General features: G+C 41.1%; 33 protein-coding genes, 1 tRNA gene and 1 pseudogene (2 of these 35 only partly in view). 22 read left to right on the forward strand and 13 right to left on the reverse strand.

All coding sequences use genetic code 11. From position 1 onward, the window contains the following. The 4 genes and pseudogenes from D0T50_RS13695 to D0T50_RS01050 form a co-directional block, all read left to right on the forward strand. Positions 1-409 (forward strand): annotated as a pseudogene (locus tag D0T50_RS13695) (glycoside hydrolase N-terminal domain-containing protein) (its annotated part extends 2,039 nt beyond the left edge of the window); the annotation flags it as partial. 144 nt (positions 410-553) lie between these two features. Further along, complete coding sequence (locus D0T50_RS13700) at positions 554-1,930, forward strand: glycoside hydrolase family 28 protein (protein WP_370520850.1); 1,377 nt, start codon at positions 554-556, stop codon at positions 1,928-1,930. A 139-nt stretch (positions 1,931-2,069) separates the two neighbouring features. Further along, a complete protein-coding gene (locus tag D0T50_RS01045) occupies positions 2,070-3,581 on the forward strand; it encodes a glycoside hydrolase family 28 protein (RefSeq protein WP_239058175.1) in 1,512 nt (503 codons plus the stop codon). Between the two features lie 30 nt (positions 3,582-3,611). Next, positions 3,612-7,856 (forward strand): two-component regulator propeller domain-containing protein, encoded by a 4,245-nt coding sequence (locus D0T50_RS01050; protein ID WP_163221076.1) that lies wholly within the window; start codon positions 3,612-3,614, stop codon positions 7,854-7,856. 125 nt (positions 7,857-7,981) lie between these two features. Here D0T50_RS01050 and D0T50_RS01055 read toward each other — a convergent pair whose 3' ends face one another. Together D0T50_RS01055 and D0T50_RS01060 are read right to left on the reverse strand one after the other, a co-directional pair. Further along, positions 7,982-8,803, reverse strand: coding sequence for a hypothetical protein (locus D0T50_RS01055; RefSeq protein WP_163221078.1), 822 nt, complete (start codon positions 8,801-8,803; stop codon positions 7,982-7,984). 39 nt (positions 8,804-8,842) lie between these two features. Then, complete coding sequence (locus D0T50_RS01060; protein ID WP_304521089.1) at positions 8,843-10,915, reverse strand: rhamnogalacturonan lyase; 2,073 nt, start codon at positions 10,913-10,915, stop codon at positions 8,843-8,845. Between the two features lie 392 nt (positions 10,916-11,307). On the opposite strand from D0T50_RS01060, the gene D0T50_RS01065 reads away from it, so the two are divergent. From D0T50_RS01065 to D0T50_RS01090, 6 genes are all read left to right on the forward strand, one after another. Next, entirely contained in the window at positions 11,308-14,484 is a 3,177-nt protein-coding gene (locus tag D0T50_RS01065) for a TonB-dependent receptor (RefSeq protein WP_163221309.1), read from the forward strand. 18 nt (positions 14,485-14,502) lie between these two features. Further along, positions 14,503-16,170 (forward strand): RagB/SusD family nutrient uptake outer membrane protein, encoded by a 1,668-nt coding sequence (locus D0T50_RS01070; protein ID WP_163221081.1) that lies wholly within the window; start codon positions 14,503-14,505, stop codon positions 16,168-16,170. Positions 16,171-16,359: 189 nt separating this feature from the next. Further along, positions 16,360-19,230: a glycoside hydrolase family 2 TIM barrel-domain containing protein gene (locus D0T50_RS01075; protein WP_163221083.1), complete on the forward strand. Its 2,871-nt coding sequence runs from the start codon at positions 16,360-16,362 to the stop codon at positions 19,228-19,230. A 93-nt stretch (positions 19,231-19,323) separates the two neighbouring features. After that, a complete protein-coding gene (locus D0T50_RS01080; RefSeq protein ID WP_163221085.1) occupies positions 19,324-20,943 on the forward strand; it encodes an SGNH/GDSL hydrolase family protein in 1,620 nt (539 codons plus the stop codon). Between the two features lie 260 nt (positions 20,944-21,203). Continuing rightward, on the forward strand, positions 21,204-22,586 hold the full coding sequence (locus D0T50_RS01085; RefSeq protein ID WP_163221087.1) for a sialate O-acetylesterase: 1,383 nt from the start codon (positions 21,204-21,206) through the stop codon (positions 22,584-22,586). Between the two features lie 30 nt (positions 22,587-22,616). Next, positions 22,617-24,692 (forward strand): glycoside hydrolase family 2 TIM barrel-domain containing protein, encoded by a 2,076-nt coding sequence (locus D0T50_RS01090; protein ID WP_163221089.1) that lies wholly within the window; start codon positions 22,617-22,619, stop codon positions 24,690-24,692. A gap of 79 nt (positions 24,693-24,771) precedes the next feature. On the opposite strand, the gene xylE is transcribed toward D0T50_RS01090, so the two are convergent. The 4 genes from xylE to D0T50_RS01110 all read right to left on the reverse strand — a co-directional run bounded on the left by xylE (position 24,772) and on the right by D0T50_RS01110 (position 29,849). After that, a complete protein-coding gene (xylE, locus tag D0T50_RS01095) occupies positions 24,772-26,178 on the reverse strand; it encodes a D-xylose transporter XylE (RefSeq protein WP_163221091.1) in 1,407 nt (468 codons plus the stop codon). A gap of 67 nt (positions 26,179-26,245) precedes the next feature. Beyond that, positions 26,246-27,562: a xylose isomerase gene (gene xylA, locus D0T50_RS01100; protein WP_163221093.1), complete on the reverse strand. Its 1,317-nt coding sequence runs from the start codon at positions 27,560-27,562 to the stop codon at positions 26,246-26,248. 42 nt (positions 27,563-27,604) lie between these two features. After that, positions 27,605-29,095 carry a xylulokinase gene (locus D0T50_RS01105; RefSeq protein ID WP_163221095.1) on the reverse strand — a complete coding sequence of 497 codons (1,491 nt, stop codon included), beginning with the start codon at positions 29,093-29,095 and terminating at the stop codon, positions 27,605-27,607. 19 nt (positions 29,096-29,114) lie between these two features. Then, complete coding sequence (locus D0T50_RS01110) at positions 29,115-29,849, reverse strand: NUDIX domain-containing protein (protein ID WP_163221097.1); 735 nt, start codon at positions 29,847-29,849, stop codon at positions 29,115-29,117. Positions 29,850-30,315: 466 nt separating this feature from the next. Between D0T50_RS01110 and trxA the strand changes: the two genes are divergently transcribed. From trxA to D0T50_RS01125, 3 genes are read left to right on the forward strand one after another with little or no spacing between them, the layout of a single operon-like run. Further along, the gene (gene trxA, locus D0T50_RS01115; protein ID WP_163221099.1) at positions 30,316-30,786 is read left to right on the forward strand and encodes a thioredoxin; all 471 of its coding nucleotides are present in this window, start codon (positions 30,316-30,318) and stop codon (positions 30,784-30,786) included. A 12-nt stretch (positions 30,787-30,798) separates the two neighbouring features. Then, the gene (locus D0T50_RS01120) at positions 30,799-31,164 is read left to right on the forward strand and encodes a MarR family transcriptional regulator (RefSeq protein ID WP_203558161.1); all 366 of its coding nucleotides are present in this window, start codon (positions 30,799-30,801) and stop codon (positions 31,162-31,164) included. Positions 31,165-31,170: 6 nt separating this feature from the next. Then, complete coding sequence (locus D0T50_RS01125; protein WP_163221311.1) at positions 31,171-33,627, forward strand: FAD-dependent oxidoreductase; 2,457 nt, start codon at positions 31,171-31,173, stop codon at positions 33,625-33,627. 91 nt (positions 33,628-33,718) lie between these two features. Here the strand turns inward: D0T50_RS01125 and D0T50_RS01130 are convergent, their stop codons facing one another. Then, the gene (locus D0T50_RS01130; RefSeq protein ID WP_163221103.1) at positions 33,719-34,381 is read right to left on the reverse strand and encodes a Crp/Fnr family transcriptional regulator; all 663 of its coding nucleotides are present in this window, start codon (positions 34,379-34,381) and stop codon (positions 33,719-33,721) included. 112 nt (positions 34,382-34,493) lie between these two features. Here D0T50_RS01130 and D0T50_RS01135 point away from each other — a divergent pair, with 112 nt between their 5' ends. After that, positions 34,494-35,336 carry an ATP-binding protein gene (locus tag D0T50_RS01135; protein ID WP_163221105.1) on the forward strand — a complete coding sequence of 281 codons (843 nt, stop codon included), beginning with the start codon at positions 34,494-34,496 and terminating at the stop codon, positions 35,334-35,336. Positions 35,337-35,361: 25 nt separating this feature from the next. Further along, positions 35,362-36,993, forward strand: a complete 1,632-nt coding sequence (gene hcp / locus D0T50_RS01140) for a hydroxylamine reductase (protein WP_203558162.1) — start codon at positions 35,362-35,364, stop codon at positions 36,991-36,993. A gap of 414 nt (positions 36,994-37,407) precedes the next feature. On the opposite strand, the gene D0T50_RS01145 is transcribed toward hcp, so the two are convergent. Beyond that, on the reverse strand, positions 37,408-38,724 hold the full coding sequence (locus tag D0T50_RS01145) for an alpha-L-fucosidase (RefSeq protein ID WP_163221313.1): 1,317 nt from the start codon (positions 38,722-38,724) through the stop codon (positions 37,408-37,410). Between the two features lie 778 nt (positions 38,725-39,502). Between D0T50_RS01145 and D0T50_RS01150 the strand changes: the two genes are divergently transcribed. From D0T50_RS01150 to D0T50_RS01160, 3 genes are all read left to right on the forward strand, one after another. Further along, positions 39,503-43,441, forward strand: a complete 3,939-nt coding sequence (locus D0T50_RS01150; protein WP_163221108.1) for a pectinesterase family protein — start codon at positions 39,503-39,505, stop codon at positions 43,439-43,441. Between the two features lie 195 nt (positions 43,442-43,636). Further along, a complete protein-coding gene (locus D0T50_RS01155; RefSeq protein ID WP_239058176.1) occupies positions 43,637-44,782 on the forward strand; it encodes a PCMD domain-containing protein in 1,146 nt (381 codons plus the stop codon). A 23-nt stretch (positions 44,783-44,805) separates the two neighbouring features. Continuing rightward, on the forward strand, positions 44,806-45,582 hold the full coding sequence (locus D0T50_RS01160; RefSeq protein ID WP_163221110.1) for a porin family protein: 777 nt from the start codon (positions 44,806-44,808) through the stop codon (positions 45,580-45,582). Positions 45,583-45,584: 2 nt separating this feature from the next. On the opposite strand, the gene D0T50_RS01165 is transcribed toward D0T50_RS01160, so the two are convergent. Together D0T50_RS01165 and D0T50_RS01170 are read right to left on the reverse strand one after the other, a co-directional pair. Next, entirely contained in the window at positions 45,585-46,358 is a 774-nt protein-coding gene (locus D0T50_RS01165; protein WP_163221111.1) for an SDR family oxidoreductase, read from the reverse strand. A 71-nt stretch (positions 46,359-46,429) separates the two neighbouring features. Next, positions 46,430-46,502, reverse strand: a tRNA-Lys gene (locus D0T50_RS01170). 122 nt (positions 46,503-46,624) lie between these two features. Between D0T50_RS01170 and ettA the strand changes: the two genes are divergently transcribed. After that, positions 46,625-48,313, forward strand: coding sequence for an energy-dependent translational throttle protein EttA (ettA, locus tag D0T50_RS01175; protein ID WP_163221113.1), 1,689 nt, complete (start codon positions 46,625-46,627; stop codon positions 48,311-48,313). Positions 48,314-48,386: 73 nt separating this feature from the next. Here the strand turns inward: ettA and D0T50_RS01180 are convergent, their stop codons facing one another. Beyond that, positions 48,387-50,552, reverse strand: coding sequence for a S46 family peptidase (locus D0T50_RS01180; RefSeq protein ID WP_163221115.1), 2,166 nt, complete (start codon positions 50,550-50,552; stop codon positions 48,387-48,389). Between the two features lie 5 nt (positions 50,553-50,557). Further along, positions 50,558-52,723 carry a S46 family peptidase gene (locus tag D0T50_RS01185; RefSeq protein WP_163221117.1) on the reverse strand — a complete coding sequence of 722 codons (2,166 nt, stop codon included), beginning with the start codon at positions 52,721-52,723 and terminating at the stop codon, positions 50,558-50,560. A 274-nt stretch (positions 52,724-52,997) separates the two neighbouring features. Here D0T50_RS01185 and D0T50_RS01190 point away from each other — a divergent pair, with 274 nt between their 5' ends. After that, entirely contained in the window at positions 52,998-53,714 is a 717-nt protein-coding gene (locus D0T50_RS01190; RefSeq protein ID WP_163221118.1) for a DUF4369 domain-containing protein, read from the forward strand. 385 nt (positions 53,715-54,099) lie between these two features. Here D0T50_RS01190 and D0T50_RS01195 read toward each other — a convergent pair whose 3' ends face one another. After that, complete coding sequence (locus D0T50_RS01195) at positions 54,100-55,839, reverse strand: polysaccharide lyase family 1 protein (RefSeq protein ID WP_163221120.1); 1,740 nt, start codon at positions 55,837-55,839, stop codon at positions 54,100-54,102. A gap of 166 nt (positions 55,840-56,005) precedes the next feature. Here D0T50_RS01195 and D0T50_RS01200 point away from each other — a divergent pair, with 166 nt between their 5' ends. Both D0T50_RS01200 and D0T50_RS01205 read left to right on the forward strand, forming a co-directional pair. Next, positions 56,006-57,238 carry a hypothetical protein gene (locus tag D0T50_RS01200; protein WP_163221122.1) on the forward strand — a complete coding sequence of 411 codons (1,233 nt, stop codon included), beginning with the start codon at positions 56,006-56,008 and terminating at the stop codon, positions 57,236-57,238. A gap of 13 nt (positions 57,239-57,251) precedes the next feature. Next, positions 57,252-57,671, forward strand: partial view of a DMP19 family protein gene (locus D0T50_RS01205; protein WP_163221124.1) — the 5' portion only. It continues 81 nt past the right edge of the window; the window shows 420 of its 501 coding nt (coding positions 1-420); it begins with the start codon at positions 57,252-57,254; the stop codon falls past the right edge of the window.

A 57,671-nucleotide genomic window follows, 5' to 3' on the forward strand; every position in this document is an offset into this window, starting at 1 on the left:
GATAGATGGAAACTTTGGTTGTACGGCAGGTATCGCCGAGATGTTAGTTCAAAGTCATGGTGGAGCCATTCATTTGCTTCCTGCATTGCCCGATGTATGGAGCGAAGGTACGGTAAAAGGTTTAAGATGTCGCGGAGGATTCCTTTTAGAAGAACTTTCGTGGAAGAACAACAAAGTAAGCAAAGCTGTAATTCGCCCAACGGTAAACGGTATGTTGCGCATTCGTAGTGCTGTACCACTCATGCTGAGCGGAGCACCGCTAACTCCAACACAAGATAAATCTACTAATCCTTTATTGTCATTACAAAACGTGAAAGAACCATTGTCGGTAAAAGCGATAAACAATACGCCTGCCACCGAACTTTCGTATGTATATGACATTGAAACATATAAAGGAACGGTCTATGTTTTTGAGCAGAATACCGCCGCTTCGTCAATAACAGATAGATACCAATATCTATATAAGAATTTACCCTTTGATATGCCCCTCATTGATCGTCCACACTTCCCTGCCAATGAGGTAAATATGAAGGACTATGGTGTTGGCGATGGCATGGTTCTTAATACCGAAGCGTTTGAAAAAGCATTTGCCGCACTTAGCGAGCAAGGTGGCGGACGTTTAGTTGTTCCTGCAGGTGTCTGGTTTACAGGTCCTATTGTTTTTCGTTCCAATATCAATATGCATTTAGAAAAAGGAGCACTGATACTCTTTTCGCCCGATTTTAATCTTTACCCATTAGTAGAAACGGTGTACGAAGGTTTAGATACACAGCGTTGTCAGTCGCCTATCTCGGGACGCAATTTGGTGAATATTGCCATAACCGGCGAAGGTTCTATCAACGGTTCGGGCGAGGCTTGGCGACCACTGAAAAAAGCAAAAGTAACCGATGAATATTGGAACAAAGTAGTGAAATCGGGTGGCGTTTTAATGAATCCCGGCTACTGGTTCCCCAGCGACCAGCACATTACAGGCGAAAAACTAAATGCAAATACTCCTGCCGGAAGGTTCTCGGGAGATGATTGGAAAAATTTCAAGAACTACCTGCGCCCTGTTATGGTTAGCTTCATAGAGTGCAAAAATGTGCTACTGGAAGGTGTGTTGTTCGAGAATTCGCCGGCTTGGAATATTCATCCGCTCATGTGCGAAAATGTAATTATTGATAACATATCGGTGCGCAACCCTGCCTTTGCACAAAACGGTGATGGCGTAGATTTGGAATCGTGCGTTAACTCAATCATCGTAAACAGCAATTTCGATGTGGGCGATGATGCTATTTGTGTGAAATCGGGTAAGGATGCCGACGGTCGCCGTCGTGCCCGACCTACCATTAATTTAATTGTGGATAATTGTCGCGTATTCAAAGGTCATGGCGGCTTTGTGGTAGGTAGCGAAATGTCGGGGGGAGTGAAGAATATTTCTGTAACTAACTGTCAATTCCTAGGTACCAATGTTGGTTTACGTTTCAAGGCAGGCAGAGGACGTGGTGGTATTGTTGAGAATATCTATATCAACGATATTTATATGAATGATATCAATACAGAGGCTTTCTTGTTTGATCTTTATTATGGTGGTGGCAGAGGAAAGGTAGTGCCAAAGGTAGACGAAACAACCCCACGCTTTCGTAATATTTTTGTGAAGAACCTTACCGCGCGTAATGCAAACCGTGCCATGTTCTTCAATGGTTTACCCGAAATGAATATCAGTAATATCCATGTAGAGGATGTAATTATCAGTTCCAATACGGGAGCCATGCTTGTAGAGTCGGAAGGAATAACGTTGAAAAATATCGAAATTGTGCCAAAAACTGGTCCGGCATTAATACTAAACAATGTAAACGATGTAAAGGTTAGCGGCTTAAAGTGTCCGGAAACGCTGGAAGAGCCTGTTCGTGTATCAGGAGAGAAAACGAAAAACGTACAGCTTCCATAGGCATAAGAAAATAGAGACTTTCCAATATTATACAGTTCAAATACCAATTATTACATGTATTTGAACTGTATGTCATTTTGCGGGTATAGGTTATTCGGTATTTTTGCAAACAATAATTTACCTTATACATCCTATTATTATGTCTTACAAATCTTTTTCCGCTATAATTGGATATCCGAGCATCTTGTCGCTACTGTTTTTATTATCCTCTTGCCATACAACCCCGTCTCAAAACATATCCATACCTGCCGTGCATGAAGTGGGTGCACACATGATGCCCCAAGAGATAGCCCCTATAACCGGTGCACCTTTTGATATGCCTGTTTTCCAAAAAAAGATTTTCCCTGACGTTGTAATTGATATATCACAGCGAGGGGCTGTACAAGGCGAACTTATCACACCGCTTATTAATAATCTTATTCAAGAACTCAGTGCGAATGGTGGTGGCACTGTATTTATTCCAAGTGGTAAGTGGACATCGGGTCGCATTATTCTTAAAAGCAACATTAACCTTCATCTTTCCGAAGATGCCGAGATAACCTTTAGTGGTAACGTGGAAGATTACCTTCCTGCTCTCTTTACCCGTCATGAAGGGATTGAAATTATGGGGCCGGGTGGGTTTATCTATGCTAATGGAGAAGAAAATATTGCTATTACAGGTAAAGGAACCTTGTGGGGCCCACCCATGGATGCGCAGATTCGTCATCATTCTGTTTTTGGAACTGTTATTGAAAATATCGTAGATTATCGTACTCCTGTCGAAGAACGTGTGTATGATGGTATAGAAGGTCGTCGCGTTTATCTGCCCAAAAGTATCGCACCAATTAATTGTCGTGGCGTACTGATTGAGGGTATCACACTCAATCGCAGTGTTTTCTGGAATATTTGCCCTATCTATTGCGAGGATGTGATTATTCGTGGTATCACTGTAAACTCTGTAGAGGTTGCTAGTGGTGATGGTATAGACATTGAATCCTGTAAAAATGTGCTGATTGAGTACTGCACACTAAACAATGGTGATGATTGTTTCACGATTAAGGCTGGTCGTACAGAAGATGGCTTACGTGTAGGAAAACCTTCGGAGAATATTGTTGTTCGCTATTCTCTGGCGCAGAATGGTCATGGAGCCATAACATGTGGTAGCGAAACTGCAGGTGGCATTAAGAATCTCTATGCGCACGATTGTGTATTTCATAAGACAGACCGTGGCATTCGTTTCAAGACGCGTCGCAATCGTGGCGGTGGAGTAGACGGTGTGTGGTGCGAACGTATTCGCATGATAGATGTGAAAGAAGCATTTACGTGGGATTTGTTGGGAAGTACACGCTATGTAGGCGATTTAGCTTTACGTTACCCTCCTCGCGAGATAACTCCTTTGACACCGGTCATTAAAAATATTCATGCCAAACAGTTACTTGTAGAATCGTCCAGACAATTTATTCGTGCCAACTGTATCCCCGAAATCCCATTGAGCGATGTAACGATAGAGGATAGCGAGATACATTGCGAACGATATATTACCGCATTGAATGATGTGAATGGCTTTACGCTCCGCAATCTTCGTGTAACTACGAAAGATAGTACAATAACGAAAGAGGATGCGCATAACTTATTGTTCGAGAATGTTGTCTTTCTTCCGAACAGGAAGTAGCTTTGTAAGTATATTCTAATTACTTACTGTATGAAGCGTTTTTGTACAATTCTGTTTTTCTGTTGGTTCACGTCTTTGATTTTTGCCATTGATGTGTTGCGCATTAATACAATAACCGACAGAGAAGGACTTTCGCAGAACACCGTTCGTTGTCTTATGGAAGATAGCAAAGGTTTCATTTGGATGGGTACTATCAACGGGTTGAACCGTTATAACGGTAAGGACTTTATGTTAGTTAAACCTCAGTCTGAAGAACCAGAAACCTTGTCGGATAGTCGCATTCGTAGCATTCATGAAGATAAACACGGATATATCTGGGTGCGCACTTTCTCCAGTACGATGTTTTGCTATGATCCTCGGCAAGAACAGTTTGTAGACTATGCCCTGAATAATGAATTGCATACTTTCACTGGGATTAAAATTGTATCTAACGGTGATGTGTGGCTATGGGGTACTCAAGGATGCTTACGTGTGCGGCATACAGGGAATAATCTTCTGTCGTGGAATCCTATCCCTCTTGAAAAGGCAAAAGCAGTATCTTTTGTGTTTGAAGACACACAAGGGAACATTTGGATAGGAAATCAGGACGAACTTTATTTACAAAGAGACGAACAAATAATATCTACTTGGAAAGGCAAACATTATGCTGCTGCCCACGAGTGGAACAATCAGTTGTTTTTTGTAGCTAATGATCATATTGCTGTTTTTGATCAGCAACAACAAGCTTTTTTGTCGGATGTAACTTTTACGGCTACTCAGCCTATGTATTACTCCCGTACTTGCATGCTCAATGACGGAGTAATTCTTATTGCCGGCAAAGATGAAATCTTTTCTTTCCATGCACAAGATAAAATGATAATGACTGCTGCTCCTCTTTTCCAAGGTCGTAAATTCAAAAATGCGAACTTCTTACTAGATAATCGAGGAGATGTTTGGGTCTATAATATGTCGGGTACGCTTTGGCAACATCGTTCTGATAATCGTTTTGAACCCATGAAACTGATTCCCGAAGATGTATTGTCACTCATCAATAATGAACGTTATCAGATATATCACGATTCGCGCGATGTCGTTTGGATAACTACCTTTGGTAATGGACTCTTTGCTTTTGATCAAAGCACTGGAATGTTGCGTCATTTTTCTACAGAGAAAGACCTTGCTACTAATTATCTGCTTAGTGTAACCGAAGACCGTAGTGGCGAGATATGGGTAGGTACTGAATTGGCGGGTGCTATTAAAATATCTCTGACTACTTATCCGTTTGATATTTTTTATCCCAATCCAAAAGGAGATAGTGATCGTGACAACGCCGTTCGTCTTATCTATGAAGATCAAAACAATAGTTTCTGGTTTGGCACACGAGATGGTAATTTACATATTTGCGATTCTACTTTGCAACTAAAATATAAACATCGCCTTGCAACAGGGTTGCCACTTACTATTGCTGAAGACACGCTTGGCAATAAGTGGCTGGGTACTAAAGGAGGTGGGGTATATCTCTTTTCGCCCACAGGGAGCCGTGTGTTGGCAAAATACCAACTCAATGATAGGATAGAACAATCGTCATCGAGTAGCAATGCTTTTACGATTCTGCGTGATGGGAATAACCGTATGTGGGTAGCCAGCTTTGGTGGTGGCTTACATTTAGCACAGCAGCACAATGGCGAAATAACATTCAAACAAATACTTTTTCCACATGTACATCATAACATGATGCGTTCTATGATACAAGATAATAATGGAACTATATGGGTAGGTACTAATGAAGGAATTGTTGTCTTTAATCCTGATGAAATTTTGCTTGACGAACGTGCATACACTATTTTGTTTTTACAAACCAAACAACATGAATCACTAGACAATAACGAAGTTAGATCACTTTTTGAGGATAATCAAGGACGAATTTGGATTGGAACCTCGGGAGGTGGACTGCATTTGCTGGTTAAAGAAGAACCCTTGGAAAACTCGTGGGTAAAACATTATACAGCTGTTCATGGACTCTCCAATGAAATGATACAAGCTATTCAGGAAGATGAACATGGCATTATTTGGGTCAGTACAGAGAGTGGTATCTCTAAGTTTTATCCTGAAACAGAAAACTTTGAGAATTTTGTATTTTCTAATAATCGCCATGCGGCTATCTTCAATGAACTTTCTTTCTGGAAAAAACGAAATGGTGATTTAATGTTTGGTAGTTACAATGGTGTCTATACTTTTAATCCTTTAGAAGTAGCCTATGATAGCTATGCTCCACCTGTATTGATAACCGCTTTAGGAATTAATGGTATTCATGTAACTCCTAATGATGCAGATTCTCCTTTAATAGAGAGTATAACCAATACTAAACAACTTCACCTTAAATACAATCAAAACGCTTTTAATCTGGAGTGCACCATGCTCAACTTTCATGCACCCGAGCTAAATAAATACGCCTACTATCTCGAGGGGTATGAGAAAAATTGGAACGCTATTTCTCGAAATAATATTGCTGCTTATCGCAATGTGCCGGCGGGCACATATACATTTAGGGTAAAAGGTTGCAATAGCTTTGGTGTATGGAGTAAGAACGAAACAACACTACTAATTGTTATATCTCCTCCATGGTGGAAATCGGGTTGGGCTATCTTGTCTTATTTTTTTATAGCTATTATTGTTACTATAGTTACTTTTCGTTTAGTTTTAAAAATGAACCGGTTAAATACAGCTGTAGAGGTAGAGAAGCAGCTCACAGAGTATAAGCTACGGTTCTTTACCAATATATCACACGAATTTCGTACACCACTTACTATCATTCGTGGTGCTATTGAAAGTATGGTTGCACAAAAAGATTTATCCTTGTCTGAACACGAACAACTGAAAACACTTCATAAAAGTTCCAACAGACTATTACGGCTTATTGAACAGCTACTTGAATTTCGTAAACTACAAAACGATAAAATGGAGCTGAAACTGGAAACCACTAATACTGAAGTGTTTTTCAGAGAAATTCACCAAACTTTCAAAGAGATGGCTGAGAAGAAGCAGATTGACTTTCTCTTTGAAACCGATGATTATACGCAACCCGTTTTGATTGATCATGGAAAGATGGATAAAATAGTGTACAACCTATTGTCCAATGCCTTCAAGCATACTCCACAAGGAGGTACAATACGTCTCAGTCTACACACCTCTGTCGAAGATGATAAGTTTACTATTCGCGTAGCCGACAGTGGAGTAGGAGTTGTGCCCGAGCAACGCGATAAACTCTTTGTTCGCTTTCAACAAATTAGCTATACGGTAGGTGGCACAGGGGTGGGCTTGCATCTCACTTCCGAGCTTGTAAAGGTACATAAAGGTAGTGTAGGCTATGAAGATACTGATTTGGGTGGTGCCTGTTTTTACGTATCTATACCTTTGTCTGCTAATAACTATGAGCAAACAGACATTCTTAGTGATACTATTTCTACGAATACTGCTTTCATGAAGGATATAATAACAAATCCAGAAAAAGAATCTCTGAAACCTATTGTAGATAGTGCTGCTAAATCTACCAAGGTAATGGTTGTAGAAGACGATGATGAAGTACGTACTTTTCTTGAAACCCAGCTGAGTGCTTATTTCACGGTGTCTTCAGTAAGCGATGGCTTTGAGGCACTCAAAGAACTTGTAGTTGAACACCCCGATATTGTAGTCTGTGATGTGATGATGCCGCGTATGGACGGTTTTGAGTTTACCCGTCGGTTAAAAACTAATTTCGAAACCAGTCATATTCCTGTTGTTCTTCTCACTGCCTTCTCTTCCGAAGAACATCAGTTGGAAGGAATCCAAGCAGGAGCCGACTCATACATAACCAAACCTTTTAGTATAAAGTACTTGTTAACACGTATTGTAAAGTTGTTGGAAATTCGCGAAAGATTACGCCATAGATTCAATACAGAACCGGGTTTAATACAGGCTTCTGTGAGTTTTACAGACCGCGATCAGGTCTTTATGGATAGTCTGCACAAAATAGTCGAAGAAAACTTGAATAATGCTGATTTCAAAGTAGAAACCTTTGCTCAAACTTTAGGAATGGGGCGAACCACGTTTTTTCGCAAACTAAAAGGCATTACAGGGTATGCTCCTAATGAATATGTACGTATTATACGCATGAAGAAAGCTGCCGAATTGTTGATGGGAACAGATTTGAATGTGTCTGAGATTTCATACCAAGTAGGTATTGAAGATCCATACTATTTCAGTAAGTGCTTTAAAGGGCAGTTTGGAAAATCACCAACGCAATATAGAAAAGGGTGAGGCTAATACCTCGCCTCAATAGCCGAGATTTTTTGCATAGTCTCATGGTTGCTCCGCCTTGGCAAAAAAACGGCTGCTTGAATCTAATCAGGCAGCCGCTTTTGCTTACTCATATCAACTTAAATTTATCTCTTTATTACCTTAACAGATTCAATGCTTCCGTCGTCAAATACTCTTTTCTCAATAATAAAACCTGTGTTCTCTTTTGTTACTTCTTTACCTGTAATATCAAAATATTTTGTAGCAACCACTGTTTTGTTATTTTCTATTATTTCAAGCCCTGTAGCGTTATCATCTATCAACGAAATACCAAAATAACCAATACGCGAGTTTGTACTGCCCGAGACAGTGATTGAGCCAAATTCATCTACTTTATAACAGGCCGGATCTGTTGATGTTTGTTCAATCTGCACTTTACGATAAATGCGAAATGATTTGCATCCGCTAGGAACATTGAGGCTTACACCTGCATTTCCGACCCTAACCATTGCTAGAGGGTATGACTCGTAGAAGATAACACGCTGTTCGTTAAATGGATAAACATCGCAGAATAATACTGCACATTCACCTGCTACATCAACTGTACTCGATGTGCCATTGATTTTGGCTGACTGAATGGTCTTTGCTGCGCTGTTGTCAGTAACTGACACTTCAATATAATCTGTTTGATTGGTAATAATTTCCAGATATTCATATGTTTTAATCCTTTTATTTACATATAAACCGCCGTCGGAATTTTGAAGGCGTGCAAGTCCGCCTGTGAATACTACGATTTCGTTGTTCGAACCTGGGTAAACAACGTTCTCGGTACTCGAAATATATGTGCCCGATGTAGGTGGAGAGTCGTACGTACCTGTCCAATCCCAGCCTAAATCAACATACGATTGAGTAAACCCGTTTAAACATACAGCAGTAAGTACTGCCATGAGAAGTGTAATTTTTTTCATAACTGTAATTTTTAATAATTAATGTTTCACTATGATTACTTAAAATCTTTTTATCAATTTAATGCTCTCGGTTTCGTTATTTGTAACAACTTTCACTATAAGCATTTGTGTATCAATTTTCGCAAGAGGTATTTCGAGCTTTTTGTCGTTACAACCGCTGATTTTATTTAGTAACAGGCCCTCCGCGGAGTATATCATTATATTGCTTATGTCAGTTTTCGAATGAATTTTTAGAACATTGTCGGTAGTGATATGAGCATTTAGTTTGCTTTCTTTTTTTATTTCTTCAATAGTAGTTTTATTTCCTGCGGTATACATTTGTGGCCATGGCATCTGTGTCAGACCGTCGCCTATATAAAAACTAAGATGTGGAGGTTGGTTGTAGCAGACATTTTGCCAGGCAACACTCAGACGGTACATGGGGTCGTGCATAAGGGTGTATAGCCGGTGTTCGGTAGGAATACGGGTGGTATAAATACGTATTTTGGTGGAATCGTTTGCTTCCATGAGAATAACCTCTTCGCGCCAGTCGCCCAAGATATCTGCCGATAACATGGGGGATTTGCGTGAACCATAAATACTTGTTCCTGTGAGAATAAGGATGTTATTGGCTTTGGATCCATTCCATTTAGCAATAGCATTACCGTCGAGTATCTCGTCTTGTAAATCTCCATCCCAATAGATACGGAAACTAATGGTGGGCTTGCTCGTCGAAATGAGTTCACCTTTGCAGTTATACGTTCCATCACCATAAGCACTCCACATTTCAAAACCTCGGTGGTTAGGGTCAATATCAGCAGCCAGTCCGCGACCATTATCATTGTACGAAGGACCTCCCCATATAATTTCCCCAGTGCGGGCATCATGCATTTCATAACCATAGGTACTGGTAGCGGGTGCTTCTTCAAGCACTTGCCATACTTCGAGTCCAGGACGATCGGGATCGAGATCACTCACGTGCATCGCATCGCCATGTCCTAATCCAGTCCGGTATAATAATGTACCGTCATGATTGATAGCACACGAACCATAGATGATTTCGTCGAAACCGTCTCCGTCTACATCTGCCACAGAAAGGTTGTGATTGCCTTGCCCATAGGCACCTTCGCCTGCGATGTCTGATATATGTTCCCAACGTTTTTCTATTTTACCATTTCTGAAATCATAAGCCACTAAGGTCGTTTTTTTGTAATAACCTCTACACATCACGAAACTAGGTCGAACACCATCCAAATAAGCTACACACGACAAGAAGCGATCTACACGGTTGCCGTAACTATCTCCCCAAGAGCTAACATTTCCGCGAGGAATTTCATAGGGAACGGTATGCAATTCTTCACCTGTCAGCCCGTCGAAAACAGTAAGATATTCAGGACCATCGAGAATATACCCACAAGTAGAATTCATTTGCAGGCTACGGTAATCTGCGTTTGGGTCATCGTTATTCATAATAATGTGTTTCCCTTTACCGTCTATGGTTCCTGGAGCGGTTTTGCATACAATCTCTGAGCGTCCGTCACCATCAAAATCATATACCAATAGTTGAGTATAGTGAGATCCGGCGCGAATGTTTTTTCCCAACCCGATTCGCCATAGTTGCGTGCCGTCTAGCTTGTAGGCATCAATAAAAACCTCGCCTGTTATACCCGAATGGGCATTGTCGCGTGCATTTGTGGGGCGCCACATTACAATAATTTCATATTCTCCATCGCCATCCAAATCGCCAACACTACTATCGTTAGGGAAATAGCTATAGTTTTCTCCGTTAGCGTAAACCGTTGTTTTATCTTCTTTTACGTAATTGGGTGGTGTTATTCCTGATTCCGGACGATTGAGCTGGATTGTCATATACTGTTGTGCCCAAGGGGTAACTTCTTTAGAACCTACCGCTTCTTCTTTTCCGTTTATTACTGCCTTTACCTTATAAATATCGGTGGATTTTCCTGTTTTATCGGTAATGTTAGTAGCTTCGGTAGCCGATACGGTTTGTAACAATTCTCCATTTTTGTAAATATTGAAGGCTACTTCCTTTTCATTACCTTGTAGTCGCCAATTGAGGTGCACTCCACTAATAAGCTTAATAGCTACCAAACTTCTGTCTAAAGTTTCCATTTGTCTTTCTTGTCCCTGTATAGGTGTTGATTGCCCAAGAACGAAGAGAATTAAAAAAAGTAGTAAATTTCTCATAGATATAATATTATAATGTGTTATGATGCGCTTGTGCATCATAAAGGCAAAGGTATGAGTAGTACTACATTAAAAAATGGTTACTAATTCCAATATTTGTAATGTAGTTCAGTTGGACTGAAATATGTAGTTCCCTCTTAATGGAACACCATTTTGACCAAAAAATACAGGTAATGGAATTACTGTCTATTCTTAGTGAAAGTCTTTTAGGATAAGTTTGCAGTAGGGTTTCATTTCTTCGGATTGAAACTTCAATGTTTTACTATTTATCTATTAAGTTAATATTTATGAGAAACAAATCGAAGAAGTTTTTGTGGATGCTACTCTTGCTGGTAGCAACAACAGCTGTCGCACAACAAGGGAAAACAATCTCGGGTGTGATAGTAGACAATAATGGTGAGACTGTTATTGGCGCAAATGTTACAGTTGATGGTACATCAAATGGTACTATAACTAATCTTGACGGGGAGTTTAAACTGCAAAATGTGGCAGAGAATGCTAAACTGAAAGTAAGCTACATTGGTTATAACACACAAGTGGTAAGCGTTGCAGGTAAAACAAACTTTCGCATCGTGCTTGAGGAGGATTCACAGGCATTAGAAGAGGTTGTTGTTATCGGATATGGTTCGGTAAAGAAGACTACTTTAACCTCTGCTGTATCTAAAATGGACGCTAAAGGAATAGAAAATCGCCCTCTAGCTCGTCCGGAAACGGCTTTACAAGGACAATTGGCTGGGGTAGCTGTACGTAGTGTAAGTGGAGAACCAGGTGCGGACATGCAAATTCGTGTACGTGGTGCGGCTTCTATCAATGCGTCTTCAGATCCGCTTTATGTAGTAGATGGTGTTCCTATTACGACTTTGAGCGGTATCAATCCAGCCGATATTCAATCTATTGAGGTATTGAAAGATGCTTCTTCGGCGGCTATTTATGGTTCCAGAGGGTCTAATGGGGTGGTGCTCGTTACCACTAAAAAGGGCAAAAGTGGTAAACCGCAAATATCATTTAATGCCAGTTATGGTTTTCAAACAATGGAAAAGAAATTAGATTTGTTAAGTGCCACAGAGTGGATGGAGTTTAGAACAAGATGGAATGATGCTTCGTATTTGTCGGCAGCCAGAGGCAGGGGAGTAGAAGCTAGCATCAGTGACTCCAATAGCCAGCGTATGGCAAAGTTAGGATTGACAGCTGCTAATTACAACTATATGTTGGATGAGCGTTGGTTTAACTATATGAGTGATGAAACAAAAGCATCTCACAACTATACAGCTACTTCCGAGGGATTAAGTTTATTGGACTGGCAAGATGAGTTTTATCGTACAGCTGCTATCCAGGATTACAGCCTAACAGTGTCGGGTGCTACGGAACATACTAATTATCTTTTCTCGGGCGGATACCTCAATCAAGAAGGATTGGCTACCGGAACTGATTACGAACGCGCTGCTTTTCGCGCCAATATAGAATCAAAAATCAATAAATATATTGCTGTAGGTGTACAATTAGCTCCTACTTATATAAAAAGAAACGGATCAGGACTTGCCAATGGAAAGGATTCTCGTTCACATACAGTATTATCGTCTACACCAGTTTCAGAACCGGGAGTAGGGTATATGACTAACGTAGAGCCTAATGTAAGGTATCTTTGGGCAGGTAATGCTCCCAGCCCTGTATATTATATGCAAAAGAATATCCGCAAAGACGAGATGGTGCGCATGTTAGGAAATGCATTCTTGCGTATCACTCCTCTGAAAGGTTTGCGAATTGAACTCTCGGGTTCGGTAAACTACTACGATTACCAACGTAGTTCATACACTTATTCAAGTACAGGTAGTACATGGACGGCAGGAGAGGGAACAAATTCTTCGGGAGGACACAATACTTCGCGTACATGGAGTACCTTATTACAGGCGTTAGTAAACTATGATGCAACCTTTGGCAAACATACCATTAACGCTATGGCAGGTACCTCCTCCGAACAAAGTAATGTTGGTTTTTCAACCGATCAAACATTTAATAAACCTTTTCCTAATGATGCAATTGTTTATTCTTTTGATGGATCGAAAGTGGCTATTGGCACAGATAAGGTAACACAAGCCACACCTAATAAGCTGGCTTCTGTATTCGGACGTTTGCAATATAGTTTTGACGAACGATATGTTTTTTCGGGTAGTTTACGTTATGATGGTGGTTCTGTTTTTGGGGCTAATAATAAGTGGGGATTGTTCCCTGCGCTATCTGGTGCTTGGATTATGTCTAACGAAAATTTCTTTAAGAACATAAACCTCTCGTGGTTTAGTACTTTGAAACTTAGAGCTAGCTATGGAGTAACCGGAAATAATTCTATTAGCGCGACTGCTGCTTATCCTACACTTACCGCGGTAACATATGGAGGTATGTCTGGCTATAACTCCAATACATTAGGTAATATGGATTTGGGCTGGGAAAAAACACACAGTACCGACATTGCAGTTGATTTTGGCTTCCTCGATAATCGGATTCAACTCTCTTTGGACTGGTACACCAAAAACACTAAAGACCTTCTTTACCAAGTGCCTTCATTAGGCGCATCTGGCTTTAGCACTGTGTGGAGTAACATCGGTAATATAAAGAATAGAGGTTTTGAAGTAGAATTAAACACTCGCAATTTCGCGGGAGCTTTTTCTTGGAACACTTCATTTAACTTAGGTTTTAATAAAAACAAAGTAATATCTATTGGTATAGACAATACGCCTATTTATTCGGGTCAAGACAATTCGTCGAATGTGTTGATGGTGGGCAAGCCTGTTAATTGTTACTATATGTACGAAGCTATCGGCGTGTGGAAAACACAACAGGAAATTGATGATTATAGTGCGAAGTTTAATGGGCAAAAGGTAACCTTCCAAGGTACAGCGATTAAACCGGGAGATATTCGTTATCGCGATGTGAATGATGATGGTGTTTTTGATAAGGAAAATGACCGTGCGATAATGGGAAGCCCCACACCAAAGTTTACCTATGGGATGACCAATACTTTCTCATACAAAGATTTTGATTTATCTATCTTATTAACAGCACAGTCGGGTGGGAAAATTTACGGATTAATTGGTCGTGCTATTGACCGCCCTGGTATGGGAGCAACAGGAAATGTATTGGGGCATTGGAGAAATGCGTGGTGGTCGGAAACAGAACAAGGTGATGGAAAAACTCCTTACATTCTTAGTAGTACAACAGGAACTACTGTAGATACACGTTGGCTCTACTCTTCGGACTACCTGCGTGTGAAAAATATTACCTTAGGCTATAAGCTACCTATCAATCCGAAAATTATTTCGTATGCCCGTATTTATGCTTCAATAGAGAACTTGGCGAAATGGGACAATTACTATGGAGGGTATTCTCCTGAATCAGCTAATAACGGTTCCGGACCAGGTGGACAAAGTGCTTTGGGGCTGGATTATAGTAGCTACCCTACGCCACGTATCATAACCTTTGGTGTAAACATTAATTTTTAATCAAAACAAAAAATGAATATGAAAAGAATCATATATATAGCAAAAGCAAGCTTCATGATAGGTGTATGCTTAGCACTAACGTCGTGCGAAGATTTCTTGACTAGTGCACCCAGTAATCTTCTCTCTTCGGATGGGTTTTATCAAACCCCCTCGCAATCGGAACAAGGAATTGTTGGCGTTTATGCAGGGCTTTATGACATGGCTTTACTCGAACATCTTTATCTATCCGAGTGTCGCTCGGACAATGCGTGGGTAACCCCTAAAACAAATGGATTTCGCGAATACTCAGAAATTGGAACTTTTCGGGCGGATTACTCTTTGAGTACATTTGATGATGTATGGAACAAATGGTATAAGATTATTTACGATGCTAATGTAGCACTTGCTAAAATACCATCTTGTGACTTTGGTACTCGTGATGATTTCAAAAATCAACTTTTAGGTGAAGCTCACTTTCTCAGAGGATGGGCATACTTTGAAATGGTTCGTTTATTCGGAAATATTCCATTAATAGATAAACCACTCTCTCCTGATGAAGTGAAAAACATAAAATTATCTCCTGAGCGAGAAATCTATGATAAAATTATTGTTCCCGATTTAATTGAAGCAAAGACAATATTACCAATAAACAGCGAAATGAAAAATGCCAGTACCACATCTATAGCTGGTAAAGGACGTGCCGATAAAATAGCCGCACAAGCTATGTTGGGACGAGTATATATGACTATGGCAGGTTTTCCCTTAAATGATTCCTCGGCACAAGCTTTGGCAGAAACCGAATTGAAGGCAGTAATTACTTTCTCGGAGGGAAATAACAATATGTATTGGGCGCCTGATAGCACGGAGTGGAGAAAACAATTTCTTCCTGCAGATGCGTATTATAACAAATACCCTATTTTTTCGATTCAATATCGTGCTGGAGGTACTGGAAATAAAGCGATATTTTATTTTGGCCCTACATTGCCAACCTCCTACGCAACGTACAATATCTTTGGGAATGGTATTTATGTAGAGAAATCATTGATGTACGAATTTGATAAGGTCTACACACAAGGAGATATACAACTTCGTGATGCTCGTGGATATGATTATTCTATCTTGTCTGGTTTTGATGCCGAACCTAACTTCCCAGAATACTCTAAATCTATCGATAAACTGACATTGGAAGGTGGTAGTGTTGTAGATGTACAATCAAACGCTATGTTTTATAAATTTATGCCTTCAAAGCATAAAATCAATGCACTGGGAATGACGATAGACTATGACAAATCCATGTCGGGTAATCAGGATTGGCCAGTGAATCATCCGGTATTGCGTTATGAAGACGTATTGTTAATGTATGCTGAGATATTAGTTAGTAAGAGTGATGTGGCAGGAGCAATGAATATTGTAAACCGTATTCGCCAAAGAGCTGGTTGCGCCCCCGAATCGACAAATAATGCTACCGAAGCACTTAAGTTTGTTAAGCGCGAACGTCGCATAGAATTAATGGGTGAAGGAGTTCGTTGGTTTGACTTAGTTCGTTGGAATGAGTGGAAAGGAGCTATTGAGAATATGTTTGATAGTTATAATAACCCGGATGGTATAGACAAAGCCAATGTGAAAGAGGGGCGTTATCTTTATCCGATTCCGATGGATCAGGTGAATGTGAAGCCTGGACTGTATAATCAGAATACAGGGTATTAGTTTAATTTTTAGGTAAATTTTGAAAGAAGAAGGGTAAATCAACCCTTCTTCTTTCCACTAAAAGCAATCATAAATCATATCGCCTTTACGTAAGCATGGAGCTTTCGTTTTGTAGGTAACTCTACCCGTATAAAATGTGGGCTAAAAGAGGTGCAACTAATATAAATAACAAAAAAAGACATTAATAACATGAAAAATATATATAAATCAGGAATAACACTTTTGTTCCTATTACTGTTGTGTCGCTACAGCTATGCTCAAGAACACCTCTCCCTCAACGGCAGTTGGCGATTTGCTTTAGCCAAAACACCAACCGAGGCAACTGCCTTGGCTGAATTCTATTTGCCAACCTTTGATGACAGCAAGTTCGATAAAATCCCTGTACCTTCTAATTGGGCGGTGTTGGGCTATGAAGAACCAGTCTATCGCGGATTTAAAGACAATCAAGCTAGCGAAGGGTTTTATTTGCATGAATTTACTATTCCCAAAGGCATGGGCGAGAAACGTGTACTATTACATTTCGGAGGAGTATGGTCGTCAGCAGAGGTGTGGCTGAATGGTCATTACTTGGGTCGTTACGATAGTGGCTATACTTCTTTTGCTTTCGATGTAACGGGTAAACTAAATGGCAAAGGCAAGAATAGTTTGGCTGTTCGCGTGAGACAAGTAACCCGTGACTACAAAAGTGACACCTTCGACGATTGGACTTTGGGAGGCATTTATCGCGATGTAACTCTTGAATCTATGCCTCGTGACAGATATATAGACATGGTGACGGCACAAACTATGTTCGATAATGAATACAGGGATGCCGATCTGAAAATTCGCACTATGATTAGTGACCGACAAAAAAACACATTGCCAGGCAATTACTCTAGTCCAGGAGAACCGTATGATTTACGCGTTACACTTACTAATAAAGAGGGTAAGGAAGTTGTTAAGCAGCAATTAACTATTCCCGCACATATTTCTACTGATCGCGAAGTATCGCTAACGTTACGTGTACAAGCACCTCACCACTGGAATGCTGAGACGCCTTATTTATATAACCTCACGGTAGAATTACTGGAAAGAGGCAATATTTCCCATACACGTACTGAGCGCATCGGCTTTCGTGAGATTTCTACCACAGGTGGTGTGTTTCGCATTAACGGACAGGCGGTAAAGTTACGCGGGGTAAACAGACACGATGAACATCCCGAAGTAGGTCGCGCTACGACACGCGAGCATTGGTTGCAAGATATTACTATGATGAAAGCTGCCAACATCAATTATATCCGCATGGCACACTACACTCACGCACGTGGCTTTATCGAACTGTGCGACGAAATGGGTATGTATGTAGGTAACGAGGTATCATTGGGTGGTGCGTCAATGCTTATGTATGATCCTTCGTTTGCAGGAGCTGTATTGCAACGCTCATATGACACGGTAATTCGCGACATCAATAGTCCGAGTATTATTTATTGGTCTGTGGGTAACGAAGATCCTTTAACTTCACTACATATGGCAGGTGTAAAAACAGTAAAATCCATAGACCCCACACGTCCTGTATTGCTGCCTTGGCGTGCCGAATGTTGGCTGCCCGAAGAGATAGACATTCTTGCACCGCATTATTGGCATCCAAGCGAATACGATGAATTGGCCGCCCAGTCTACTCGCCCAATTATTACCACCGAATACACACATGCCTTCGGTACGCATGGTTTCGGTGGATTGGAAGCGCGTTGGAAAGCGCTTACTAAACATCCGGCAGGAGCGGGAGGTGCTATTTGGATGTGGGCCGACCAAGGAATCAAAACTCCGGTAAAACTCGATAATCCCAATAAATTAAGCGATGGTAACGAATATCTACGCATCGATGAGAATGGTTGGGATGGTATAGTGGATTCGTATCGCAACATAACGCAAGATTATCTAGAAACGAAAGCTGTATACGCGTATGTATATCCTGCAGTAAATACCGTTTCGTTTGTTCCTGGAGAGGCTTCTGTGCGTATTCCTATCCAAAATGAGTATGATTTTACGAACTTGAGTAATGTGAAAATAACATGGTCTATTCGCGAAGATGCTAAAGAACTGGCTTCGGGAATAACTTCTGTTGAAGGAAAACCACATTCCACAGCCATATTCAAACTTCCGTTAGAGGTACTTAAAAGTGTAGAAGCAAGAAAAATATACTATGCATGGCTTACATTTACGAATACACAAGGAATAGAGATTTGTCGTAAGGCAGTAGAACTCCGTCCATCTCTTGAACTGCCTATGCAAGTTGTTCGCAGTACTACGAAGCCAACAGTAATAAATGGAGAAACAGTTATTATACAAGCAAATGATATACGCTACCTCTTTGATTCTAAAACAGGACATTTGGTAAGCGGGGAGATAGGCGGAAAGCAATTAATAACCGAATTGAAACCCACAATCTGGCGCACACCTGACCGTAGTGAAACAAGCGTAATAGGTAGGCAGTTTGCACGTGAAGCGGGGCATTTTAATAAATTTACACCTTCGGTTGAAGTTTGGAACATTGAAGAAAGTGCAACAACTGTTATAATCTCTACAAAAGTAAAATATATCATAGATACAAAGAATAGCTTTGTTGCAACCTATTGTTACACCATTGGCGCAGACGGTAAACTGGATGTGCATTACGAGTTCTTGACCAATGTAAGTGTTCCGTCATTACCTGTGGTAGGTATGGAAATGAAGACAGTAAAGGAGTTGGATAATCTGTATTGGTTAGGACTTGGCCCTTACAACGGCTATCCCAACAAACAATCTGCAGCTATACTTGGTGTATGGGGTGGTGTAGCCGGAACTACAGAAACTATAGGAACAAAAGTTACTCGCTGGATTGAACGAAGTGGGAGCGCTGGTAAATTACATATAACCAATATTGGCTATATGGAACATAGCGCTGCCAACCCCGAAGTTATTTCAATACTTTCGGGGGTTGCAGCAAGACCAGAGAAAGGGCGCAAAGCGGATGATTCTTTTCCGCGATTATTGACGGATGAACTGTTCGTGGGTGGATTTACTGTGGAACTCATGAAGTAATATCTAATAAAAAAACAAAAACAATTTCAAAAACAGGAATTTTGTTTTTGAAATTGTTTTTTAGAGGTATTTTTGTAAATAAAAGTATGTAATATGAAAAAAACATCATTGATTTTTTGTTTAATAATTGCTCTTTGCACCACTCTCTTTGCACAACAAGAGCCTACTTGGGACAATACCTCGAAAAAGAAATGGAGTGATGCATTTGTTGAGGTAAGCATTACTTCTTCTGTGGATGGAACGCAGCAAAAAGCGTTTATGTACAGTTCTAAGAACAGAACGCCTCAACCATTAATTGTAAGTCTTCACACTTGGAGCGGGAATTATACACAAACCGACCCATTAACTAAAGAGATCTTGGCACGCGATTGGAATTATATTCACCCCGATTTTCGTGGTGCGAACAATCATCCTGAAGCAATGGGTAGTCCGTTGGCTATTTCTGATATTGAAGATGCTATCAGATATGCGGTAGAACAAACCAATGCAGATCCTGAGGAGGTACATGTAATTGGTGTTTCAGGTGGCGGATATGCAACTTTACTCTCGTATATGAATACTATATATCCAGTGAGATCTTTTTCAGCTTGGGTTCCTATTTCAGATATTGAAGCATGGTACTGGGAATCGGTTGGGAGAGGACAGAAATATGCTATTGATATAATCAAATCGCTTTCAAGTGATAGTGTTTTCTATCGTGACGAAGCTGAACGACGGTCTCCCATTCAACATACGTTTCCTGTTGATATAAGAAAGAATGCAAAACTATATATTTATGCAGGTATTCACGATGGCTATAGAGGCTCTGTTCCGATTACTCATTCGCTCAATATGTACAACCGTTTGGTTGGCGAGCTGAAATATAATGATGCTACAACCGACGAAATTTCGGTAAAAGCTTTTTCGGATAAAGATTTGGTTTCGAAAAGCGAGATAGTCGAACTCTTATCGAAACGAATAAATCCCGATAATAATAGAAACAAAACTTTATATGGTCGAAATATTCATCTTTTCCGTGAATATGAGAATATTCAACTGACGATTTTCGAAGGACGGCACGAGCAATTGCCACAAGCATTAGGCTTAATTCCTTATGAAAAACAGGTAGATTTGAAAAAGAATATATTAATCTTAGGAGATTCGAATGCTGCTAATTCTGATGGATGGGCAACACAGCTCCAAGGAATGATTCCAAACTCTTCGTTTTTTAATATTTCTAAAAGCGGTAGAACAATTGGTTTTGATAATAATGGCAAAGCAGCCCTAAATATGCTGAGAAATATTGATAGTTGTTTAGATGAGGTGCATAATCAACTAGTGAAAGGAAAGATTGATTATGTAATAGTGAATCTTGGAACTAACGACACAAAAGTAGAATTTTCAGAAAGACAGCAAGAAATTCTTGCTAATTTTGAACAATTACTGAACAAAATAAAAAAGCATAAGCTGTACAAGAATTCGAAACTCATCTTCGTTACACCTCCACCAATACGCGCTACGGATGTGTCTAAAAAGTATAATGGAAGCAATGAAAGGTTGAGTGAGTTAATTCCACAATTGAAATCTATTGCGGAAAAGAAAAAAGTTAAAGTCGTCGATGTTTATCAACCTTTGCTTGGCGTTTTAGATTATTATGCTCTAGATGGTGTACACATGAGTGCAAAAGGACAAGAAATAATTGCATTGAAAATTCTTAATGGTATAAACCAGTGATCTGTAGCATCTCATTGGGTACACAGAAGCAATAAAACTCGTTGTCTCATTACGCAGTTTTCTCAATAAATTTTAGTGCTTTGAGAATAAATACTCACCATGTTGAGAAACTATTCTCTCCTTGTTGAGTATTTGTTCTCACCATGGTGAGAAAATCGTAACAATACATTTCCTGACTCGTAGAGTACATAGAACCAACAATACTCGTCGTCTTTATAAAAGCAAAATAACAACAATCAATAAATAAATAATATCAAACCATGAAAAAGTATTCGCAAATCACTCTCCTTTTTTTATTGTATTTAGTAATTCCTTTAGCTGCTTATGCCCAACTAAGTCTTCCTAAAGTGCTTAGTGATAATATGGTATTGCAACAAGGTAAGAAAGTAACTATCTGGGGAAGTGCTACTCCTCGGGAGTCGGTAATCGTGAAATTCCAGAAGCAAACCAAACGAACGCAAGCAGATGAAAACGGTAATTGGGCGGTTCAGCTAGATGAACTAAAGAGTACCAAAGTATCGCAACAGCTTATTGTTCAAGGAAAAAACAAGAAAATAGTATTGAAGAACATCCTAATAGGTGAGGTGTGGCTAGCATCGGGCCAATCGAATATGGAGTATTCTATGAATAAACATTTGCACTATGCCAAACCACAACGGGGAGATAAAGAGTTTCTTCAAAAATCATTCAAAGCAGCCAATAGCCCTATCATCAGAGTAATGTATGTGGAGAAAAACCTGAAAACAGATACTTTACCTTCCAAAGGTTGGCAAATGCTCAATGAAGAATCGTTGGCGCCCGTTTCGGCTATTGGTTACTTTTTTGCAAAGTCATTAGTCGACAACATAGATGTTCCTGTTGGTATTATTTCAACTTCTTGGGGAGGTACGCCCATTGAGACATGGACTCCTCCATTGGGCGAGCGGTATATAAAGATGGTGGAACCTATGGCTCCTTATTCGCTTCGCGGATTTTTGTGGTATCAGGGCGAAACAAATTTGATAAATGGAGATACCGATGCTTACACCGCCAAGCAAAACAATCTTGTAGAGAGTTGGCGCGCAGCTTGGAAAGACGATAGTCTGTCGTTCTACTATGTTCAATTGGCTCCTTATCTCTACTCACCCCGCAGAGGAACTCTTGTAGCAAACACATGGGAAGCTTTGCCGCTCTTTTGGAAAGCACAAACAGCTTGTTTATCCATGCCACATACCGGAATGGTAGTAACCACCGACTTGGTCGATAACCTCAAAGATATACATCCTAGTTATAAGTGGGTAGTAGGAGAGCGCCTGGCACGATTGGCTTTGGCTAAAAACTATGGAAAAACAGATGTAATTTGTAGTGGTCCTACTTTTAATAGTTTGTCTGTTCAAGGAACGGAAATCATTCTCGAATTTGACAACGTAGGATCAGGTCTTACTACTAATGACGGCAAAGCACCTAATTGGTTCTACCTTAAAGACAAAAAAGGTGCATTTAAGAAAGCGAATGCAGTTATCAAAAACAATACAATAGTACTGCCAAAGGATAATAATACTAAAGAACCCGTTGAGGTACGCTTTGCGTGGGATGAAGAAGCCATGCCCAATCTTTTTAATAAGGAAGGGTTGCCCACTGTACCTTTTAGTACGGCTCATTGAAGAAAATAAAATTCAAATACACACTATATCATGAAAAACCACCAAACTTTTTTTTGTTTTTTTGCTTTATTGCTCTTAAGCAACCTAACTCTCAGCGCTCAGCGCGAAGTAATCCTCCTTGATCAAGGTTGGGGTTACAAACCTATTTCGGCTACCAAGAATAATGTGGCGCTTACCTCCGTAACTATTCCACATACCTGGAACGCAAACTATATTGAGGGAACCACCCTGTATAATCGCGAAATGATGGTGTATAAACGCCCTCTTGAAATTACACCGGCAATGAAAGGTAAGCGGTTGTTTCTCTATTTTGAGGGAGTAAACTCGGTAGCTGATATCTTTGTAAACAGGCAAACCGTAGGGCAACATCATGGTGGTTATACTGCTTTTTGTCTGGAGATTACAGATTATGTAACAGCAGGAAACAACGAACTGGAGGTATGGGTAAGCAATGCTTATCGTACAGATGTTATGCCTATCAGTGGAGACTTTAATGTCTATGGAGGTATTCATCGTCCATGCCACCTTGTAGTAACGGAGAATAATTGTATTTCGCCGCTCTTCTATGCTTCGCCCGGATTATTCATTCATCAGGAAAATATATCTAAACAGTGTGCGGAGATAATGATAGAAACAATGTTTTCCTTGAAAGAAAAGAAAGCCGGATTGACGCTGAAAACTTCTGTAATCGATGCTACCGGGAAAATAGTAGCCAATCAAGAATCGGATGTAAAGAGTGCTTCTATTAAGCAGCCTTTTAAGATAGCGAATCCTACTCTATGGAATGGGAAAAAGAATCCTTATCTCTATACGGTTATTGCCGAATTGTATGATAATGGTAAACTTATAGATCGTGTGTCGCAGAAGACCGGATTTCGTTTCTTTCATGTAGATCCCGACAAAGGTTTCTTTCTTAATGGTGAATATCTGGACTTGTATGGCTTTTGTCGCCATGAAGATGTGGAGGGGAAAGGAAGTGCTTTAACAAAAGAAGATTATAACCTTGATATGTCTATAATCAACGAAATTGGTGCTACTGCCATGCGCTTGGCGCATTATCCACATGCCGAACCTATGTACAATCTGTGCGATGAAAACGGCATTGTGTTGTGGACAGAAATCCCCTTTTGTGGTCCCGGAGGTTATGCTTATACAGGATATCTGAAAAATGAAGCTTTTGAGAATAATGGCCGTCTTGCTGTGAAAGAGCTTGTGTACCAAAAGTACAATCATCCTTCTATCGTTTTTTGGGGTATCTTTAATGAAATACTGTTGACTGTAGATCGTTTCAAAGCATACGATAACCCCGTTCCTTACGTGAAAGAGCTCAATGCCCTCTATAAAAGTATTGATAAGCAACGCCTTACAGCTTTTGCTACCTGTGTGGATCAAACAGATTATCTGGATTGCGCCGATCTTGTAGCTTGGAATAAATATTTCGGCTGGTATAGCGACGCTGCTCCTGCAGCGGGCAAGTTCTTCGATCATGCGCGTGCTACTTCCAATAATAAACCTGTTGGAGTATCTGAATATGGTGCAGGTGGTAGTGTGAAGCATCATCAATGGCCGTTGAACGCTAGCAATAAAATATCGGGAAGCAATATTGTAGATGGTATGCTTCCGGCTTCTTTTCACCCCGAAGAGGCACAGGCTCATTGTCATGAAGGTAATTGGGATGCTTTCTCGGAACGTCCGTACTTGTGGGGCAAATTTATCTGGCTGTTTGCTGATTTTCAATCATCTATTCGTCGTGAAGGAGATAAAGATGGCATAAACGACAAAGGTTTGCTTACCTACGACCGTAAAACGAAAAAAGATGCTTTTTACTTCTATAAAGCCAACTGGAATCCCGAGCCTATGCTCTACATAGCCAGCCATCGTTTTGTGGAAAGAACTGAGGCGCTTACTCAAATTAAAGTCTATAGCAACCTGAAGGAAGCAACACTCTATATTAACGGTAAGAAGATTGGTGTGGCTAAGAAAGATAGGCTAAACCGTATGTTATGGAATGATGTTAAGCTTGCTCCGGGAAAGAATGAAGTGTTAGTAAAAGGCAAGGCAGGAAAGGTCATGTTGGAAGATGCTTGTACGTTGATCTTAAAATAGCGTTGTATACAAAAAAAGGAGGTGTATCAGAAATAATATTCGATGCACCTCCTTTTAATATATATAAGAGAGAGATTTGCTATTTATTTTTTTTCCATAGTTTACTCATTTCTTCCAACGTTTTACCTTTTGTTTCGGGTACCCATTTCCAAACGAAAACAGCCGATAGTAATGCGAACGTTGCATAAATTAAGTATGTACCGCCTACGCTCCACTCCGAAAGTGATGGGAAAGTACTTGATACTGTAAAGTTGGCAATCCATTGTGCTGCTACTGCTATAGCAACTGCTTTTCCACGAATAGTGTTAGGGAATATTTCCGAAATCAACACCCAGCAGATAGGACCCCAGCTCATCATAAATGAAGCGGTGTAGATAATGATAAATACCAACGCTGCTACACCAATCAGGTTCATAAACGAAAGGATACTCAAGGCGAGCATACCAACCATCATACCGATAGAACCTATAATTAGCAGCGGTTTGCGACCAAACTTATCTACTGTAACAATAGCTACTACTGTAAAGATAATGTTCACAATACCCATTACCACGGTTTGAACCATGGCAACATCGCCTGTTGTTCCCATATTCTGGAAAATACGTGGGGCATAATAAAGCACTACATTGATACCTACCGCTTGTTGGAAAATAGAAAGCAAGATACCAATGATAATAACCCCCACACCGTATGTGAATATTTTTTCGCTCTTTTCAACAGCGGTTACTTTAATTTCTTCAAGGATAGAAGCTGCACTCTTCTTGCCGTTGATACGTTCCAAAATACCAAGAGCTTTCTCTGGTTGTCCACTCAAAACAAGGTAACGTGGAGTTTTAGGAACAAAGAACAACATAAGACCAAATAAAGCAGCGGGGAATGCTTCGCTAAGGAACATTCTTCTCCAGCCAATAGATACCATTAAATCGGCACTAGCCAGACTGTTGCGAATGAGGTAGTTCACGAAGTAAACTACTAACATACCGAAAATAATAGCAAATTGGTTCCACGAAACCAAACGTCCACGCATATTAGCGGGAGCTACTTCGGCAATATACATAGGGCAAACAGCCGATGCAAGACCAACGCCGATACCTCCTAAAATGCGATATAAATTGAATGCAACCAATAAATCTTTAGTTGGCACACCATAATCAAAGAAAAGAAACTCGGGATAGTACGATCCGAGAGCAGAGAGGAAGAAAAGTAATGCGGCAATGCGCAGTGAGTTCCTACGACCAAAGCGTGAAGCAAAGATTCCCGAAATTGCTCCCCCGATAACGCAACCGATAAGTGCACTCGATGCGGTTACGCCATGCCATGCTTTGTTGTATTCAAAATCGGTGGCGCCCATAAAAAATGTTTCCAGACCACCTTCGGCTCCTGAAATAACCGCAGTGTCGTATCCGAAAAGTAATCCGCCTATTACAGCCACTGCTGTAACGCCATAAAGGTAGAGCTTGCTACCATCGTTTGTTGTATTTTTCATGAATGTAGTTGAGATGAGTTGAATGAATAAAGGCCGCGCTGAAAAAGCGCAGCCTTTACTTTATTAATTAAATATACATATTAAGATACGCTTCGTAAAGCTCTTGCTTGCCGCTGATTTGTTTCGGCTCGCCATTAGCTTTAGCATAGGCAACCAAGTCTTCTAATGACAACTTGCCATCTTCAAACTCTTTACCTTTACCTGCGTCAAATGAAGCGTAACGTTCTGCAAACATTTTGCAGTAAGGAGAGTTGTTCAGGAAGTCGGCTGCGTTTTCAAGTGCGCGAGCCATTACATCCATTGCGGCGATGTGTGCAATGAAGATATCTTCCAAATCGGTAGAGTTACGACGAGTTTTCGCGTCGAAATTTGTTCCACCGTTGCCCAAGCCACCATTGCGAATGATTTGCATCATAGCTTGTACCAATTCAAATTGGTCGATAGGGAATTGGTCTGTGTCCCAACCGTTTTGGTAGTCGCCACGGTTAGCGTCGATAGACCCAAGCATGCCATTATCTACAGCTACTGCCAATTCATGCTCAAAAGTATGACCAGCCAATGTTGCATGATTTACCTCGATGTTTACTTTGAAGTCTTTCTCCAATCCGTGTGCTTTCAGGAAGCCGATAACAGTTTCAGTGTCTACATCGTATTGGTGTTTGGTTGGCTCCATTGGTTTTGGCTCAATCAGGAATGTTCCTTGGAAGCCTTTGCTGCGAGCATAGTCACGAGCCATAGTCAATACTTGCGCCAAGTGATCTTTCTCACGTTTTTGGTCTGTGTTCAATAATGACATATAACCTTCGCGTCCGCCCCAGAATACATAGTTTGAACCACCCAACTCGATTGTTGCGTCGATAGCATTTTTGATTTGTACTGCTGCGCGAGCTACTACATCAAAATTTGGATTGGTAGCCGCACCGTTCATATAGCGTTCATGACCAAATACATTGGCAGTGCCCCACAATAGTTTAATGCCTGTTTCGGCTTGTCTTTGTTTGGCATAAGCTACGATAGCTTTCATATTTGCTTCGTATTCTTCAATAGTTTCGGCTTCGTCTATCAAGTCCACATCATGGAAGCAATAGTACTCAATACCTATTTTTTGCATGAATTCAAAACCAGCGTCCAATTTGTCTTTAGCAGCTTGCAGACGGTCTGTATTTGTTTTCCATGGAAAAGTTTTTGTACCACCACCAAATGGGTCGCCACCTTCGGCGCACAAAGTGTGCCACCATGCCATAGAAAATTTCAACCAATCTTTCATTTTCTTTCCGTTGATTTCCTTTTCGGGGTCATAGTAACGGAATGCCATAGGGTTTTTGCTCTCTTTTCCTTCGAACTTAATTTTCCCAACTGATGGGAAAAACTCTTTTGTTGCCATAAAAAACTTTTTAATTTAATTGATTAATATTAGTTTGTATATCTACTTGCTCATTGATTTCTCTAAGCGTCGTTTCCATCTTTCATACGCATCGGCGTACTCTTGCCGTTGCGCCACATTGGGTTCTATTACGTCCAATTTCTCTAGTGTTGCAAAAGCTTCTTTATTGTCTTTATAGATACCAGCACCGATACCAGCGCCTTTAGCAGCTCCTACTGAACCGTCGGTGTTATAAAGCTCGATAACCGCACCTGTTACCCCTGCCAGTGTTCCTCTGAAGATAGGGCTCAGGAACATATTGGCATGACCCGCATGTATTTTATTTACACGGATACCCATCTCTTCCATAATGTCGATGCCATATTTAAAGGAGAAGACAATGCCTTCTTGTGCAGCACGAATAATGTGTTGTTTACTGTGTGTGTTGAAATCTACTCCGCGGATGCTACAACCTATTTCGCGATTGTTTAGCATACGCTCTGCGCCATTACCAAAAGGTAAGATACTTACACCTGCACTACCAATAGGCGCTTTGGATGCTAATACGTTCATGTCGTCATAGGAAATACCTTCGGGGGCGATGTTTCTCTTTACCCATGAGTTAAGAATGCCTGTGCCATTGATACACAAGAGAACGCCTAAGCGAGTTTGTTCTGCGTTATGGTTTACATGCGCAAAGGTGTTTACGCGTGATTGCGGGTCGTAGTTTACATTGCCGTTTACTCCATATACTACACCCGAAGTTCCTGCTGTAGAGGCAATCTCGCCCGGATTGAATACATTCAGTGAGAGGGCGTTGTTGGGTTGGTCGCCTGCACGATAAGTGATCGGTGTGCCTTCTTTCAATCCCAGTTCGGCAGCAGCGATAGCATTTACGCGTCCTTGCTCGGCAAAAGTAGGCTTAATGTCGGCTATTAGTGAGTCGTCAAAACCATAGTGCTTCATCAGGAAGTCTGCCACTTGGTTCTTTTTAAAGTCCCAGAAGATACCTTCGGAGAGTCCTGAAATGGTGGTGCATATTTCACCACTAAGTTTCATGGCGATATAGTCGCCGGGCAGCATGATTTTATAAATACGTTCGTACAGTTCCGGCTCGTTCTCTTTAATCCATGCCAGTTTAGATGCAGTAAAATTCCCCGGTGAGTTGAGTAGGTGGGAGAGGCATTGCTCTTCGCCCAAAGTTTCGAATGCTTTGTTTCCATAAGGAACCGCACGCGAGTCGCACCAGATAATGGAAGGACGCAATACCTGTTGATCTTTGTCCACACACACCAGCCCGTGCATTTGATAAGAGATACCAATTGCTTTGATTTCTGCCGAACTGATTCCCGACTCTCTTAACACTTCAGTGGTAGCGCATTTAAGGTATTCCCACCAGCTATCCGGATTTTGTTCTGCCCAGCCCGGACTTACTGCTATAATCTCTGCTTCTGTCTTTGGGAAAAAAGCAGAGGCTATACTTTTACCTGTTTCCGCGTTTACTAAACTCGCTTTAACGGACGAGCTTCCGATATCATAACCTAATAAAAACATGTTGTCTGTTAATTTGTTATTATTTCCTTTGTTTATTATAAATTTTCTTGTCGAATTTATAGTAGCGAGCCGCGCGATGTGGTACTCCTTTCTGTCGTTCATCGAGTTGTACCACATATTCCATCATGGCGATTTTCTTGTGGAAATTACGCACATCCACTTTTCTTTCATATACCAGTTCAAAGAGCGTACGCAATTGTGCCGCAGTAAATTTGCGAGGCAGTAGGTCGAATAAAATAGCAGGGTTTAGCTCTACAAATTGGCGCATATATACTAATGCTTCCTTAATAATAAGGTTATGGTCGAACGCAAGACTTGGTACGTCATTAATTCCTACCCAACAAGCTTGATATTCATCCAACTCCGACTGACTGAACATTTTCCCAATCTTCACCATTGCTACATAGGCAATAGTCACAATACGTTCTACCTTTGATTCCATAGCTCGTTCCAACCAACGTACATCCTTAGGGTCGCTCGTTCTGTTTTTTGAACCAAATGCTTTGAACTGCGATAAACTAATGTTCTTTACACCAGTCAATTCATTAAGCACACGTTTTGCGGCATCATCTAAATTTTCGTCTGTATAAATAAGGCTTCCGGGTAGCTTCATGTCGCGAAATACACTACCGTTATCTTCGCCCATTCGTTTGATGAGAAGTACTTTAAGTTCTTCATTTTCAAATCCTAATACAACACAGTCTACTGATATGTGGTTGTTTGCTAAAGGTGTTTTAATAGGGGTTTGTGACATAGCCTTTTTTGTTTATAGCTGCAAACATACAAATTAAAACAATAGATAAGTTGAAAAATAATATGCTATAAAACATTAAATATCAGAATGATGAATATCATGTTTGTTACAATAAGGAATGGTGGGGTTTTCATATACTGTACAATATGAATTGTGTGATGTTTTTTTTGACTGTTTTTCACTTCACTTTTGACTGTTTTACGAACTGTTTCTGACTGTTTTCTTAACACAAAAACAGTCAGAAAATTAGCGGTGAAGACAAACTGTATTTGGAGTCTATATGAACCTGCTGGGCGGACTAATTGTGTATTAAATTAATTCCGCTAACGATTTTTATGAATATACAAGCTTTATTTCCTTTGGAGATTTGTTCCAATGGAAAACATTTTATACCTTTGCATTGTTATTCTAAAATTAAAAGGGAAAAATAGGAGTAAAGTAGTATTAAATAAGTAAGTATGTAGAGATGAAAAAGATGGTAATCGCACTGTTTCTTGTAAGCCTTGGGTTTACAGCGTGCAACGGACAAACGAGTAAGAACAATAAGAGTATTAATCAAAAAAAAGAAAATACAATGACAACAATTCATTTAACAAAAGCAGATTTTTTAAGTAAGGTTGCTAACTATGAAGCTAACCCTTTGGAGTGGAAATATCTAGGTGATAAGCCTGCAGTAATTGACTTTTATGCCTCTTGGTGCGGGCCATGTAAAATGATAGCACCGATTTTAGAAGAACTGGCTGCCGAATATGGCGATGATATCTATATCTATAAAATCGATACGGAGAAAGAGCAGGAGTTGGCAGCGGTGTTTGGCATTCGTTCAATCCCTACACTTTTGTTTGTACCCATGGAAGGTGCTCCTCAAATATCGCAGGGTGCTATGCCTAAAGCTTCACTTAAAGAAGCCATAGATAGTATTTTGTTGAAAAAATAAACTGAAAACATGATGGAACCAAGAGAAGAACCTTTGTGCCGGATACGTGATATATATAGGGCAATCAGTGATTTCGAAGTAGAGTTTTATAATAAATATGGAGTAAAACTGAACGAAGGAATGCTTTTATGTTCCTTATACACAATGGGGCAATGCTCGTCGGGCAGAATTGCGGAGATGCTGGGGCTCACACTATCCAACTCTTCTAAAGTAATATTGTCGGCCGAAAAGAAAGGATTGGTGGAGCGTATTGTGGGGAAGGAAGATAAGCGGCAAATGCTTTTCGAACTTACCCCCCAAGGAAAGAAGTGTATCGAAACGATTAAATGCGAATCGGATACAATTGTGGAGTTAATATCAAAAATAAAGAAGATATAAGTGATGATGAAGTATATAGTAATAGGAGGAGTAGCAGGTGGTGCTACTGCCGCAGCTCGTATTCGCAGAAATGACGAATCGGCTGAAATCATTTTGTTTGAAAAAGGAAAGTACGTATCCTACGCCAACTGCGGACTACCTTATTATATAGGTGGTACGATACCCGAGCGGGAAAGTCTTTTCCTGCAAACGCCCGAATCTTTCGGCGAACGGTTCAATGTAGACGTCCGTGTTCTGAATGAAGTTACGGAGATCGATTGGCAGAAGAAAACAGTAACAGTTCGCCGGCTAAAAGACGGTAGCGAATATGTAGAGAACTACGACAAGCTACTATTGTCTCCGGGAGCCACTCCCGTGCGTCCGCCGCTGCCGGGGATAGATTCCGAAGGGATTTTCACGTTGCGCGACGTAACCGATACGGACCGGATAAAAGCCTATATCACAAGCAACGACATCCGTCGTGCAGTAGTTGTAGGTGCCGGTTTTATTGGGCTGGAAATGGCAGAAAACTTGCATCACGCAGGAGCCGAAGTGTCGATAGTCGAAATGGCCAATCAGGTGATGGCGCCAATTGACTATTCGATGGCCACACAAGTGCATCAACACCTCCTGCAAAAAGGAGTAACGTTGCATCTGGAGCAGAGTGTCGAAAAGTTCTCGAAACGGGGAAAGCAAATCGATGTGCATTTCAAAAGCGGACAAATAGTCGAAGCCGACATGGTTATTCTCTCGATTGGCGTTCGTCCTGCAACAGCATTGGCAAAAGCGGCAGGCCTGAAGATCGGCGAAATGGGCGGCATCTGGGTGGATGAATATTTGCAAACTTCGGCTGCCGACATTTACGCCGTAGGCGATGCAATTGAATTCCCGCACCCGCTGACAGGCAAACCGTGGCTGAATTACCTGGCGAATCCCGCCAATCGTCAAGGACGTGTTGTTGCCGATAATATGGTGCTGGGCAATATCACTAAGTATGAAGGCGCAATAGGTACATCCATTGCGAAAGTATTCGATATGACAGTAGCCTCTACGGGGCTTGCCGCCAAACGCCTGAAGCTACTCGAAATTCCCTATCGCAGTTCGTGGACACATTCGGGCTCGCATGCCGGATATTACCCCGACTCGTTGCCGTTGAGTCTGAAAATCACGTTCGACCCACAAAGCGGCAAACTCTATGGAGCGCAAAGTGTAGGTTACGATGGAGTGGACAAACGCATCGACCAGATAGCCCTGCTCATTAAAAATGGCGGTACGGTTTACGATCTGATAAAGGTTGAACACGCTTATGCCCCACCATTTTCATCGGCAAAAGATCCGATCGCTATTGCGGGGTATGTGGCAAGTAATATCATCAGTGGAGCAATGCCCGTTGTAACCTGGCGCGAAATGCAGGAAGCAGATCCCCGTACAACAATGATACTCGATGTGCGCACAGCCGACGAGTATTCGATGGGAATGATTCCCGGTGCCGTGAATATTCCTCTCGATGAACTTCGTTCCCGCCTGGCCGAGATACCAACCGATAAAGCGGTCTATATTTATTGTGCAGTCGGAGTCAGAGGCTATCTCGCTACGAAAATTCTGATGGCTAATGGCTACACTCAGGTAAAGAACTTATCGGGCGGATACAAAACCTATCAGGCGGCAGTCGCCCCGCTTACACATGCCGGGCCTCGGTCTGTAGACTCAATACATAATACTAATGCCGTAAACCAACAGCCTGTAGAGAGCGAAGTAAAAACAGTAAAAGTAGATGCCTGCGGCTTGCAATGCCCGGGTCCGGTATTGAGATTGAAACAAACAATTGACTCCATGCAGGCAGGCGAACGACTCGAAATGACAGCTACCGATGCCGGATTTTCCCGCGATGCTCAGGCTTGGTGCAACTCTACCGGAAACTCCCTGATCTCTAACACCGAAAACAGGGGGAAATATACGGTTGTGATTGAAAAGGGACAACCAAAAGCGTGTACTGCCGTCTCATCGTGCGATGATAAAAACAAAACACTAATCATGTTCAGCGACGACTTGGACAAAGCCCTGGCTACCTTTGTTCTTGCCAACGGCGCAGCGGCAACGGGCGGAAAAGTATCGATATTCTTCACCTTCTGGGGGCTCAATGTCATTAAGAAAGCAAAGAAAGCGAAGGTGAAAAAAGACTTCTTCGGCAAGATGTTTGGCTTTATGCTGCCCTCGAACTCATTGAAACTAAAGCTGTCGAAAATGAATATGTTCGGTATCGGTAGTCGCATGATGCGTCATATCATGAAACAAAAAGGAGTCGATTCCCTTGAATCGCTACGTCAGCAAGCATTGGATCAGGGCGTTGAGTTTATCGCCTGTCAGATGTCTATGGATGTAATGGGCGTGAAACAGGAGGAGCTGTTGGATGCGGTTACAATCGGCGGTGTTGCTTCTTATATGGAGCGGGCAGATAAAGCGAATGTGAATTTATTCATTTAATCTATTTATTGGTTCAATCGTTGATGGTACGAAAGTATAACCTTCAACGATTGAACCAATTATTCTGTGGAAATTCAAAACAGCTTATAGGTTATCCCAGTAACTCTTTCAAATCATTGTATTTTAATATTTTCCCTTTTCCTGCTTCAAATTCAATGATACCATCATGCACCATTTCGGATATAGCTCTCGAAAGCGAAGGACGTTCTACTCCAAAGTACTCGGCAAGTGACACAATGCTCCGCCCTAGCTCAAATACTCCGTTTCGATCGTGTTGCAGGATATAATAGGCTATCTTAGCTTTAATCCCTTTTTGAGAAAATATTTTCAACCTTTCCGAAAGAAACTGTACCCGGTTGGCTATAAAAGCCATGAATCCTCTTAAAAATTCGGGACACTTCGCCATCTGTTTTTCAATAGACGATTTGCTGATTAGTATAATCTCGCAATCTTCCATTGCGGTAACCTCTACCGGAAAGCGGTTGTTATCCGCAAAAATGAAAGCAGCAGCCAACGGATAGGGAGCAGTAATCTCTTCTACGGAAACAGTAAGTCCTGAATTAGAAATAATTTCCGTTTTCACTTTTCCTTTTGTCAGCATATACAAACTAGTTATACGGTCGCCCTGCGAAGCTATTAATTCGCCTCTTTTGTAGTTCTTTACCGTATGATCTATTGCACATCTTATTTTCTTAATCTCCTCAGAAGGCTTTGTCCGGCATATTGTACAGAAAAACAATAAATCTGCGTTCATAAACTCTATTTTTTGCAAAGTTACACATAATAAATTCTCTATCCGTAACGAATGTTACGATTTCTATTCTTACATCATTGTATGTTTGCAAAACAATAATTGATGAAAGGTTATGAAAAGAACAGTTATAAAAATAAACGAGGAATTGTGCAATGGCTGTGGAATTTGCGTTAATGGCTGCCACGAAGGTGCTTTGCAACTAATTGATGGTAAGGCTCGAATGATTAGCGATTTGTATTGTGACGGCTTGGGGGCTTGCATCGGCGATTGCCCTGTAGGAGCAATAGACTTTGAAGAGCGCGAGGCAGAACCTTACGACGAAATAGCAGTAATGGAACGGCTTGTTCCTAAAGGAGAAAAAACAATCCGAGCCCATCTGCTTCACCTGAAAGAGCATAATGAAACGGAACTTTTAGATCAAGGGCTTCGTTACTTGAGAGAGCGTAATATAACAATTGACATAACAGAGGATAAACAAAGCTCCAATTGTGCAAAATCTTTTGCAGCCTGTCCGGGAAGTAAAGAGAAGTCGTTTGCTCCGGTAAAACCAGCAACTCTAACCGACAATATTCCGTCGCAATTACGCCAATGGCCGGTGCAACTTCATTTACTGAATCCACAAGCTGGATATTTTCAGGGGGCTGATGTCGTATTGGCTGCAGATTGTACGGCTTACGCCTATGGCGGCTTTCATGACCGTTTCTTGCGGAACCGGATATTAGCTATTGCTTGCCCGAAACTCGACAGTAACAAAGATGTTTATGTGTCGAAAATTGCCAATATGATAGATGGAGCACACATAAACACACTGACAGTAGTTATGATGGAAGTTCCCTGTTGCGGAGGATTGCTTCAGTTGGTTAAAATGGCTTTGGAACAAACATTAAACAAAGTCCCTGTTAAAAAGGTTATTATAGGCATAGAAGGAGAAGTTGTAGAAGAAAAATGGATATAAACAATTAAAAGAATTAGAGATGAACATGTTTTGCTTTCAATGTCAGGAAACAGCTATGAATAAAGGCTGTACGATAAAAGGAGTATGCGGAAAAACTTCCGATGTGGCTAACCTGCAGGATTTATTAATATTCCTGTTAAGAGGTATTTCCCGCTATACGGTAGAGATGCGTAAAAGAGGTATTGAGGTATCTGCTCAAACCAATCATTTTGTGATGGAATCGTTATTTATGACTATTACCAATGCCAACTTTGATAAGGAACGCTTTGTGAAGCGTATTCGCGAAGCTATTGCCTTGCGCGATAAACTGGCAACAGAGCTAGGAAATATCACTGCCGATTGCGATTGTATGACCTGGAAGGGAAGTACACTGGAAGAAATGGAAGCAAAAGCTACTACCGTTGGAGTTCTTAGAACGGAAAATGAAGATGTACGTTCGTTGCGCGAGTTGCTGACATACGGGTTGAAAGGAATGGCTGCATACGCCGAACATGCCGTTAATTTAGGTTTCGACGATGATAATATCCATACCTTTATGCAAGAAGCACTGGTTGCTACCACTCAAGACTTGTCTGCCGATGAACTAACGGCTTTGGTGCTTAAATGCGGCGAATACGGAGTAAAAACAATGGCACTGCTCGATAAAGCTAATACTTCGACTTACGGTAATCCGGAGATAACCAAGGTTAGTATTGGTGTGCGCAATAATCCGGCTATTTTAATATCAGGACATGACCTGCGCGATATGCAAGACTTATTGGAACAGACCGAAGGCACAGGCGTAGATGTGTATACGCATAGCGAAATGCTTCCTGCGCATTACTACCCGGCATTTAAGAAATACAAGCACTTCGCAGGCAACTATGGTAGTGCATGGTGGCGTCAGCATGAAGATTTTGAATCATTCAACGGTGTTATTTTGTTTACGACGAACTGTATTGTGCCACCCCGTTCTACCGCAACATATGCCGACCGTGTTTATACAACAGGGGCTGCAGGATTTAGCGGATTCCCACATGTTGAAGACCGCAAGACTGCGCAATCGAAAGATTTTTCGAAATTGATAGAGCATGCCAAACAATGCAAAGCACCCACTGAAATAGAGACAGGAGAAATCATTGGAGGCTTTGCCCACGAACAGGTATTTGCCCTTGCCGATAAGGTTGTTGATGCTGTAAAATCGGGTGCTATCCGTAAGTTCTTCGTGATGGCTGGTTGCGACGGGCGTATGAAGAACCGTAGTTACTATACCGAATTTGCCGAGAAGCTCCCGAAAGATACGGTTATCCTTACCGCAGGTTGTGCCAAATACCGTTACAACAAATTGCCATTAGGCGATATCGGCGGAATACCACGTGTACTAGATGCCGGACAATGTAATGACAGCTACTCGCTTGCACTCATTGCCTTGAAATTAAAGGAAGTATTTGAATTGAATGACGTGAACGAGTTGCCCATAGCTTATAATATTGCATGGTATGAACAGAAAGCGGTAATTGTTCTTCTTGCTTTGTTATCTTTAGGAGTAAAGAATATCCACTTAGGACCTACGCTGCCCGGCTTTCTTTCGCCAAATGTAACTAAGGTGTTGGTCGACAATTTCGGAATTAGTGGAATTACAACAGTTGATGAGGATATGAAAATGTTTTTAGCATAGATTCAAGTGTTTGTGTAATTGAAGGTGAGGGTGTGTCAAAACGAAGAGATTGACACACCCTCTTTCTTTTTTTTATAATTATATCTGCAAGCAGAAGGCTGAAAGCCTGACATATTTTGCCTGGGGTAAAACCCCAGGACAGTGACTACAACAAGCAAAAAGTTCTGAAAGAACGGCACTAAAAAGCCAATAGTGTACCGCTCTTACAGAGCTTGAATTCACGTTGTCGATTCCAAAACCCAGGGCTGCACTCGCTTCGCTCCCTGACCCTAGGCTAAGTATGTCGCGCTGTCAGCGCTTCGACGTTTGATACACCCCCTATAACGAAGCCTGATATTGAGAAAGTTCAGACTTTGTGCAAAAAAAGAGAGTGTGTCGTTTTTGACACACCCTCATCTTTTCGCTAATACGTGTTTACTTTACAACCACCTCAAGTATTGAATCAATATCATCCATTGTTCCACTGAATGTAAAGGTTGTTTTCCCAGTTTTTCTGTTGGTTTTCCAAGTAACTTTGGTATCCGTCATGTCGGCGTTCAACCATTTAACCGATTTAACACCTTTAAGTTCCAACTCCAGCGTAGTTGTTTCGGGATCTAATAGATGGATATAGTAAATGTTTTCTTTGCGAGTAATAGCTCCCCACGTTTGTGGCTTTACAGGTCCTGCCTCTGTCTTGTAAATCGTTTGCCCGTACTCCTTCGTCCATTTACCTATGTTTGCCAAACGTTCTACACATTCGGGCTGTATCTTTCCGTTGGGCATAGGTCCTACGTTTAGTAGTAAGTTTGCACCCACTCCTGCAGTACGAACAAGTAAATGAATCAGTTGTTTGGTCGATTTAAATTTATCATCGGTAATTCGGAATCCCCATGCACCGTTAATGGTTTGGCAAGTTTCGAGAGGTAATCGGGAAACTTCTTGTCCACTGTACCCCGAAGCATTTTCACCCGGCACATCGCGCTCAAATATTTGATAATCTTCGCCTTCAATAGGAGGGAGGTGGTGGTTGTTGGCTATCAGACATTCGGGCTGCAGTGAGCGAATGAGGGCGTAGAGTTCAGGATAGTGCCAATCTACATTTGCAGAGTGATCGGTTCGGTTATCATCTGCGGTTTGATCCCAATGCCCATCAAACCAAATGCCACCAATAGGACCGTAGTTGGTAAGTAATTCGGTAAGTTGTGCTTTCATGAAGTTGATATACGAATCCCAGTTGCTGGACCCGGTTCTTCCGGCATCCTTACCTGTACGACCTGTTTCCCATTGGTAATCGGTGCGCATCCAATCAATGGTTGAGTAATAGAACACCAATTTGATACCTTCTTTATGACACTCTTCGGCAAGTTGCTTGATGAGGTCTTTGCCATAGGGCGTGTTCATAATATTCCAGTCCGACTGTTTGGTGTCCCAGTTGCTAAAACCATCGTGGTGGCGCGAAGTGAAAGTGATGTACTTCATTCCTGCGTTTTTCGCTATGGCTACCCATTCTTTAGCATCGAAAGCTTGCGGATTGAACAAATCTTGCAGACGCTTGTAAGCATGTCCTTTTATGGGCTTTGTCTGCATAATCCACTCCCCATCTCCCAGTACGGCATAAGGGCCAAAATGAACAAATAATCCGAATCGAGCCTCTTCAAACCATTGGGTATTAGGCTTTGGTAGTGATTGTGCATAAGCCGCTATGTTATATAAAGCGGCTACAAAAAGAATGATTGTGAGCTTTTTCATCATAGACTTGTGTTTTTCTTAGGTAAAGATAGGAAATTATATCTTATTAAAACAGTATATTCTAAAACTCGCTAAATATTTGCTAGCGTATATGTATAATAATATAACCACCCAGCAACCTGTTGAAGTCTGATTTATTTATAGACTATTAACTTTTAAATTTCTGTAAAAAAGGTGGCGTTTAGTTTGGCCATATCACGAAAAAGGCAGTGCGAAGAGTTCTATTTTCCGATTCAGCGTTTTAAACTTTTTGTTAACCGCCAAGAGTGGTCGTGTTTAACACGGTGGGTATCGGTGTTTAACACGGCGGGTGTTGGTGCTTAATACGGTGAGTGTCGGTGTTTAACACGGTGGGTAGTAGTGTTAACCGTTTTTAGTCGATTATGCAAAAAAAAGAGAGGCGAAAAACCCATGGGTTCCCGCCTCTATGTATATACTATCTGTATATCTTTGTTATACTAAAGATAACCTTTTTGTGGGACATTTCCAAATCCGAATTAACGTTCTACAACCTATTCTCAGGGGGATTTGTGTAATATTTGTACTTTATGGTTTCTATTATTTTGCTTAAAATAAATTCCACCAACGGGTTGCTTTTCTCTTTGCATTTTGCCTCCTAAGATTTTGTATTCCTCCTTTTTGAATAATTTCTTCCCCTGTTTTTTTGTCCTCAATCAATTTTTCTACTTAAACAACAAAAAAAAACTCCGCTAAGCATGGTGGATTGGCTAATATTGCAAAGTGAAAATCACTTATTGTTAATTAATAATTTAATACCATGAAAAAAAGCTACTTAAGTTTATTCTTGTGCTTACTCGGGTTTGCTGTTGCTACTCAGGCACAAGTGAAAATCGTAGAATGGAACTTTGCGGGTACCTACAATGCTGACGGAAAAGCAGATGCAGCTGGATCGTTCTCTGCAAAAAACGGTAAACGCTTCGATGCGTTATATCCGGATTATTCCGTAAATGAGTCGGGTGTGCTCTCTGCAAAGACTAATACCGGCTATAGTAATGTTGATATGGCCATGTGTCATGAAACGCCTTCTGTTCGTATCTATTACATGGGGCAAAACAACATTACTGACTACACTAATGCCGAGAATCACGACAATTATTTCCAGTATGCTTTCTCAACAAAGGGATATCAAGACATTGCATTAGACTTCTCGTTTGCTTGCAATGGTGATGCTACTACTTACTTTCGCTTGGTGTACTCTACTGATGGTGGAACTACATGGGTTGATGCCGGAAGTTATGCGGAAGAAACAGCTTACCAAGGAGGAGATTGGTGGAACATTACTACTCACAATGTCCCTTTGACCGGATTGAAAAACAAAGAAAATGTTATTGTTCGATTAATTGGTGGCAATGATGCATCTACAGCTAAAGGCTCTGTCAATATGACTCTGTTTAAGGTTACTGGTAAGGAAGGTACTGCTACCGTACAAGAACGTATGCTCTACACCACTAATTTCCAAGATTGGGATGCATTGGGAGCATCTGCAACAGCTACCGATGTAAAAAAGACCACTATACAGGGTGAAACGCTTACTTTTACATTGCTACAAGCTGCGGTTAACCCAAGCGGTTATGATGCACAGAAATTTACAGATCCAGTTAGTACGGTAGGATATATCCAAACACAAAAAACAGGGGGAGATGCAAATTCTACTTACATTTTACTTTCTCCATTGGCTAATGTCACCAAATTGAGCTTTGTACAAGCTGCAACAGGAGGCAAACGCGGACTTATGCTCAAAGTAAAAGGTGATGGCGATGCAGATTGGGTGTACTTACACAACGTTGCTATTGGAAGGGCACAAGGAGAACTTTTGGAGTTTGACGTAAACCGTACAAATGTTCAAATTTGTTTTGAGTCGTTTGAAAGAGCGCAAAACGGCTATTTGTTAGAGCTTAATATTAAAGGTAACGTAGAAATAACCGAAGAACAAGCCAAATTAACAACTTCTGTTTCTCCTAAAGATGCAGGAATTGTAACCGTTTCTCCTCCGGGAAATGAATATAACGTAGGTACCGAACTTACGCTGACTGCTGCCAAAGAGTTTGGTTATAAATTTGTAAAATGGACAGATGCCGAAGGTAATGAATTATCTACCTCTGCTACATATACGTTTGAAATAAAGGAAGATGCAAATGTTATCGCTGTGTTTGAGGCGATAAATACATACTCGCTTACATGGACAGCTACAGGTGGTGCTAACTCTTATTTAGTAGCTGTGTCTCCTAAAGGAAAAGTGGTAGATGGAGTTAACTACTATGAAGAAGGTACAGATGTGAAAGTAACTGCATCCAACAATCGTATTATGAACTTTACCAACTGGGAAGACAATACAACTGCCGTAGAACGAGTTATTACCATGACCGAGAACAAAGCGTTGGTAGCTAACTATAGTGCAGATGAGTTTATCATGGGTTGGGATTTTATGCTCGACCAACCTGGTTCTGATCGTGCAGCAGACTATTATGTAGATTCAGAAAATACAGGTAAGTTCTCACTTCGTAAAGCAGATGGAACAACTAATGGATGGCTGACGAAAGGATTAACCAATGGAATGTACGAAGGACGTTATGGTGTTGTAAACTGGAAACCTTTTGCCGATAAGTACTATTATGAATTGACATTTGCTACTACCGGATTTACCAATGTAGCAGTTGAAGCAGCCATGCTTTATAACTACAATGCTTATGCTGTGCAAAAGGTAGAGTATTCATTGGATGGAGAAACCTTCACTCAGCTTGGCCAATATGATTTTGAGACAGTTAAGACATGGTATGATAAAAGATTTGAGTTACCCGAAGCTGCTTGGGGAAAAGAACGTGTGTATGTGCGCTTTATTCCTGACTACACATCAAATATAGTAGGAACAACATCGGATAATGATGGAACATCTATGACAGATGTCTATATCTTGGGCGAAAGCGCCAATGCTGAAGATAAAGTACCACCGGTTCTTCTTTCTTCTATTCCGGGAGCAGATAATAATAAAGGTATTTCTACTACAGGTTCTATTATTCTTACTTTCGACGAACGTGTAGTAGCCGGAACTGGTAAAGCGATGTTGAATGGCAAAGAACTTGAAGTAAATATCAGCGGTAAGACAGCAATTTTCAAATATATGGGTCTGTCATACAACGAATCGTATACATTTGTATTACCCGAAGGTGCTATTACCGATAGAAACGGCAATGTTTTTGCAGGAACAAGCATTACTTTCCAAACTCTTGAACGCGTACAACCTGCAGCTCGCCTTTACGATGCTGTTGTAGCTGCCGACGGAAGTGGTGACTATACTACCGTAATCGATGCAATTGCTGCTGCTCCAAGCGATAGAGTGTCTCCATGGCTAATCTTCATCAAAGAAGGTACTTATAAAGGACACATTGAGATACCTGCCACTAAACCTTACATCTACCTGATTGGGCAAGATGTGGATAAAGTAATCATAACTGATGATCAGTTGTGTGGAGGCGAAGAAGCCCAAACGGGCAAACCTGCTTTACATGTTAGTCTAGGTGCTACTGTAGTGGTTCAGGCTGCCAATTTCTTCGCTGAAAACATATCATTCGAAAATAGTTGGGGTGTTGAAAAGAATGCAGGTCCGCAAGCATTGGCTTTATATACAAACAATGACCGTGCAATATTGAATAACTGTAAATTACGTAGTTATCAAGATACGTATCTCACATCTACAAAAACAAACAATGACCGTCATTACCTGAAGAATTGCTTCATTGAAGGAGCGGTTGACTTCATTTATGGTGGTGGTGATGTTTACTTTGATGGTTGTGTTATCAATATTGTACGCGAGAGTGGAGGTTATATCGTAGCTCCTTCTCATGGCATAGGTACTAAATGGGGATATGTATTTATGAATAATACCATAACCGCAGCTACCAACCCTGCAGGTGCTACATCGGTATGGTTGGGTCGCCCATGGCAAAATGCTCCGAAGACAGTATTCATCAACACAATAGCCGAAGTTACTATTCCGGCTGCGGGTTGGTACGAAACAATGGGAGCTATACCTGCTATCTTTGCCGACTACAACACCATGGATGCCGATGGTAATCCTGTTGATTTGAGTAATCGCAGAGTAACTTACTATAGAACAGTAGATGGTGAAAAAGTTTACGGAGATGCAAAGAATTCACTTACTGCCGATGAAGCAGCTACATATACCATTCAGAATGTACTTTCGGGTTCGGATGCTTGGTTGCCTCACTTGATGACCGAAGCGATTGCCGCACCTGTTGTAACCAAAGCAGAAGCTACATATACTTGGGAGGCTGTTCCTTATGCAATCTCTTATGTAGTTTCGGTTGACGGCAAAGTGGTAGCTTTCACGAAAGAAACCAGCTACACAGTAACTGATACACGTGCGGAAGCAACAGTAACCGTACAAGCTGTAAATGAATACGGTGGTTTGAGTGCGGCTTCAAGTAGCAATCCGGGTACAGGTATTGATAAAGTAGAAGATAATGCACAAACTGCTATCTCGCATTCTGTGATAGGTGGTGTGCTTTACTTGAAAAACCTTCCCGAAAATGCACGTATAGAAATTTATAACTTCTTAGGACAGAAACGTTTTGATGAGGTTGTAAACGCAGGACAGGCAGCTATTAACTTGCCCGAAAGTGGTATCGTACGCGTTCGCACAGCAAACGGATATGAAACATTCAAAGTGATGAAGTAGTCTAAAGTTTGCTAAAAATATTTTGAGCCTTACTTTCATTTGAAACAAGCCTCGCTTTTATCTAAAGCAAGCTTTGCTTCGGATGAAAGTGAGGCTCACTTTTTATTGTTTTATAAACAATGTTATTGTTGTATAAAAAACAAACTTTGAGAAAAAACAAGAAAGTATCTTTGTATTCAACAAACTGAGATAACGATGAATTTTTATAAAGAAATGAAGATGGCAATTGCTGTTTTGCTATGCTTTCTTCTTGTGTCGTGCATTCAATCCGAAGCTCCGAATAGTGAAGCTGATATTGAAACATGCATAGTTCCCGGAGATATCCTCCTTAGTGATCCTCAAATTAGTAACGATAGGATTGTTTTAAGAATAACACCTGCTGCCGACCCCAGAGAGTTAACCAAATTGGCTGTTGGCTTTACGCTAACTCCGGGTGCCACAATTGACCCACCTAGCGGAACAGCTCGCGATTTTACCAAGCCACAAACCTACAAAGTAACCTCCGAAGACCGGAAATGGGAAAAAACATACACCGTGAGTTGTATGATTGAGAACATGCTTACGGCATACGATTTCGAGCATTATAGAACGATACAAAAAGTAGATACGAAAGGAAATAAAAATGATGCCTATCATGAGTTCTATGAAATTACAGAAAGCGGAGAGGTGCAAAACATTTGGAATAGCGGCAACCCCGGATTTGCAATCATAGCCGGCACTAAAGGTCCCGCCGAATATCCCACCGGCGTCAGCGAAGAAGGTCTGTTGGGCACATGTGCCAAACTGGTAACTTGCGATACCGGATTTCTGGGCACCATGTTCAAATCCCCATTGGCTGCGGGCAATTTGTTTATCGGAAAATTTGAAACAAACGTCACTAACACCTTGAAATCCACTCACTTTGGAGAGCGGTTTGACCATATTCCTGTTGCAGTCAGAGGATACTATAAATATAAATCGGGTGAGGTATTCAAGCAATATAATAAAGAAACCAATAAAAGCACCATTATAAAGGACAAAGCGGATGAACTCGACATCTATGGTATTATGTACGAAACCGACGCAGAAGTTAAATACTTAGACGGCACACACAATTTTGAGCATCCTAACACCGTTTCGATAGCCCGCATAGCTGCCGACGACAAGAAGCAAACCGACGAATGGACTTATTTCTATATCCCATTCGAGCTGTTGCCGGGGAAAGAAATTAATCCGGAAAAATTAGAAGCGGGTAAATACAATGTATCCATTGTTTTCTCGTCCAGTATCGAAGGTGCGTTCTTTAGCGGATCTGTAGGAAGCACCTTATATATTGATGAAGTAGAATTAGTATATGAATAATAATTAAGCTAACGATAAATCACATGAATCTAAAATATACCCTACTTTTTATTGCGGGATTATTTATTTTTTTACCCTTGCAAGCACAAAAAGAAACGACCAAAGGACTTGAATGGGCTGCCGCTCATGGTCTTGAATATAGTGTGAGAGCTGGATTTAATATCGGAGGTACAGCTCCTATACCTCTTCCCGAAGAAATTCGTGCTATTAAAAGGTATAGTCCACAGCTTTCTCTGTCGATAGAAGGTACGGTAACGAAGTGGTTGGATTCAAATTGGGGCATACAAACCGGAATTCGCTTGGAAAGCAAAGCTATGTCTACAAAGGCACGGGTAAAAAATTACAGTATCGAATTGTCTGTAGCCGGAGAAGCTCCTTTACTCGGAAGGTGGACGGGAGATGTTAAGACCGATGTAAACAACACCTATTTAACCATTCCTTTGCTGGCTAAATATAAACTCAACTCTTGCTGGGACCTGCACGGAGGGGTGTTCTTCTCTTATCTGCTGGATGGAGATTTCTCGGGAAATGTCTATGATGGCTATTTGCGCGATGGCGACCCTACCGGTACCAAAGTAGAGTTTACCGGCAATGATACCGCCACTTATGAGTTCTCGGATGATTTAAGAAAAATTCAATGGGGAGCACAGATTGGTGCAGATTGGAAAGCTTTCAAGCACTTAACAGTTAATGCTAATCTCACATGGGGATTCATGGATATTTTTAAAAGTAACTTCAAGACAATTACTTTCTCTATGTATCCAATCTATTTGAATGTGGGGTTTGGGTATGTGTTTTAAGTTTAATCAGGTTTATATTCCCATCCGTAGTCATTGTGGTAAATCATTAATTTGTTCATACCGCCGTCAATTGTGATATTCTCACCATTGATGAAAGAGTTTCGCTCATCGCATAAGAAAACGACTGCACGCGCTATATCATCAGGAGTACCTACCCGTTGGGAAGGGTGTTGCAAGTAATCACTTTTGCTTGAAGGCAGAAAGGCCGGTTCCTGATGAGTGCCTGTTTCTATCCATCCCGGTGCAATGGAATTTACACGTGCAATTCCGGACAGACTAACGGCAAGTGCATGAGTCAAAGCTGTGATTCCGCCTTTGGCAGCCGTATAACTTTCAGTATTAGCTTGAGACTGAAACGCCCGTGTGGAAGAGATGTTTACGATAGAACCCAGACCTACAAAATGATCTTTGAATAGCTTTGCCAACATAAAAGGAGCAGCTACACCTACCTGTTGGACGTAAAGAAAATCTTCATATTCGCAACCATTCAGCACACCTCCATGCATCAGGCAAGCATTATTGATAATACAATGAATACCTTCGGGATGGTCAGAAAGGACTTTTTTCGCAAAGTTTAATAGCGTCTGTTTATCGGCTATATCTCCGATATAACCAATGACGTTCCATCCTTTGTGTTGCATCTCATTGACAACTTCGGTGGTTTGCTTGGCTTCTTTATCCAAGATATATACAGTGTCACCTTCTGATGCGAAGTGATCCGTTATACAACGACCAATGCCGTTGGCACCGCCGGTTACTATGATTACTCTCTTCATGATTGTTATCTCTATTTTCTTATGCATTACAAGTAACAAAAAAAGAGGAACCATTTGGTTCCTCTTTTCTGTGATCCAGCTGGGGCTCGAACCCAGGACCCCAACATTAAAAGTGTTGTGCTCTACCTGCTGAGCTACTGAATCAATCCTTTTCTGCTGTTAAGCGGGTGCAAAGGTATTACTATTTATTATATATCCAAAATTATTCGTAGGTTTTCACTATATTTGCTGCGCAATGAATAATCATATAACATAATATAAAGCGTATGTCTGACGACAAAAAAATTATCTTTTCAATGGTTGGTGTGAGCAAAGCTTTCCAACCTAATAAATTTGTACTGAAGAACATTTATCTGTCGTTCTTCTATGGTGCCAAGATAGGTATCATTGGTCTCAATGGGTCGGGTAAGTCTACTCTAATGAAGATTATTGCCGGACTAGAGAAGTCATACCAAGGTGAAGTTGTGTTCTCACCGGGGTACACAGTAGGTTACTTGGAACAAGAGCCGAAACTGGATGAAACCAAAACTGTAAAAGAAGTAGTTATGGAGGGTGTGCAATCAATTGTTGATACACTTGCCGAATATGAAGCTATTAATCTTAAATTTGGCGAACCCGAGTACTATGAAGATCCTGATAAAATGGATCAACTTTTTGCCCGACAAGCCGAACTACAAGATATTATCGATGCAACTGATGCATGGAATCTCGATAGTAAACTGGAACGTGCTATGGACGCGCTCCGTTGTCCGCCTGAAGACCAACCCATCAAACATCTTTCAGGTGGTGAACGTCGTCGTGTGGCATTGTGTCGCTTATTGCTTCAAAAACCAGACGTATTATTGCTTGATGAGCCTACCAACCACCTCGACGCAGAATCTATAGACTGGTTGGAACAACACCTACAACAATACGAAGGTACAGTAATTGCCGTAACTCACGACCGCTACTTCCTTGATCATGTAGCTGGGTGGATTCTTGAACTCGACCGTGGTGAAGGTATTCCATGGAAAGGAAACTATACTTCGTGGTTGGAGCAAAAGACCAAGCGCATGGAGATGGAGGAAAAAACCGTTAGCAAGCGACGCAAAACCTTAGAACGTGAGTTGGAATGGGTGCGTATGGCTCCTAAAGCTCGTCAAGCCAAAGGTAAAGCTCGTTTGAACTCTTATGATAAGCTGCTCAATGAGGATGTAAAAGCAAAAGAAGAAAAACTGGAAATCTTTATCCCTAATGGTCCTCGTCTTGGCAATAAAGTGATTGAAGCTATTGATGTAGCAAAAGCTTATGGCGAAAAACTACTCTTTGACCACCTCAACTTTATGCTGCCGCCCAATGGTATTGTAGGGGTTATCGGCCCTAATGGTGCTGGTAAAACTACTCTCTTCAGACTTATTATGGGACTCGAAAAGGTGGATAAGGGTACGTTCGAGGTAGGAGAGACGGTGAAAATAGCTTATGTGGATCAACAACATAGTGATATTGACCCAGCTAAAAGTGTTTATCAGGTTATCTCTGGTGGCAATGAATTAATTCGTATGGGTGGACGTGACATTAATGCGCGTGCGTATTTATCGCGTTTTAACTTTTCGGGTGGCGATCAGGAAAAACTTTGCGGTGTACTCTCTGGTGGTGAACGTAATCGTCTTCACTTGGCTATGGCACTGAAAGAAGAAGGTAACGTACTCTTACTCGACGAACCTACCAATGACATTGACGTGAATACCCTTCGTGCGCTTGAAGAAGGTTTGGAAGAATTTGCCGGATGTGCTGTGGTTATTTCACACGACCGTTGGTTTCTCGATCGTATCTGTACACATATCCTTGCTTTTGAAGGCGACTCCAATGTATTCTATTTTGAAGGTTCATATTCTGAATATGAAGAAAACAAGCTGAAAAGATTAGGTGACGAAGAACCAAAACGAGTAAGATATCGTAAGTTGATGGAGGATTAAAAACTTCTATATATAACGAAGAGGGTGTGATTTACTTTGAAGTCACACCCTCTTTCTTTTTATACAAATGAATTTATTCTGCTATTGTCAGTTCTTCAATAATGTGTCCTGCTCCTGCAAACTTATCAATAATAAACAGGATGTAGCGTATGTCTACACATACAGCACGCTGTGAGGATGGACGGAAAGCAATGTCTCCTGTAAGTCCTTCGTAGTTGCGATCGAACCCACACCCAATGAGTTGCCCTTTGCCATTTATTACGGGACTACCAGAGTTACCTCCGGTATTGTCGCTATCGATAATAAAGTTCACAGGCATTTCGCCGGTAGGCAAAGCATAGCGACCAAAATCTTTGGCCAGATAAAGCTCCTTGAGTTTGGCGGGCACAATAAATTCAAAATTATCGGGGTCTTCTTTTTCCATAACGCCTTGCAAAGTTGTATAGTAATCAAATACTACACCATCGGCAGGTTCGTAAGGTGACACCTTGCCGTAAGTAAGGCGTAAGGTAGAGTTTGCGTCGGGATAAATAGGCTGTCCGGCAGCTTCTCTCATATCCATCATACCACGTACCCATACTTTGTGAGCGGTGTTGTAGTTGGCGTTTGCCTCTTGCAGGTCTTTTGCGATGCGTATCTGACCATCAACAATGGAGTAAGATAATAATACAAGCCAGTCTTGTTCAATTCGTTTCACGGTAGGGCGTTTGATGAACTTATCGAAATTGCTACGAGAGCCAAAAATCGACTGACTGAAACAAGCATCTACAAAAGCATCTGTACTACTATTAAAACGAGTTTCAATGGCTTGGTAGATACCAATGCGATTACGCGGAGAAATATATTCGGCATACTTACTCATCATCGTTTTCATTACCTTCTTGGCTACTTCGGGGTAGGCAAGGGTGTTGAAATAGGCATCGGCTGCCTTTATGAGTTTTTCTTTTTCCTCTTCTATGGTTCCATCTTTTTTCAATGCGTTGACCAAATTACGGGTAGCAGGGATGTGTAGTCCGATACCGGTTATCAGAGCTTCGGCAATGGCTTGTTGATGATAAACATCATCTTTGCGCTGTGCAACAATAGCACGTATCTGATCGAAAGCCTGCTGATAAGAGTCGTCGCCTTTAGCTTTGCCCCAAGCTAATAGCTCTTCTTGTTGTTTTCTCTTGGTGTCGAGCACTTTTAACTTGATCAGACCTTCGTTCATACCGATAGCATTCTTCCAGTAATTGGCAGAAGAGGCGTAGATGCTTGCGTAGTGAATACGCACCGCCGGATCTTTAAGCATCTCTTCCATAAGTACTTGCTGGCGTGCTTCGCGAATGTTTTGGCGCATGAAATTGGTAGTTTGCATACGTTCTTCTACTTCGTCGGAAATCATGTAGCGCCAATTTCGTCCGGGAAATCCCATAACAAAGGCAAAATCTTTCTCTCGTATGCCACCCATACTGATAGTAAGATGCTTCTTTACTTGGAGCGGAGTGTTGTTAGGAGTGTAGTCGGCTGGTTCTCCTTGTGCATCGGCATAGATACGAAAAAGAGAAAAATCGCCTGTATGACGAGGCCACATCCAGTTGTCTGTGTCTGCACCAAACTTACCAATGGAAGAAGGCGGCGCGCCAACCATGCGAATGTCGCTGTACTCTTTCTTTATAAAGAGGTAGTACTTGTTACCACCGTAGAAAGGTTTCAGCTCGAGCAGGGTGCCTTTATTCATGGCGATATTTTCATCTTTAGCAAACTTTTCGGCAACGGTAGCAAGGTAGCTGGGAGAGAGGTAGTTCATACCATCCGTATCTGTATCGTTGTCGTTAGCAAGTTGTTTGGTTACATAGTCGGTTACCTCCAAAATTTGTTCGATAAAGGTAACGGTAAGTCCTACGCAAGGAAGTTCTTGCGAGCGATCCATTGCCCAAAAGCCATTGGTGAGGTAATCATTCTCTACTGAGCTGAGCTTTTGGATAGCTCCATACCCGCAGTGATGATTAGTCATAACAAGACCTTGGGCAGAGATAACTTCTCCGGTACATCCACGACCAAAGTGCACAATGGCATCCTTAATAGATAAGCCATCGGGGTTGTATATGTTTTCGATAGGGATTTGTAGTCCCAATTCCATCATAGCTACCTCATTCTGCTTTTTAAGGTCGGGGAGCATCCACATGCCTTCGTCGGCAAACAATGGTGTCGCCAAGAGCAGGGCGGATAGGAGCAGGGCGATTTTGTTTTTAACCATGGCAGTTATTCTACTATTGTCATTTCATTAATTAAACGTTCGCAGTTGCCTATTTTTTCGATTACAAAGAGTACGTAACGAATATCGAGGTTAATGCAGCGTTGCATTTTGTTGTCAAAGTTTATATCGCCACTAAGTGATTCCCAGTTACCATCGAAAGCACAACCGATAAGTTCGCCTTTAGCATTAAGTACAGGGCTACCTGAGTTACCACCGGTAATATCATTATTGGTAAGGAAACATACGGGCATTTCGCCATTGGGCAGAGCGTAGCGACCATAGTCGGCATTCTCAATCAGCTCTTTCAACTTAGCCGGCACCACGAATTCAGTGCTGTTGGGGTTTTCTTTTTCGAGAATACCTTTGGTGGTTGTGTAAAAATTGTAGTGCACACCATCTTTTGGACTATACGATTTTACATTACCATAAGTAAGGCGCATGGTAAAATTAGCATCGGGATAGGCAGGTGCTGGTGCGTTCATTTCGGCTAATCCGCGGATGTAAGTTTTTCGTAATAACTGAAGCTCTTTGGCCGGAGCTGAACTAGCATCGCTTAATGCTTTAGCTTTTTCTACAACCGAGTTGCGGTACATAACCAGCAAGTCTTTGTCTATGGCAGCATCAGTAGGTTTCTTTATAAAAGCATTGAAGTTACTTTCGTTGGCAAGGATAGACTTATTATATACATCGTCTACAAACTTGTCGTAATTGCCTTTATAGTTCTTTTGGATAAATGCATAGAAATCGGGAAGATTTTCGGCAGAAACAAGTTGGGCATACAAAGGAATCAGCGCTTTAGCAACTTTGCGATCCACTTCGTGGTCGTAATCTTTGTTGTGACGACGCTCGTATTCTTGCTTCATCACGTTTTGCAATGAGTCGGCAAGTTGTTTGTTTTTCTCTTTTGTAGCTTTTACGTAGGCTCTGAAAGGCTTTTCGTCCATACGGAACTCAATAGCCGCACCGAAAGTTTCGCTTAGGCAGGTAAGTTCGAATTCGTTTTGCTTTCTATTATTAATAATATGATCAATCTTACCAATAACCTCTATGTAGTCCTTGTTGCCTTGTGTTTTGGCAAAGGTAGCAAATGCTTCTTGTTGCTTAGCTTTAGTGCCCAGAACATCATTGTCGATGATGGCTTTGTTCATGCCGATAGAGTTCTTCCAGTAGTTGGAAGAGCCGGCAAATTTGCTGGAGTATTGAATACGAACTTTGTCGCTTGCTTCCATTTCCTGTCTGAGCACGCGTAGTCTTTCTTCGCGCACTTGGATGCGTGGGGCGTTGATAGCTTCCATGCGTTCCTGTACTTCGGATACGGTAAGGTAACGACTGGTGCTGCCCGGAAATCCGAGAATCATAGCATAGTCTTCTTCTTCCAAACCTTTGATAGAGATGGTGAGGTGTTTTTGGGTTTTCAAAGGTATATTGCTTTCGTTATAGTCGGCTGGTTCTCCATTCGCATCGGCATAGATACGGAAAATGGAGAAATCTCCTGTGTGGCGTGGCCACATCCAGTTGTCTGTTTCGCCACCGAATTTACCGATAGACGATGGAGGAGCAGCTACCATACGTACGTCGCTATATACTTTGCGATAGAACATATAGAATTTATTTCCGGCATAGAACGGAAGAACTTGTGGACTTATACCTTTTTTGTCTTTAAGATCGCTCTTCTCGAACAGTTCTGTAGCAATATTGCGTAAGAACTGGTAGGTAAATGATTCTGATTCGGTAATTTCTCCGGCTGTAATTTTAGCGTTTACCACATCGGTAATATCTTCAATACGTTCAATGAACGTAAAGTGCAGGTTGGGAGTAGGCAGCTCTTCCTCTTTGGAATGTGCCCAGAAACCGTTTGTAAGGTAATCGTGCTCTACCGAACTGTGCTGTTGGATAGCTCCGTATCCGCAATGGTGATTGGTAAGGATTAGACCTTCGGGTGAGATGATTTCGCCTGTACAGCCGCCACCGAATATGCCGACAGCATCTTTGAGGGCTACGCCATTCGGGTTATAGATGTCTATTGCATCAAGTTTTAACCCTTGTTTTTTCATCATTTCAATAGAATGTTGCTCTTGCATAAGTTGCAGTAACCACATACCTTCATCGGCGCGAGCCGAAGTAACAACCAGCAAAAGCAATGCCGGCAATAAAAATTTAAGCTGTTTCATTATCAATTAGATGTTAGTTTTAATAAGCAATAGCATTTTTGGACGCTTTGTAAGTTCAAAAGTAGTAAAAAATAGTATGTAATCTACCAAAATGATTATTAATAATTGCCTAGTTCCTAAATTAAACAAAAGAAAGGCGTATATAGAACACTTTAGTTAGAATCTTGAAAATGTATGTAGAAAACCACCTCTAAGTTTTAAATATCAATAAAAAGTTTCTGATATATCCATTAACCTTGTATTTTTGTCTTACTAACTAATTAGAAAGTTATTAATGATAAAGTTTTTCCCGTTTTTGCTCTTATTACCTCTGCTTATTGCTTGTGAGAGCAAATATAAGATTGACGGCTCAACATCCTTTTCGGGGTTTGATGGTAAATATGTTTATCTTAAATGCCTGCAGAATGGCGACTGGGTAACAGTAGACTCGACAGAAGTTATCCATGGGCTTTTCTCTATGTGTGGTGTGGTTGATTCTGTACAGATGACCACTTTGTTCATTGGCGAAGAAAGTATTATGCCTATGGTACTTGAACAAGGTAATATAACTATTAATATGTCCTTCCCACAATTTTCGGCAAGAGGAACTTTATTAAACGACGCACTGTATGATTTTGTGGAAAATCGTCGCGAATTGGATATCCAAGTAGAAGAATTGTCGCGCAAGGCAGCACGAATGGTTTTGGATGGTGTAGACCTAAGCGTTGCCGAATCTCAAGTTGCTGCCGAATCCGAGAAACTAAAAAAAGATATCGAACAATACGTAAATACATTTATTACCGATAACTACGAGAATGTACTGGGACCCAATGTGTTTATAATGTTATGCAATACTTTACCTTATCCGGTGCTTACTCCGCAGATTGAAGATATTATTCGAACTGCTCCTTCCGTATTCAAAGAACATGTCTTGGTTCAGGAGTTCCTTACAGCCGCAAAAGCCAATATGGAACGTATAAAGGAACAACAACGTATGGTTGAACAGGAATAATCCATAGGTTGACGAGCCTTCAGCCTATGGACGACGGGCCTTTAGCCTATGGACGACGAGCCAAATGCTTATGGCAAATGAGTCAAATGCTTATGGCAAACAAGATAAATACTATAAGCATTTGAAATAAGAGCTTTAGGCTGTGTAATTTCTGACTGATTTTTGCTTCACTTCTCACTGCTTTTCGAACCATTTCTCACTGGTTTCTTACTACAAAAACAGTCAGAAAATTAGTTGTGAAGACCCTGTGAAGGATAAAAGAGGAGGTCTTCACAGACAACTCATTCACTGTCATTTACTTACAGCGTTTTGTGAATGTGAAGACCTATTTCGTTAAACTACACTTGGAGGGCTGTGGGCAAGGTAGTTGCCTGAATGTTGTCTCTTAGAAAACCTTGAAACTTTTGGTTTTTCCTCCGTGGGTAACACGAACAATCACCGGTTGGGTAACCGAAATTGTTATACTATTGTAAGGTACCAGTTGCTTGTTGAGCAAACCACCTGTAAGCGTGTACACCTCTATCATACTGTTCTCTTTCAAACCATTGAGCACTACACTTTCTCCTGATTTGTAGAAGGAAACGTTGTTTTGTTTGTTCTCTATTACAGATGAAATAATTCCCGAACCGTATAAACCGAAATCATTTGCCGAAACAGAGTTGGGTATATCGTCGTAGCAGGCTTTCATTAGATTGTCAACTAAGCTGTTGGCATAAAGCTCAATATACATATAACCGGTAGTTTCTTCGATAGAAGTAGCTGTTTTTCCGGCAGGAAGATAGAGCTCTGCCCACGCATCGGGTATACCGTCGTTATTGCTGTCGGTAGGTTTGCTGGTGGAGTTGTAAGCAATGTACCCTTCTACGTCGGTTTGTGTGTCTATTAAACCGTTTTTTGCACCGTTTGAACCTGTGTAAGTGTATGTACCGGTACGTGTTTCATTGATAATACGCTGGTCAATGGCATCTCTAACATAGCTTGCTCCACCATATAGCATTACTTTTTCGTAAGCTTGTGCGGCTGTATGTGTGGTTACAGAAGCCATTGTAAACTCGGTGGTCGATTTAATGTTGTTGATGTCTCCATCGGGTAGTGCGGCATTCCCTGTGTTTGGATGTATACCATGCCAGTTGTCGTTATTTGCAGTAACTATATTGTCCTTTGCTTTGATCGAAATTGCTGAGCAGCTATTGTCGAAATAATTACCTGTTACATAGAATTTACCCCATACTCCTTTGGGGTTTGTGTTCTTTCCATCATCGGCATTGGGTTGGAATATGCGATAACATAGTTGGTCTTTTGCAGCAGTAGAGTGACCTGGTTTGAAGTAGTTGTTTACATAATTATAACTTCCACCTTCACCTGCATAACCACCATTGCCCGGTCCCCAATTGTAAAATACATTATTGCGCAAGTCTACAATTTCATCGTTAGGACGTGCAGTATATCTACTACCGCAAAGTCTTGGTGTGCGGCTACTGTGGTGTGCTAATAAATTATGGTGAAAACTGGCACCTTCGCCACCCCATATTCCTCCGTATCCATGAGCCCCTTTGCCATGAACAGAGTTGGTTAAACTCTCACTTAAAATGCACCATTGCAAAGTGAAATTTTTATTGCCATAGAATGAAGCACACTCGTCGGTACACCAACTCATCGTACAATGGTCGATAATGACGTTTTTACGATTTCTTCCCCACATGGCATCATTTTCTGTTTTATGTTCATCACCCATGCGGCAACGAATAAAACGGATAATTATATTATCACCATCTACTTGTAATGTGTGGTTTTTGAGGCAGATACCATCTCCGGGAGCTGTATGTCCGGCAATGGTTAGGTTGCTTCTTTGTATTCTTAAAGTAGATTGTAACTCTATTGTACCCGATACGTCAAATACAATAAAGCGATTGTTTTGACTAACAGCGTCACGCAAAGAGCCCGATCCACTATCATTCAGGTTGGTAACACGATAAACGGTAGCATTATTAATACGTCCGCCGGTAACAGCATATCTGGCATAGCCTTCGGCACCGGGGAATGCTGGTGTAGTTTGTGCTTGTGCATTACCTGCCAGTAGAATTAGCAATAAGGTAAAAAGGGAAAATGTAAAGTGTTTGTTCATTGTAATCAGATTAAATTGAGTTGTTTGTATTATTGAGAACAACAAAAGTATGGCTTAGCGACGATTTCAAGGAGTAGATTTTAGTTAATTAAGGTGGAAGTTTTGTTCTGTAGAAGAGTGTTTATAGAAATCTTGCGTATCTTCGCACCTATTATTAATACACAACGTGAAAAAACATACTTTATTAACCACATGGGCTGCTATCTTCTTTTGCGGAATACTTTTTCCGCTGAATGTTATTGCGCAGATTTCAGATAATCTCTACCAATCGGACTATACAATAGACCCCGCCAACAAAGGTTCTTTACAACTGAGCATTGATAATATAACCTTTTTAAAGAACAATGAATACAAAGGCGAGTTTATTAAGGGATATACACTACCCGGCTTTTGGCTTCGTCCTACTGTTATATTTTATCCATTGGAGAGCATTAAGTTGGAACTTGGTGCTCAGGCCTTACGCTTTTGGGGAGCAGAAAAATATCCCACCTTCGCATATGCTGATATTGCTACATGGAAAGGTAGTCATTTTCAACGCGGATTTCACTTATTACCTTACTTTAGAGCGCAGTTTCAGCTGAATAGCAAGCTGCAAATCGTAGCAGGAAACCTTTACGATGGAGCCAATCATAGATTAATAGAACCATTTTATAATCCCGAAATGTCTCTTGTTGCCGATCCAGAATCTGGTGTACAACTTATATATAGCTCCAAACGCTTTGATATGGACACATGGATAAACTGGGATAGCTTTATTTTTGATAAAGAAGACCATCCCGAAGCTTTTACTGTGGGTATTTCTTCGCGACTGAAGTATAATAAAAAAGAATCAGCGGTTCACTTTTATTCACCTATACAGTTGTTGGGGCAACATAGGGGGGGCGAAATAGATGTGGATAATGGTGCCCCGGTACAAATGATATTTAATGGAGCAGCAGGACTTTCGGTGTTATGGAATATAAACGGTAGTAAGTTAAAACATATAGAAACCGGATTTACAGGAGCAGTCTTCTATAAACAAAAAGGCAATTTAGTCCCTTTTGAAAAAGGGTATGCTAACTATGCTTATGTACAGGCGGATGTTGATCACCTTAGATTGAAAGGTGCTTTTTGGACGAGCAAAGATTTTGCCTCAATACTTGGTAATCCTATGTTTGGCACTGTTTCTACTACGCAAGAGAATTCCTGTTTTAGTCAGACTAAAGTAGCTACGCTACATGCCGAATACTCTCGAAAGTTTGCAAAAGGATATGCATTCGGTGTGGATTTTGATGGATTTTATCATTTTCCGGTAGATATGACTACTGCTGAAGGAGTGATTGCTCAAAAATCCAGCTTTAGCTTTTCATTCGGTGTGTACTTCCGAATCAATCCGGTATTTTTATTGAAGAAATTTTAGAAAACAAACGATTATGATTGAAGTTGCTGATGCCGCGCTGCAAAAAGCCGCACAAAAGGGAATGGACGAATTTATAAAAGTGTTCATTGATGCCTATCAAGAGGCACTTGGTGGAGATCCCAGTGCTGAGAATATGCATCTTCTTACGGGCGAACAACATTCCTTGCTCTCTTATTACATATTAAGACAAGAACTGATGGATGGTGGGTTTTGTCAGCTTATACAGAATGGTTATGGTGGTTATATTTTCGATAATCCTTTTGCTAAAGCTATGCGTTTGTGGGGAGCAAAAGAGTTCTCCAAACTAATTTACAGTGCGAAAGAGATTTTTGATGCGAATCGTCAGGATCTTGAAAGAGAGCGTACAGACGATGAGTTTATGGCTATGTATGAACAATACGAAGCCTTTGATGATCTGGAAGAAACCTTCATG

The organism is Bacteroides sp. 214 (genome assembly GCF_010501015.1).
Taxonomy (GTDB): Bacteria; Bacteroidota; Bacteroidia; order Bacteroidales; family Bacteroidaceae; genus Bacteroides.

What these genes read in the sequence shown, in the direction of transcription:
- D0T50_RS13700 (WP_370520850.1), top strand. Translation starts at nt 554, where the DNA reads ATGGTTCTTAATACCGAAGCGTTTGAAAAAGCATTTGCCGCACTTAGC.
- D0T50_RS01045 (WP_239058175.1), top strand. Translation starts at nt 2,070, where the DNA reads ATGTCTTACAAATCTTTTTCCGCTATAATTGGATATCCGAGCATCTTG.
- D0T50_RS01050 (WP_163221076.1), top strand. Translation starts at nt 3,612, where the DNA reads ATGAAGCGTTTTTGTACAATTCTGTTTTTCTGTTGGTTCACGTCTTTG.
- D0T50_RS01055 (WP_163221078.1), bottom strand. Translation starts at nt 8,803, where the DNA reads ATGAAAAAAATTACACTTCTCATGGCAGTACTTACTGCTGTATGTTTA.
- D0T50_RS01060 (WP_304521089.1), bottom strand. Translation starts at nt 10,915, where the DNA reads ATGGAAACTTTAGACAGAAGTTTGGTAGCTATTAAGCTTATTAGTGGA.
- D0T50_RS01065 (WP_163221309.1), top strand. Translation starts at nt 11,308, where the DNA reads ATGCTACTCTTGCTGGTAGCAACAACAGCTGTCGCACAACAAGGGAAA.
- D0T50_RS01070 (WP_163221081.1), top strand. Translation starts at nt 14,503, where the DNA reads ATGAAAAGAATCATATATATAGCAAAAGCAAGCTTCATGATAGGTGTA.
- D0T50_RS01075 (WP_163221083.1), top strand. Translation starts at nt 16,360, where the DNA reads ATGAAAAATATATATAAATCAGGAATAACACTTTTGTTCCTATTACTG.
- D0T50_RS01080 (WP_163221085.1), top strand. Translation starts at nt 19,324, where the DNA reads ATGAAAAAAACATCATTGATTTTTTGTTTAATAATTGCTCTTTGCACC.
- D0T50_RS01085 (WP_163221087.1), top strand. Translation starts at nt 21,204, where the DNA reads ATGAAAAAGTATTCGCAAATCACTCTCCTTTTTTTATTGTATTTAGTA.
- D0T50_RS01090 (WP_163221089.1), top strand. Translation starts at nt 22,617, where the DNA reads ATGAAAAACCACCAAACTTTTTTTTGTTTTTTTGCTTTATTGCTCTTA.
- xylE (WP_163221091.1), bottom strand. Translation starts at nt 26,178, where the DNA reads ATGAAAAATACAACAAACGATGGTAGCAAGCTCTACCTTTATGGCGTT.
- xylA (WP_163221093.1), bottom strand. Translation starts at nt 27,562, where the DNA reads ATGGCAACAAAAGAGTTTTTCCCATCAGTTGGGAAAATTAAGTTCGAA.
- D0T50_RS01105 (WP_163221095.1), bottom strand. Translation starts at nt 29,095, where the DNA reads ATGTTTTTATTAGGTTATGATATCGGAAGCTCGTCCGTTAAAGCGAGT.
- D0T50_RS01110 (WP_163221097.1), bottom strand. Translation starts at nt 29,849, where the DNA reads ATGTCACAAACCCCTATTAAAACACCTTTAGCAAACAACCACATATCA.
- trxA (WP_163221099.1), top strand. Translation starts at nt 30,316, where the DNA reads ATGAAAAAGATGGTAATCGCACTGTTTCTTGTAAGCCTTGGGTTTACA.
- D0T50_RS01120 (WP_203558161.1), top strand. Translation starts at nt 30,799, where the DNA reads ATGGAACCAAGAGAAGAACCTTTGTGCCGGATACGTGATATATATAGG.
- D0T50_RS01125 (WP_163221311.1), top strand. Translation starts at nt 31,171, where the DNA reads ATGAAGTATATAGTAATAGGAGGAGTAGCAGGTGGTGCTACTGCCGCA.
- D0T50_RS01130 (WP_163221103.1), bottom strand. Translation starts at nt 34,381, where the DNA reads ATGAACGCAGATTTATTGTTTTTCTGTACAATATGCCGGACAAAGCCT.
- D0T50_RS01135 (WP_163221105.1), top strand. Translation starts at nt 34,494, where the DNA reads ATGAAAAGAACAGTTATAAAAATAAACGAGGAATTGTGCAATGGCTGT.
- hcp (WP_203558162.1), top strand. Translation starts at nt 35,362, where the DNA reads ATGTTTTGCTTTCAATGTCAGGAAACAGCTATGAATAAAGGCTGTACG.
- D0T50_RS01145 (WP_163221313.1), bottom strand. Translation starts at nt 38,724, where the DNA reads ATGAAAAAGCTCACAATCATTCTTTTTGTAGCCGCTTTATATAACATA.
- D0T50_RS01150 (WP_163221108.1), top strand. Translation starts at nt 39,503, where the DNA reads ATGAAAAAAAGCTACTTAAGTTTATTCTTGTGCTTACTCGGGTTTGCT.
- D0T50_RS01155 (WP_239058176.1), top strand. Translation starts at nt 43,637, where the DNA reads ATGAATTTTTATAAAGAAATGAAGATGGCAATTGCTGTTTTGCTATGC.
- D0T50_RS01160 (WP_163221110.1), top strand. Translation starts at nt 44,806, where the DNA reads ATGAATCTAAAATATACCCTACTTTTTATTGCGGGATTATTTATTTTT.
- D0T50_RS01165 (WP_163221111.1), bottom strand. Translation starts at nt 46,358, where the DNA reads ATGAAGAGAGTAATCATAGTAACCGGCGGTGCCAACGGCATTGGTCGT.
- ettA (WP_163221113.1), top strand. Translation starts at nt 46,625, where the DNA reads ATGTCTGACGACAAAAAAATTATCTTTTCAATGGTTGGTGTGAGCAAA.
- D0T50_RS01180 (WP_163221115.1), bottom strand. Translation starts at nt 50,552, where the DNA reads ATGGTTAAAAACAAAATCGCCCTGCTCCTATCCGCCCTGCTCTTGGCG.
- D0T50_RS01185 (WP_163221117.1), bottom strand. Translation starts at nt 52,723, where the DNA reads ATGAAACAGCTTAAATTTTTATTGCCGGCATTGCTTTTGCTGGTTGTT.
- D0T50_RS01190 (WP_163221118.1), top strand. Translation starts at nt 52,998, where the DNA reads ATGATAAAGTTTTTCCCGTTTTTGCTCTTATTACCTCTGCTTATTGCT.
- D0T50_RS01195 (WP_163221120.1), bottom strand. Translation starts at nt 55,839, where the DNA reads ATGAACAAACACTTTACATTTTCCCTTTTTACCTTATTGCTAATTCTA.